The sequence below is a fragment of the Billgrantia sp. Q4P2 genome (genome assembly GCF_052806135.1).
Window position 1 is genome coordinate 285,578 of sequence record NZ_JBRBAI010000005.1, and the last position, 54,963, is coordinate 340,540.

Sequence of the window (54,963 nt, forward strand, 5' to 3'; positions counted from 1 at the left end):
TTGCCGACGTTGATCTGCGCCAGGCCGATCACACCCGATACCGGCGCGGTAACCTCGGCGTATTCGAGATCGATGCGGGAGCTGGCCAGCGCCGCTTCGGCCTGTGCCACGGCGGCACGTGCCACGCCCAGATCCGCGCGGGCCTGGTCGACCTGCTGCTGGCTCACCGAGTTCTGGCTCAGCAGGCGCTCGAAACGCTCGGCATCCCGCTGGGCACGGGAGAGTTCGGCCTGGGCGCTCTGCAGGTTGGCCTCATGCTGATTCACCGCGGCCTGATAGACGTCCGGCTCGATGGAGAAAAGCCGCTGGCCTCTCTCCACCTGCTCGCCGGGCTCGAAGTGGCGCTGCTCGAGGATGCCCGTGATCCGGGCTACCAGAGTGACCTCATCGTCGCTGCGCAGCAGCGAAGGGTAGGATTTCTCCAGCGCAATGTCCTGACGCTCGATGACCACGACCTCGACGGGATGCGGCTGACGCTCCGGAGCAGCCTGCTGCTGCGCCTGGGGGTTCTCCTCCTGGCCACAGGCGGCCAGCAACAGTCCGGCGGCCAGCGCCATCAGGGTGGCCCGGCCGAGTCGAAATGTTCTTTTCATGATGTGCGTCGTTCCCGTTGATACGTCAAAGGTCGACAAATCTTACATTCATGCTTGTATGGATGTAAATCGAATGGCGAATAAGCTCAGTCGCTGCGCGGCCGGCTGCGCAGGATCCTCCCTTCGGGGTGCACCTCGATCCGGCCGCCACTGCCGGAGCCCACCACGTCGTCGCGCCACATGTCACCGCGCTCCCGCTGACGCATGCCATCAGGGCGTGGTGGCTCGCCCGGTCGGGGCGCATGGCCCCAGGAAAAATAGGGATCGAAGAGCGACCAAGGCAGTTCGATGGTGAACGAAGGGTCGCGGTGACTGCGCTGGCGCCAGTGCTCGCGGTGCCAGACCAGGGGAGAGAGAAGCGGCTTGAAGCCAGCAGGATGCTCGCCTGGATAGGCACCCCCCTGCGCAGCCCCGGCAGAGGGGGTTACGGCAAGCCAAGCCACCAATACCAGCGCCAGCCGGGAAAACCACAGGAACTCACTCTGGTACTTCTGCATGCTGCCTCCCCCTGCCATCACTTTCCCCCCCTGCCATCACCGCGTCGGAATGCTAGGAGTATAGCGATCACAGCCGATAGCTCAGCGACAGCGCACCGTGCACGGTACTGCTCTCCTGCTCCTCGAATTCCTTGCTGCGCCAGACATGCGCCAGGCTCACCTCCCATTTCTCCCAGGTCAGCGCCACTCCCAGCACGGCGTCACCGACCAGCTCGCGGCGGTCGACCGATTGGCTGTCACGCACGGTATTGCCGTCCAGTAGCAGGTTGTGCGCTACGTAACGTCCCTGTAGAGCGGCGAAGACGTGCCAGCCACTGCCCGGCGACGTCGAGACATGGCGATAGCCGCCCTGCTCCGCCCCAAGGGAGGGCCAGCCCATGGCGTTGTCCAACCCTTGACCAAGACGCAAGCCATAGCCGGCCCCGGCCTGGACGATGAAGTTGCCAAGGGATGCCGAGAGCCCCGGGCCATGCTGCATTTCCAGCCGCCCCAATGATTGACGATGCCACCAGTGGCGACGGTACGACGCATTGAGGATAGGTTCGTTGCCCAATTGGTAGGACCAGCCGCGGGGCCGCTGGGCGTTGGCGAACCGGTGCACCTCGCGCTGGACGCTGTCTGCCGCCGTGACCGGCCCGACGACGCCGATATCGAACTGCAACGCGTCTTCGCGCTGCCAGGCACCGCTCGACCGCTGCCGGCCGTACACGGAGAGTCCTCCCAACACCAGGCCGGCATAGGGACGGTCGTCCTCGATCAGGTCACGTCGCGCCACCTCCACCGGCGTGTACATGCGATAACTCAGGTGGTAGCTCAGCGCATCGACCTGGTTCAGCCAACCGTTCGGAAGTCCCCCGGCGATTCGCTGGCTCCAGTGATCCGGTGCCGCCGCCTGGGTCCAGATGAGTTCCGCGCCGGCCGTATAGTTGTCGTCATCGCGGCTGACCATGCCATCGTTGTCGACCTGCAGCGTCAGGACACCTGGAGCTGCCAAGGCCGGCGTCGCCAACAGCCAGCCAACGACCCATACGCCAGCAAGAGCGCCAATACGTCGGTTCATGCCGTTTCTCTTCCTTGAGCAAGCGAATAAACATACTTGAGTGTATGTACCGAACGGCAAATCAGGCAAGCACGCTCAAACGAACCCTTGAATGAATGGGCCGCTCAGCAGCCCTGCTCGATGGCGGCTACGGCACGCTCTACGCCGCCTCGATAGCCGCTACCGAACAGCAAAAGGTGGTTGAGCAACGGATATAACTGGAACAGGGCCTCGCGCCGTGGCCAGTCGTGCTGGGCCTCGCCATCCCAGTAGGCCTCGAAGAAGGCCTCGCCGGGTGAGCCGAACAGTGTCAGCATGGCCAGGTCCACCTCCGGGTAGTGGCGATAAACCGCGGGGTCGATGACTGCCGGCCCCTGCGGCGTATACAGCACGTTGCCCGACCAAAGGTCGCCGTGCAGCAGGCTCGCCGGCGCGTCCGGCAGCCACTCTTCGAGCGCCTCCGCCAGCGCCTCGATGCGGCCACGCAGCCGGTTGTCCAGCAGCCCGCGCTCGTGACAGGCCCAAGCGAGCGGCAGCAGGCGCCGCTCGCGCTGGAAGGCACGCCCGTCGGCGAGCGGTGCATTGGGCTGGGGCGTGCGTCCGCAGGCGTTGTCCCGCGGCCAGCCATGCTCGCCTGCGCTATGCGAGTGCAGCTCGCGCAGGCCTTCGCCCAGCGCCACGACGGAACGCGGCGAGCGCGAACCTGACTCGAGCGCCTCCATGATCAGCCAGCCGTCGCCCAACGCCAGTACCTCGGGCACCCGCAGCGAACAGCCCGTCTTGCGCAGGGCCTGCAAGCCATCCGCCTCACCCGCCAGCCGTTCGGCGTCATCCTGCTTGGCTACCACCGGCCCCTGCGACGTTTCCAGCCAATAGACGGTGGCGATGTCGCCACCTCCGAGGGACCGCAGCGGCTCCTGGAGGGAGAGCCCCCGTGCCTCCAGCAGTGCAGCAAGCGTTTGGTTCATCCGTCTCCTCCCTGGCCGGTAACTACAGTTAGGGAGAAACCATGCCATGTCGTAGTCCATTGCCCAAGGGCACCCAATGAAGGTGACGTATGGAGAAGCGCAACGACAGCCATGACACGGCAGCCACGGAGTCCATGCAGCCGCGGCTGTTGGCATTGCTCGAGGAACTGGTCCAGGAGACGCAGCCCAACCGGCGCGATGTCTCTCCCGTGCGGTTGAACTCACGCCTGGACCGGGACCTGGGCCTGGATAGCCTCGCTCGCTCCGAGCTGTTGTTGCGCATCGAGCAGGCTTTCGGTGTTCGCTTGCCCGAGTCGGCGCTGCTCGCCGACACCCCCGAAGCCCTGCTGCAATTGCTGCAGTCCCACCCTGCCGCGCAGCAGCGGTCAGGCGAGCCTCGTGCCACCGTCTCGCCCACGAGGCCTGAAGCCACTCATGGCGGCTTCGGCCCAGCAACCGGCGCCCCGACAGAGGCCACCACCCTCAATGCCGTGATGGACTGGCACCTGCAATGGCACCCGGATCGCCCCCACCTGTACCTCTATGGGGAGGAGGACGAGCCCCAGATCATCAGCTATGCCGAGCTGGAGCTGGGCGCGCAGCGGGTTGCCGCGGCGCTGGCGTCGCGCGGCATACGTCACGGCGACCGCATCGCCCTGATGCTGCCGACCTCGCGAGACTACTTCGTTGCCTTCTTCGGCGTGCTGCGAGCCGGCGCCGTGCCCGTTCCCATCTATCCCCCTGCCCGGCCCGCCCAGCTCGAGGAGCATCTGCGGCGCCATGGGCGCATCCTGGAAAATGCCGGCACCGGCCTGCTGATCACCGTCGCCGAGGCGCGCTCGCTGGCGCACCTGCTGCATGCAGAGGCGCCCCAACTGCGCCATATCGTGACCCTGGCGGAACTCGACGCCCAGCCTCCGTCGGCGTCACCTCATCCTCCCGAAGCCTCGAGCCTGGCCCTGCTGCAGTACACCTCGGGGAGTACCGGCGACCCCAAGGGCGTGCAGCTCTCCCACGCCCAGTTGCTGGCCAATATTCGTGCCATGGGCGAACGGCTGGAGGCCACGCCGGACGACGTCTTCGTCAGCTGGCTGCCGCTCTACCACGACATGGGGCTGATCGCCGCCTGGCTCGCCAGCCTCTACTACGCCATCCCGCTGGTGGTGATGTCGCCACTGGCCTTCCTGTCGCGCCCGCTGCGCTGGCTGGAGCTGATCGACCGCCACCGCGGCACCATTTCCGGCGCCCCCAATTTCGGCTACGAGCTGTGCCTGCGCGCCATCCCGCCGGAGCGTGTCCAAGACCTGGACCTGAGTTGCTGGCGGGTCGCCTTCAACGGCGCGGAGCCGGTCAGTGCCTCCACGATGGAAGGCTTCACCGAGCGGCTGGCTCCCGCTGGGCTGCGCAGGGACGCGCTGATGCCGGTCTACGGGCTGGCCGAGGCCGCGGTTGGGCTGTGTGTGGCCCGCCCCGGCCGCGGCGTGGTGGTCGATTCGGTCAATCGTGATCGCTTCGCTGCCAGCGGTGAAGCACGCCCCGAGTACGATCCGGCGGCTGCGCAGAGCTTCGTCAACTGCGGCCCGCCGCTGCCCGGCTATACGCTGCGTATCGTCGACGACCAGGGGCACGAGCTTGCCGAGCGCCAGGAGGGTGACATCGAGTTCCGGGGTCCCTCCGCCACCGACGGCTACTTCGATAACCGCGAAGAGAGCGAGAAGCTGCTTCACGACGGCTGGCTGCGCACCGGTGACCGTGGCTACCTCGCCAACGGCGACCTCCACGTCAGCGGACGGCGCAAGGACGTGCTGGTGCGCGGAGGGCGCAACCTCTACCCCTACGACATCGAAGCGGCTGTTGGCCGCCTCGAGGGCATACGCAAGGGGTGCGTGGCGGTATTCGGCAGCCTCGACCAGGCGACCGGCGTCGAGTCGCTGATCGTGGTGGCGGAAACCCATGTCGAAGATCCCGCACGACGCCGGGAGCTGCACAACGCCATCGCCGATACGGTAGTGGATATCGTCAACGTACCGGCAGACGACATCTGCCTGGTACCGCCGCATAGCGTGCTCAAGACATCGAGCGGCAAGATCCGCCGTGCCGCGACTCGAGACTTCTATCAGCAAGGGCGATTGGGCGAGCGGGCTCCCCCGGTCTGGCGCCAGGTGGCCGGGCTGACGCTACGTTCGTGGCACCGTCGGCTGCGCCTGGGCTTGGCCGAGGCGCGCAGCTGGGCATACTACGCCTATGCCTGGTCGCTATTCGGGCTCGGGATCGGCCTGTTCGCGCTGGTGGGCTTGCCCCTGCCCCGGCTGGCCTGGCGCTGGCGTGCCGCCCACACCATCACTCGGGCTCTGATGCCCCTGGCCGGCATACGCCTCCATGTCCAGGGTCGAGAGCGCCTTCCGGGCAAGCGCCCCTGCGTGCTGGTCGCCAACCACGCCAGCTATCTGGATGTGCTGGTGCTGACCGCTGCCCTGCCCTGTACCATGCGCTACCTGGCAAAGGAGGAACTCGAGCGCCGCACCATAACCCGTGTGCTCCTGACCCGCATGGGAGCACTGTTCGTCGAGCGCTTCGACCCGCGCCAGGCGGAGCGGGACATGCGGCAGGTGGAACAGGCCGTGGCGTCGGGCGATACCCTCGCCATCTTTCCCGAAGGCACTTTTCACCCCGAGCCTGGCCTGGACGACTTTCACTTGGGGGCATTCCTTACCGCAGCGCATGCCGGCGTGCCGGTAGTCCCGGTCGCCCTCGAAGGTACGCGTCGGCTATTGCGGGGCAGGGAGTGGCGCCCCCATCCCGGCCGGGTCGCCGTTCACGTCGGCTCTCTCCTGCAGCCTGAGGAGAGCGGCTGGAACGCGGCGCTGCGGCTCAAGAACGACGCCTATGACCATATCCTGCGTCACTGTGGCGAAGGCCGGCGGCGGAACTGAAGCATGAAAAAGCCACCCCATGGGGTGGCAAGGCAGCCACAGAAGCACTGGCTGCGATCACTCCGGAAGAAGCACGCCATCGATCACGTGAATGACGCCATTGCTCGCCTCGATGTCGGCCTGGATCACGCTGGCGTCGTTGATCATCACGCTGCCGTCCATGGTGGTGATGGTGATGTCCTGCCCCTGGACGGTCGTGGCGCTATCCAGTCCCATGGCGTCCTCGGCCATTACCTTGCCCGCCACGACGTGATAGGTCAGCACCGCCTGGAGCTGCTCGCGATTCTCGGGCTCGAGCAGACTTTCCACGGTGCCTTCGGGCAAGGCGGCAAAGGCCTCGTCCGTCGGGGCAAAGACGGTGAAGGGGCCGTCGCCCTTGAGGGTTTCCACCAGGCCTGCCGCCTCCAGCGCGGCCGCCAGGGTCTCGAACTGGCCGGCCGCCACGGCGGTATCGACGATATCCTTTGCGCCACCATGGTCATCGGCCTGAACGGCGCCCGCCAAGGTAACACCCAGCATGCCAGCTCCCACCCAACCGATGGCCACTCGTTGCAACGTTTTCATCTGTACGTACCTCATGAGGTGAACGATGAGGGTTCGCGTCGAATCGACCAAACCCTGTACAGAATCTATATCTTGTACAAATACTGGACAAGTATTTTTTTGCGCCCATCGATAGGTATTTTTCTAAGCATGGCGACGTATCATGGGAAGGAGCCATGCACTGCAAGGAGAGGAAACGATGTACAAGCTTGCCTTCTACGTTCCGCTCGAGGATGCCGAAACGGTCAAGGAAGCCGTGTTCGCCAGCGGTGCCGGACGCCTCGGCGACTACGAGGCGTGCTGCTTCGAAACCCGGGGCACCGGTCAGTTTCGCCCGTTGGACGGCGCCAACCCGCACATCGGCCAGGTTGGCGATCTGGAAAAGGTGGAGGAAGTGAAGGTGGAGCTGGTCTGCGAGGATCACCTCATCCGCGAAGCCGTCGAGGCCCTGCGCGCCGCGCACCCCTACGAAGAACCGGCCTTCGACGTGTGGCGGCTGGAGCGTTTTTGATGCCGCAGCGCCTGCCCGGCCAGCTCCCACGGCAGGCGCAGCCTCCGGCTGGCCGCACGACCTGGCAATCACAGCAGGGCAGTTGTTCGCATAACGAATTCCATTGCATGTTGCCTGTCAGTGCGGCATCTTGAATTTACGTTTCCTGCGCACGCCAGTGAGACGGGCTTATAACAAGATCAAGAGGTAGGAAGCTTGCCAGAGTGCGCGCGAAGGGGGTTCGGCCGGCTCCGCTTCAAGGTGGTAGCAGCGGCGTTGTGTTCGGTCATCGTCGTCAGTGTCATTGGTTGGATCGGACTGTCCTATACCAATCAGGTCGCCACGGTCGTTACCCGAACCACCGACACTCAATACCCCTTACTGACCAATGCGATGAGCGCCTCCAACGCCATGCGCACGCTGACGAGGACGGCCCGGGACATCAGAACGTCGTGCGATCGGGCAGACGGTTCGCACCGAGCCAAATTGGAGGGCGGGCTCTCGACCGAGTTCGCCGCCATCGACGCGCTCGCCGACTTCCTGCGGCACACCGATGCACTCGACACTGAACGAACGGTCCGCGCCGCAAAAGACGAACTGGAACTGACGATCAGCAACCTCTCCTCACTGTGCGATACCCGCGAAACTCTGCAGATCAGTTTCGAAGAACAGCGGCAGCAGGCACTTGCGACCGTAGCGGAGCTGGACGAGCTGGTCCAGTCGATGCATCCCTACGCAGGGGCGGTGTTCCAGCCGGCACGGACTGAATCGAACGAGCACGACGCTCCCTCGCTGGAAGCCGCCCTGCACCTGGCCCACATCAGCATTCATCTGGCCCGATTGAGCAAGGATCTGGCTCGGGCCCACACCAGCCAGGCTCTGGGATATACCAGAGATCAGGAGGCGCACCTGGATATTCTGGCGGCGCTTGAAGGCGAACGCGATTTCCTGGGGGCTGCGCTCCCGGCTCAGGACATCGAAGCGCTGATGGCCCGCCTCTCCCATATTCTGACCGCTCCGGGCGGCCTTCACGATGCCTGGCGTCGGGCACGACTGTTCGATTCCGGCATGGCTGCCCAGATATTGATGGTGAGCCGGGCCGATAACGCTTTGGCCGCCGTGTTGCGAAACCTGGAAAACGATGCCCGAATCCAGTACCGCGAAGCGACCGAGGCGATCGACGACAAGATAGTGGAATCCCGCTTCGTGGTCGCTCTGGTGGCGGCCTCCAGCTCACTGATACTGCTCGTCGCCGGCTTGGTGTTCGCTTCGCGCCTGACCCGGCCGGTGGAACGCTTGACCACCCACGTCGAACACCTGCGCCGGACCGATGACCTGAACCAGCAGACCCCGCTGAGGCTGGTGACCCGTTCCGATGAAATCGGCACCCTGGCGCAATCGTTCGAACAACTGATCATGGAACTCTCCAATGCGCGCCGTCGGCTGGAGGAAGAGTCCCGACAGAACATTCGCATCCAGTACGATCGCCTGACAGCGGCGATCGAGAGCATTCCTCAGGGTTTGTGCCTGACGGATGCCGACGGACGCCTGTTGATGATCAACACCCGCTTTCTGCAGCTGTACGACCTGACACCAGGACAGGTGCATACGGGCATGTCGTTGCAGGAGCTGAGCAAGCTGTGCCGTGAGCAGGGCGCCCGATGGCTGCAACAACCGAAGAGCGAGCAAGAACCGGCGCTTCGCGATACCTGCTTGGTTCCCCAAATGCTGGACTTTCGCAATGAACGGACTGTCGTCGTACAGGTGGCGGATACGCCGGAAGGTGGACTCGTTTCCGTGCATGAGGACATCACCGAGCGGCGCAAGCAGGAAGAGAAGATCACTCGCCTGGCACATCACGACACCTTGACCGGGCTCGCCAACCGCACCCTGTTCCGCAAAAAACTGGCGGCCGCCCAGGCAGATCAGGAAGAGGGACGAGACGTGGCCTTGCTGTGCCTCGACCTCGACGATTTCAAGTCGGTGAACGATTCGTTAGGGCATCCCGTCGGCGATCGGCTGTTGGTTCAAATCGGCGAGCGATTGAGGCACTGTCTCAGCGATACCGACCGTGTTGCGCGGTTGGGTGGCGACGAATTTGCCGTGCTGTTGACCGAGAACGTGACGCCGGACCGGGTAACGCAGTTGGCAAACAAGGTGATTGAACGGCTCGGCCGGCCTTACTGGGTGGAGGGACACACCATCGTTACCGGCGTATCGATCGGCATCGCCATCGCACCCCGGAACGATTTCGATCCGGACGTGCTGCTGAAACGAGCTGACATCGCCTTGTTTCGCGCCAAGCAGGATGGGCGCAGCACCTACCGCTATTTCGAACCGGAAATGGATGACCACATCCAGGCACGGCGCTTACTGGAAATGGACCTGCGCAACGCTATCGAACACGAGAAAATGGAGCTGCACTATCAACCGCAAGTCAGCCTTGACGATGAGTCCCTCCGAGGCTTCGAAGCGTTGCTGCGTTGGCGGCACCCAGAACGAGGATTCGTATCGCCCGCGGAATTCGTCGTCATGGCTGAGGAGATCGGTCTGATCGATCGACTTGGAAACTGGGTATTGAGACGTGCCTGCCAGGATGCGTTGCATTGGCCGGAGGACATCTCTATCGCCGTCAATCTATCCCCGGTGCAGTTCCGCAACGAGGCCTTTCTGGATGAGGTGCGTAATGCCCTTTCGGCATCTGGCCTGAGCCCGACACGTCTGGTACTGGAAATCACCGAAGGGGTACTGCTGGAAGATACCGATCACAACCTCAGTCTACTGGAAGCGCTGAGAAATATTGGCGTGCAAATTGCCATGGACGACTTCGGCACGGGCTATTCCAGCCTGGGCTACCTATGCAAGTTCCGGTTCGACAAAATCAAGATCGACCGGTCCTTCGTGAACGGCATGCTCATCTCACGCGACAGTCACGCCGTGGTTCACGCCATTTGCGGTCTATGCACATCGCTGGGCATCGAAACCATTGCCGAAGGAGTCGAGTCCAGCCAGCAAGTCGATGCATTGCGACAGCTGGGTTGCAAGCAGAGCCAGGGCTATTACTACGCGAAAGCCGTGCCACTGGCCGAGACACTAGACTTCGTGGAATGAAGGGGCCTGTAATGAACGCGAACACCATTCCCCGACGTGAATTCATCAAGCGCACGGTCGGCGCCTTCGCGTTCACGCTGGTCAGTCCAATGTGCTTTGGTGAGGCAAAGCCCCTGCGTTTCAGCGGCTGGGGCTCGGCCGATCGGGCCCGGATAACGAATGAAGCCTTCGCTCTGTTCGAGGCCGCCCATCCCAATATCCGGGTGGAGGCGGTGTTTACCGATTGGCTGGACTACTGGTTGCGACTGTCGACACTCGTAGCGCTCGGCGATACCCCCGACCTGATCCAGATGGATTACCGCTATCTCGAAGAATATGCCCGCAGCAGGGTCATCGAACCACTGGACCCGTTCCTGGGCAACCTGCTCGATATCGATTCCTTCGGCGAACACAACATCGGTTCCTGTCGGGTCGATGGGCGCCTGTATGGCGTCAACCTGGGCATCAATGCCAGCGCTGCCCTCGTCGATCAGGAGCGGTGGCAGGAAGCAGGGATCGAACCACCTTCCCTAGGGGAAAGCTGGCAGACATTCCACGACAAATGCGTTCGGTTTGCCGTCGGCACGCCCAGACAACACTACTACCCGACCATGGATGCCAGTGGCCTGGAATCGGCATTCGAAGCCTGGCTCCTGCAGCAGGGCAAGAGTCTGTACGGACCCCATGGCCAGCTCGGCTTCGAGGCGGCGGATGCAACCGCCTGGTTCGACTATTGGGCGGAATTGCGTGCCAAGCGGGCATGCGTTCCGGTCGACGTCCAGATCCTCTACCGAAACTCCATCGAAACGTCACCGCTGATCCTGGGCTATTCCGCGCTGGATTTCGCGCATTCGAACATGATGCTGAGCTACCAGCAGCAGATCGACCGACCGCTGGGCATCACCGCCTGCCCGGTGACGCCCGAAGGTCAACCCGGCCACTACTACAAACCATCGCAGATGCTATCCATTGCGGCCGGGCTGGATGCGGACAGGAAACACCGGGCCGTCGAGCTAGCGAATTTTCTGGTCATTGATCCCGCTGCGGTGAAGGTCTTGGGCGTGGATCGGGGTATACCGGCCTCCTCGGACATGCGTCTGCAGTTGGCGCCGACATTGGACCACGTCGGTCGAGCAACTTTGACCTACATCGATGACCTGGAACCTTACGTCGGCCCCCTGCCACCCGTTCCCCCTTCCGGTGCAGGCGAAATCGCTATCGTTCTGCAACGGATCAGCCACGAAATCGGCTACGGGGTTTCGTCTACGCTACAAGGCGGTCGGCAGTTGGTTGAAGAGGCCCACGCCATCCTGGCTCGATAGAGATAAGCCGTCGGGGAGCCGTGATCAGCCCAGGCGCTCCGCGATGCGCCGCTCGAGCCGGTCCTGGTCTTCGGCGAAGCGGCGGATACCCTCGGCCAGCTTGTCGTTGGCCATGGCGTCCTGGTTGTGCTGCCAGCGGAATGCGGGCTCGGTAAGCGGTGCGGGGCGCTCACCGGGGGACGGGAACACGACCCGCTTTTCGACCTCGCCCTTCTCGCCCGCCAGTTCCTCAAGCAGCGCCGGCGATATCGTCAGCCGATGGCAGCCGGCCAGTGCCAGCACCTGCCCCGTCGTGCGAAAGCTCGCCCCCATCACCACGGTATCGAAGCCGCCACGACCGGCGTGCTCGCATACGCTGCGCACGAACAGCACGCCCGGGTCCTCGTCGGGGGCGTACTCCTTGCCGGTCTCCTTCTTGTACCAGTCGGTAACCCGGCCCACGAACGGAGAGATCAGGAACACGCCGGCATCGAAGCAGGCCTGGGCCTGGGCATCGCTGAACAGCAGCGTGAGGTTGCAGTTGATGCCCTCCCGCTCGAGCCGCTCGGCAGCACGAATGCCCTCCCAGGTGGAGGCCAGCTTGACCAGCACCCGCTCACGGCCGACGCCGCGGCGCTCGTACAGTTCGATGAGCTCGAAGGCCTTGCGCACGCTCGCCTCGGTATCGAAGGAGAGCTTGGCGGCCACCTCGGTGGATACGCGTCCCGGCACCAGCTTGGCAATTTCCGCGCCCTTGGCCACGGCCAGGCGATCCACGGCGCGTTCGACGCGTGTCGGCAAGTCGCCACCTTCGGCCTTGACCGCGCCAAGCACGTCATCGATCAGCGCCTGGTAGCCGGGTAGATCGAAGGCCTTGAGCAACAGCGAGGGATTGGTGGTGGCATCCTGCGGCCGGTAGCGGCGGATGGCGTCGAGATCGCCGGTGTCGGCGACGACCAGCGAATGGCGCCGAAGGTTGTCGAGTCGAGTCGTCATGGGGCTTCTCCGTGGGCTGCAGTTGAAGATGGAGTGGGTTCAGGCCGGAATGTCATGCTGCGCGGCCAGCGCCTCGCGATACCTCGTGTAGACCGCTTCGTAGGCCTTCACGTTGGTGGCTTCGGGCTCGGCCAGCGAAGCCTCGTCGAGATGCACCAGGCGTTCGCAAAGTGCGGCCAGCGAGAGTTCCCGGCGCTCACACCAGGCCGCCTGCAGCGCAGCCCCCAGCGCCGCGGCATCGGTCACCTGCGGGCAGATCACCTGGGTGCCGGTAATATCGGCCACCATCTGGCGCCAGACTGGGCTTCTCGCGCCGCCGCCGACCAGGCGGATCTGGCTCGCCCCGGCGGCCAGCGGCCCGAGCAGCTCGAGGCCGTAGCGCATGCCGAAGGTGGCACTCTCCACCACCGCCCGGCACAGGTTGGCCTGGGTCAGGTTGCGGCTGTCGAGCCCCAGGAAGCTCGCAGTGGCGTGCGGCAACGCCGGCACCCGCTCGCCATTGAAGAACGGCAGTACCGTCACGCCCTCGGCGCCGATCGGGGCCGCGGCCAGGCGCTCGCCGAAAGCCGCCAGGTCGAGGTCGAACAACTCGCGCACCAGGGTGCTGGCCGAGGTCACGTTCATGGTGCAGATCAGCGGTAGCCAGCCGCCGTGGCTGGCGCAGAAGTTGGCGACCATGTCGCTTTCGGCGCGCACCGGCTCGGGCGAATAGGCACAGACGGTGCCCGAGGTGCCGAGGCTCAGGGTGACGATGCCGGGAACGATGTTGCCGGTGCCGATGGCGCCGAGCATGTTGTCGCCACCCCCGCTCGCGACCAGGATGCCCTCACCCAGCCCCAGCTCACGGGCCACTTCCGGGCGCAGCGTTCCGGCAGGTTCACGGGAGTCGATCAACCGCGGCAGCACGTGCTCGGGGTCGAGCTCCGGGGCGATCTCGGCGAAGACGTCGTGACGCCACTGCCGGCTGCGAGTATTGAAGTAGCCGGTACCCGACGCATCGCCCGCCTCCGCCACCTTCTCGCCGGTGAGCCAGAAGTTGAGATAGTCATGGGGCAGCAGGATGGCATCGATGCGCCGATAGACGTCCGGATGAACCTCGCGCAGCCAGGCGACCTTCGACGCGGTGTAGCCGGTCTGAAGCACCAGCCCGAGCCGCTCGAGACAACCCGCCGGGCCGCCGAGGCGCTCGACCAGCGCGTCGTTGTGCGCCGCCGTCTCGGTATCGCACCACAGCTTGGCCGGATGCACCGGCTGGCCCTTGGCATCCAGCGCCACCATGCCGTGCTGCTGGCCGGAAACGCCAATGGCGCGGATCGCGCGACGCTCGATGCCGGCCCGACTCACGGCCTCCTCGAACGCTCCGCGGAAGGCCTCGAGCCACTCCTGGGGCTGCTGCTCGCGGCGCCCGTTCTCGCCCTCCACCAGGCGGTGCGGACGGCTCGCCTCGGCGAGGATCGCCTCGCCCTCGACATCGACCACCACCACCTTGGTGCTCTGGGTACCGCAGTCCACCCCGATATACATCACTCCGCTCCTTGTTCTCGCTCCCCGGCCAGGGCTTCAAGGGTAGCGCGCGCACCTCGTTCATGCAGGCTCTTCAGGGCAGCCAGATAGGCCTCGCGGAAACGCTCGTGCTCGGCCAGGTCACCGAACAGCTCACGGTTTTCGATGAAGGCAGTGGGCCGCGTACGGTTGGCAGCGGCCAGCACCATCAGTTCGTCCTTGAGGCGGTCGACCACCGCGATGGGCTGGCCCTGTTCGTCGATGCCCTCCGCGTAGCGCGCCCAGCTTGCCACCACCGCCGCGCTGCGGTGGATCTCGCCGCCTGTCGCGAGCTGCTCGCGAATCACGGGCACCAGCCACTTGGGAATGCGATCGGAGCTCTCGGCACAAAGCCTCGCCAGGGTGTCCTTGATCTCGGGATTGGCGAAGCGCTCGATCAGGGTCAGACGGTACTGCTCGAGATCTACCCCCGGCACCGGCGCCAGGGTCGGGCTGCCTTCGTGGCGCATGTAGCCGAGCAGGAAGTCGACTAACAGCGGGTCCCGGCACGCCTCGTGGGCGTAGCGATAACCCGCCAGGTAACCGAAGTAGCACAGCGCCTGGTGGCTGGCGTTGAGCAGGCGCAGCTTCATCAGCTCGTAGGGTTCGACATCCTCGACCACCTGCACGCCAACCTGCTCGAAGGACGGCCTGCCGCTGACGAAATGATCCTCCAGTACCCATTGCGTAAAGGGCTCGCATACCACCGGCCAGGCATCCTCGACGCCGAACTCACGCGCCAGCTCCTCGATATCCGCCGGCTGGGTCACCGGCGTGATGCGGTCGACCATGGCATTGGGAAAGGCCACCTCGGCTTCGAGCCACTGCCCCAGGGCAGGGTCGCGTGCCCGGGCGAAGGCCGTGAACATGCGCCTGGCCACCTCGCCGTTGCCCTGGATGTTGTCGCAGGACATGATCGTGAACGGTGCCAGGCCGCGCTCACGCCGCCGGGCCAACGCCTCGACCACCAGGCCGAAGGTAGTACGCGGCACCTGCGGGTGGTCGAGATCATGGCGCACGTCGGGGTTGCCGAGGTCGAACTCGCCGCTCACCGGATGGAAGTTGTACCCTCCTTCGGTGACGGTCAGCGAGACGATGCGAATGGCGGGGTCGGCCATGCGCTCGATGGCGGCCTCGGGGTCGTCGGGGGCGAACAGGTAGTCGAGCATGGCGCCGATCACGCGCGGCTCGCGCTCGCCATTCGGATGCTTCACCACCAGCGTATAGAGATGGTCCTGCGCCGCCAGCGCTTCCTGCATGCGCCGGTCGCCGGGCATCACGCCGACCCCAACGATGCCCCAATCGAGCGCCTCGCCGCGGTTCATCAGTTCGTCGAGGTACATGGCCTGGTGAGCGCGATGGAATCCGCCGACGCCGATGTGCACGATACCCGGCGTCAGCGCCTGGCGGTCGTAGCTCGGCACGGCGATGCGTGGATCGAGGCGGGTGAGCGTGGCGTTGCTGAGAGCAGGCATGAGGGCACTCCTTGCCGCGGGCGGCAATGAACGAAAAATGATGGATGGCAACGGCAGCGTGACGCGGCCTAACGCCAGTAGAGGTCCGGCGCGACGGATTCGCGCTTGATCAGCCGGGCATTGAGCATGTCCTTGTTTCGCGCCTTGTCGACGGCGCCCTGCTGCTCCTGGCCCATCCCCAGCCAGCGCTGGATCAGGCGCGCCTCGAGCACTTCGTCGGCCACCTCGAGGAATAGCGTCATGTCGAACAGGGCGTGCAGTTCGCGCCACGGGTCGCGATCGAGCAGCAGGTAGTTGCCCTCGACGATGACCAGGCGATGCTCGAGGGTAATCAGGCGCCCGCCGGCCCGGGCCAGGTCCAGCGGGCGGTCGAACACCGGCACCGCTACGGTTCTGTCGGCACGGCGAATGCGCTCCAGGTCGTGCTTCAAGCCATCGGGGTCGAAGGTCTCCGGCGCCCCCTTGATCGGCAGTTGGCCCAGCGGCTCGAGGATGGCGTTGTCGAGGTGGTAGCCGTCCATCGGCACCACCGCGGCAATGCCTGGCGCTCTCTCGTTTAGCTCGCGACACAGCCACTCGGAAAGGAACGACTTGCCCGCCCCCGGCGGCCCGGCCAGGGCGACGATGAAGCGTTGCCGGTTCTCGGCGGCCTCCAGTAAACGCACCGCCATGTCATGAATATTGGGGTTCATTTTTTCAACTCATCCAGTTGCCACCGTCGACATTTAGAGTTTGGGCTACGACATATTCGCTATCATCCGAGGCAAGAAACACCGCCGCCCCGGCATGATCCTCCGGCCTGCCCATGCGCCCGAAGGGCACTGCCTCACCCACCAGGCGCTTCTTCTCGCCCAGCGGGCGGTTCTCATAGCGGGCGAACAGCGCATCGACCTCGTCCCACATCGGCGTGTCGACCACGCCCGGCGCGATGCCGTTGACGCGAATGCCGTAGCGGATCAGGTCGAGCGCGCACGACTGGGTGAGGCTGATGACCGCCGCTTTGGTGGCGCAGTAGGTACTCACCAGCGCTTCACCGCGACGCCCCGCCTGGGAGGCCATGTTGATGATCGCCCCGCCCTCGCCACGGGCCACCATGTGCAGGGCCACCGCCTGCAGGGTAAAGAACAGCCCCTTGGTGTTGACGGCGAACTGCCGATCGAAGCTGCCCTCGCTGACCTCGAGCACCGGTGCCATGTCGAAAACCGCCGCGTTATTGACCAGGATGTCGATGGCGCCGAGGTGCTGCGTCACGGCCTGGATCATCGCCGCGATCGAGTCGCGATCGCAGACGTCGAGGCGCACCCCCATGACGCGGTCGGCCCCCAAGTGACGCAAACCCGCTACCGCCTCCTCCACCGCGGCCACGTCGATATCGGCAACGGCGACCCGCGCCCCCTCGGCGAGATAGCGCTCGGCGATGGCCAGGCCGATGCCGCGTGCGCCGCCGGTGATGACAGCCACCTTGTCTTGCAGTTTCATCTCGGACTTTCCTCGTTGGTTTCGCTCGCGGCCGCACTCGCGCTAACAACGCGACCTTCGTGCCATTGTTGAATCAATGCCTCCAGGCCATGCATGGCCGGCAGCACCCGCCACGCCCCCGCCTGGTGCAGCCGCTCGGCGTGGCCGTCCTCGATATGGCTGGCACCGGTGAAGCCGATCACCGTCATGCCCGCGGTATGCGCCGCCGTCACCCCGGAAACGCTGTCCTCGACCACCAGGCAGTCGCCCGGCGCCCGGCCCATCCTGCGCGCCGCCAGCAGGTAAAGGTCGGGCGCCGGCTTGGGTCGTTCGACCTCATCGGCCGTGAACAGCGGCACCTCGCCCAGCCGGGCGTCGAGCCCGGTAACGGCGAGCGACGCCAGCACCCGCTGGCGGCGGCTGTTGGAGACGATGGCCAGCGGCAGCTCGATCCGAGCCAGCGTTTCCGCCACACCCTCGACGGCACGTAGCTCCTCAGCCAGGCGCGCCTCGATGGCGCTGTCGATGCGCTCCAGCGCATCCGCCGGCAGCCGATGCGCACTCTGCCGCTCCAGCCGGGCGAGGATCGCCGCGGTAGTCATGCCCAGCGCCTGGCGTAGGGCGACATCCTCGGAGATGTCCGGCAACAGCAGGTTGAGCTGTTCCAGCAGCGTCGCCTCGGCGACGACCTCGCTGTCCACCAGCACGCCGTCGCAGTCGAAGATCAAGGTTTCCATGCCTACCCCGCTCATTGGCCGCTGGCCACGCTTGGCGTGCGGTTGTCCTGACGGTTGAGCCCGGCCAGGGGGTGGCGCGACAGGCTCGGCAAGGCCAGGTCCGCGGCGTCGAAGAGATGGGCACAGGCGCGATCGAAGCCGAAGCGCAGGGTATCGCCGACCCGGCTATCCACGTTGCCGTCGGCACTCACCGTGACCAGGGTGTCCTGCATGCGCACGTAGAGCGAGGTCACCCCGCCGAGGCGCTCGATCACCTCGATGCGCCCCGAGAGCGGCCCTTCGGGCTCGATCTGCAGGTGCTCGGGGCGAATGCCCAGCGTCAGTGACTCATCGTTCAGGCCAGTGCCGTCCACCGGCACCTCGCGGGTCGCCCCGTCCGGCAGGCGCACCTCAACCCCCGAGGAAGAGGCATTCACCAGCTCCACCGTCAGGAAGTTCATCTTCGGCGAGCCGATGAAGCCGGCCACGAAACGGTTGCGCGGATGGTGGTAGAGCTCCATCGGCGAGCCCACCTGCTCGACCACGCCGCCCTGCAGCACGACGATCTTGTCGGCCATGGTCATGGCCTCGATCTGATCGTGGGTGACGTAGATCATGGTGGCGTCGAGCTCCTCGTGCAGGCGCGCCAGCTCGATGCGCATCTGCACCCGCAGCGCCGCGTCGAGATTGGAGAGCGGCTCGTCGAACAGGAAGATGCTGGGGTTGCGCACGATGGCGCGACCGATCGCCACGCGCTGGCGCTGCCCACCCGAGAGCGCCTTGGGCTTGCGTTCGAGCAGCGGCTCGAGCTGCAGCACCGACGCCGCCTCACGCACCTTGCGGCGGCGCTCCTCCTTCGGCACGCCGGCAAGCTTGAGGCTAAAGCCCATGTTGTCCTCGACGGTCATGTGCGGATAGAGCGCATAGCTCTGGAACACCATCGCCAGGCCGCGCTCGGCCGGGCCGACCTCGTTGATGCGTTGCCCGTCGATCAGGATGTCGCCCGAGGTGGCGCTCTCGAGGCCGGCGATGATGCGCAGCAGGGTCGACTTGCCACAGCCGGAGGGGCCGACGAAGACCACGAACTCGCGGTCGTTGACCTCCAGGTCGACGCCCTTGATGACCTGGGTGTCGTCGAACTGCTTGACGATGTTGTTGAGTTTTAGCGTTGCCATGGGGAAACCTCGTTACTTGACGGCGCCGAAGGTGAGGCCACGTACCATCTGCTTCTGGGTCAACCAGCCGAAGATCAGGATCGGCGCGATCGCCATGGTGGAGGCGGCAGACAGCTTGGCCCAGAACAGCCCCTCGGGACTCGAGAATGACGCGATGTAGGCGGTAAGCGGAGCGGCGTTCGAAGACGTCAGGTTGAGGCTCCAGAACGCCTCGTTCCAGCTCAGGATCACCGACAGCAGCCCGGTGGAGGCAATGCCGGGAAGGGTCAGCGGCAACAGCAGGTAAAGCACTTCCTGGAAGGTGTTGGCCCCGTCCATGCGCCCCGCCTCGAGGATGTCCCGCGGCAGATCCTTGAAGAAGGTGTAGAGCATCCAAACCACGATCGGCAGGTTCATCAGGGTGTAGACGATGATCAGTCCGGTGCGGGTGTCGAGCAGGCCGAAGTCGCGAAAGATCAGGTAGATCGGCACCAGCACACCCACCGGTGGCAGCATCTTGGTGGAGAGCATCCACAGCAGCGTGCCCTTGGTGCGCTTGGTCGGCAGGAACGCCATGGCATAGGCCGAGGGAATGGCAATGGCCAGCGCCAGCAGGGTCGAGCCGAAGGCCACCACCACGCTGTTGAGGGCGAACTTGAAGTAATCGGCCCGGGCCTGCACGGCGACGTAGCTTTCGAACGTCGGCGTGAAGATCAGGCTGGGGTCGGCGATCGCTTCGGCCTCGGTCTTGAAGCCGGTCAGCACCATCCACAGGATGGGGAAGAAGATGACCAGCGCAATGCCCCAGCCCAGCAGCGTCAGCCATACCCGTCGCGCGCCGGCGCTGGGCACCAGCGGCGTGTGACGGGCACGCGCCTCGCTGGCGGCGGAAGCGCTTGCCAGTTGGCCATCGGCCGGCAGGGCCTGCTTTGTCTTGAGTGTGGTCATGAGTGGCTCCTCGCCTCAGCTTTCCAGGTTCCTGGCCACCAGCCGGACCAGGAAGATGGCAACGATGTTGGCCAGGATGATGGCGACCACCCCGCCCGCGGAGGCCAGGCCGACGTCGAAGTCGAGCAACGCCTGGATGTAGATCAGGAACGCCAGGTTAGTGGTGGCGAGCCCCGGCCCACCGGAGGTGGTGACGTAGATCTCGGCGAAGATCGTCAGCAGGAAGATCATCTGGATCATGATCACCACGCTGATGGCACGCTTCAGGTGCGGCAAGGTGATGTAGAAGAACACCGCAATGGGCCCCGCCCCGTCCATGCGTGCCGCCTCGACCTGGTCGTCATCGAGCGACTGCATGGCGGTGAGCAGGATCAGCAGCGCGAACGGCAGCCACTGCCAGGCCACGATGATGATGATCGAGGTCAGCGGCAGCGACGAGAACCAGTCCACCGCCGGCAGGCCGAATACCCCGGCGAGCCACGCCAGCACCCCGTTGGAGGGGTGCATCATCATGTTCTTCCACACCAGGGCGCTGACCGTGGGCATGACGAAGAACGGCGAGATAGCCAGCACCCGGGCGATGCCGCGGCCGGGGAACTCCTGCTGGAACAGCACGGCAAGCAGAACGCCGCCGACCACGGTGATCGCCAGTACCGAGCCCACCATCAGCAGGGTATTGCCCATGGCGCGCCATAGGGCCGGGTCGCTGAACAGGTACTCGTAGTTCTCCAGGCCGGCGAAACCCTCCATGCCCGGCATCAACAGGTTGTAGCGCTGCAGCGAGAACCATACGGTCATGCCCAGCGGGACCAGCATCCACAGCAGCAGCAGCGTGACCGCGGGGGCCTGCAGGGACAGCGAGCGCAGGCCACCGACGGTACGCCCGGAGGCGCGTGTCTTGCTCATAGCATCACCACGTAGCGTTGGGAATTGGCCGCCGAGGCATGGCCCCGGCAGCAGGGTGAGTGCAGCGGATCAGTAACCGGCGCGCTGCATCGTGCGCGCGGTGGCGCGCTGGGCGTTCTGCAGCGCCTGCTCGACGCTGGTATCGCCGGTCAACGCCGAGGCGATGGTCTGGCCCACCTGGGTACCGATGGACTGGAACTCGGGGATGCCGACGAACTGCACGCCGACATAGGGGCTCGGCTCCAGCGTCGAGTCGGTCGGGTCGGCACTGTTGATCGCATCGAGCACGAAGCCGGCAAAGGGCGCCTCGCGCTGATAGTTCTCGTTCGCGTAGGTAGACTCCCGGGTACCCGGCGGCACGCTGGTCCAGCCCTGGGTCTCGCCGACCAGTTCGACGTACTCCTGGGAGGTGGCCCAGGTCAGGAAGGTCTGGGCGGCTTCCTGTTTCTCGGAGGAGGCGGGAATGGCCAGTGCCCACGACCACAGCCAGTGCGCCCCCTTGGGTGTCTCGGCCACCGGTGCCGGCGCGAAACCAAGCCGGTCGGCCACCTGCGATTCGGCCGGGTTGTAGAGCTTGCCCGCCGCCGAGGTGGCGTCGACCCACATGGCACAGTTGCCGCGCGAGAACAGCGCCAGGTTCTCGTTGAAGCCGTTGGAGCTGGCCCCGGGCGGACCGTAGTTGCCGAGCAGGTCGACGTAGAAGCCGATCGCCTCCTGCCAGGCCGGCGAGTCGAGTTCCGGGTTCCACTCCTCGTCGAACCAGCGCCCGCCGAAGGTGTTCACCAGGGTGGAAACGAAGGCCATGTTCTCGCCCCAGCCCGGCTTGCCGCGCAGGCAGATGCCGGCCAGCTGGTTGCTGGGGTCATGCAGCTCGGCGGCCCATTCGCGCACCTGCTCCCAGCTCGGCTGCTCGGGCATCTCGATGCCGGCCTCCTCGAACAGGTCGGTACGGTAGTAGAGCATCGAACTCTCGGCATAGAACGGCAGCGCGTAGAGCGAGCCATCGTGACTGAGGCCATCGCGCACCGGCTGAAGCAGATCGTCCTCGCGATAGGCCTCGGGCAGGTCGTCGAGGGCGGCCAGCCAGCCGCGCTCGGCCCAGATCGGCGCCTCGTAGGTACCGATGGTCAGGACGTCGAACTGGCCGCCCCCGGTAGCGATATCGGTGGTCAGGCGCTGGCGCAGCACGTTCTCCTCGAGCACCACCCAGTTGACCTCGATACCCGGATGGGCCTCCTCGAAGGCCTCGGTCAGGCTCTGCATGATCACCATGTCGTTGTTGTTGACCGTAGCGACGGTGATGGTCTCGGCCTGAGCCGCGGTAGCGACGGCGACCGTCAGGCCGGCCAGGGGAAAGGCGTGAGCGAACTTCATGTCGGGCTCCTGTGTGCGGGCTTGCCCATCGGGGCGTTGTAGTTGGTAGCCGGGAGTCGTTGTTTTGATCAAATACTCAGTTGACGATCAAATGATCGGACACAAGGCAAAAAAAGGCAAAGACAACCCCCTTAGACTTTAGGCTATCCTAGGCGAGGTCTTCGTTCTCGAGGATGAAGCGCGCGGCGCTCTCGTCGGTGATGAGCCCCTTGAGCCAGCCGCCACGCAGCGCGGCAAGAATGGCCGGTCCCTTGTCGCGCCCGCCGGCCAGGGCCACCAGGGTCTGGTTGCGGAACATGGTGAGCGGCAAGCTGGTGACGCGCCGGGTGATGGAGCACTCGATCACCTGGCCGGCCTGATCGAGGGGCCAGCCGAGCAGCTCGCCCACGGCCTCTCGCGAGAGCAGCTCGTCGAGTTCGGCTTCGCTGATGAAGTGATCCTGGAACAGGGTGGCCTGGCGGTCGATGCGCCCCACCCCGATATAGGCCGCCTCGGCATCCTTGGCGATCTCGACGATGGCCTGGAACAGGCGCTGGCCAAGCATCGCCTCCTTCTCCTCCACCGAGCCGGCCACCACCGGCGCCGGCAGCAGGAAGCGCTCGCCGCCGGTCTTGTCGGCCAGCACCATCACGCCGTCGTAGCGGTTGGCCGAGCCGTCGCGGGCGACATTGCCCACCAGCGAGACGAAGCGATGCTGGGGACGCTCGATGCGGCTGAGCGCCTCCACCGTGGCACGCACCGAACGTCCCGTGCCCAGCGACAGGGTCAGCGGCTCGGAGCGCTCGATCAGCCTGGCCAGCCGCTCCGCTCCCGCCACTGCCAGGTAGTGAGCGCTGCTGTCGGGGGCCTCGGGGTCGGCCGGCACCACGTCGCAGAACTCGAGCCCGAAGCGCTTGAGGATGGCATCCGACATCACCATGCAATTGGCCAGCGGATGGTCGATATGCACCTTGACCAGCCCCTCCTGGCGCGCCAGGGCCAGCAGCCGCTGCACGCCGGGGCGCGATACCCCGAGCTGGCTGGCGATCTCGTCCTGGGTTCGTCCTCCCACATAGGAAAGCCAGGCCGCGCGTGCCGCCTGGTCCAGCTTCAGCTCGAACTTGTCCACGTTACCCGTTCCCTCTCGCTTGCCCATCAGGCTGAACCGAAGTAGCGCTCGCGATCCTCGGCGGTGATGTCGCTGATATGCAGCGGATAGTGACCGTTGTCGCGGTCGGCGTAGAAATGGCGCAGGGTGCGCTCGATGGTGGGAAAGGCCAGCTCCTCCCAAGGGATCTCGTGCTCCTCGAACAGTGCCACCTCGAGGCTCTCCGGCCCGGCACAGAAGCTGCCCGTGAGGTCGGCGCGGAAGATCATGTAGACCTGGTTGATGTGCGGCAGGTTGATCAGGGTATAGAGCCCGTGGATGCTGACCTCGGCGCAGGCTTCCTCCCAGGTTTCGCGGGCGGCGGCCTCGACGGTGGTCTCGGCGTTCTCCATGAAGCCCGCCGGCAGGGTCCAGAAGCCCTTGCGGGGGGAGATGGCCCGACGACAGAGCAGGACGCGCGAACCGCTCACCGGCAGCGTACCGGCAACGATGCGGGGGTTCTGGTAATGGATCGAGCCGCAGGCATCGCACAGGTACCTGGGCCGGTCATCCCCTGCCGGGATCGCGAAGCGCACGGGTTGGCCACAGTGGCTGCAAAAGTTCATGGGTCTCCCTGGCAGGCTTGACGTCGGCAAAGGCCCCCGGGTAGAAGGAATCAAAGCCGATGGAAACCCCATGTTAGAGAAACTTCGCAAGCGCCTGCAAGCACACGCTCCCCGCCACATGCGCCTCGCCATGCCTCAGGCCGCGGTGCTGATGCCGATCGTCGACCGGCCCGAACCGACACTGCTGTTCACCCGCCGGGCGGGGCATCTCAATACCCACAGCGGCCAGGTGGCATTTCCCGGCGGCAAGCGCGAGGACGCCGACCACGACCTGCTGACCACGGCACTGCGTGAATCCCACGAGGAGATCGCCCTGCCGCCGGACCGTGTCGAGCTGCTCGGTCGCCTGTCGGACGTGATCTCGCTGCACGGCATCCTGGTCACGCCCTACGTGGGCCTGATCCCACCGGACCTGCCGCTCGCACCCGACCCCGGCGAGCTGGACGCTATCTTCGAGGTGCCGCTGGCGCTGTTCCTCGAGGACCGGCGCCACCACACCGACGTGATCCCGGTGAACGGCCGCCCCCACTACGTGCCCAGCTACCATACCCAGGGCCAGGTGATCTGGGGCCTCTCGGCGATGATGCTGGTGGAACTGCTGGCGGAGGGGTTCGAGCGCCCCATCAGCCTGTTCGATGAGCCGCCACACGGTCGGCTATGTTATTTTCCCGAACGGCTGCTGCGCAGCCCCGAAACCGAAACCCGTATTTCCTGATTTCACCCGGTTCCGTCATTACCGCGGAGGTTCCGCCTCGCCCATGTCGCTTCTCGTTCGCCCGGCCTTCGCGGCCAGCGCCCTGCCCCACCTGGTCGATGCCCTGGTCGAGCAGGGCTGGTTCATCGGCGAAGGCTTTCTCGACGCCGAGCTGTGCCATGACCTGCACCGGGAGCTTGCGGAGATGGCCGAGCGCGAGGCGCTGGCCGCCGCCGGTATCGGCCGCGGTGACGAGCACCGGCTGCGCCGTGACATTCGCGGCGATGCCATCCACTGGCTCGACCGCGAGAGCCTGGCCCAGCGCCGCTACCTGGAAGCCATGGGCGAGCTGCAGCGCGAGCTGAACCAGGCACTGTTCCTGGGGCTGTTCGAGTACGAGGCCCACTTCGCCCACTACCCGCCCGGGGCTTTCTACAAGAAGCATCTCGACAGCTTCCGCGGGCGCGCCAATCGGGTCGTTTCCACGGTCGGCTACCTCAACCCCGACTGGCCTGCGGATGGCGGCGGCGAGATGGCGATCTTCGCCGCCGACGATCCCGGGCGGGAGGTGGCCCGGGTACGCCCAGAGGCCGGCAACTTCGCCTGCTTTCTCTCCGAGAACGTGCCCCACGAGGTATTGCCGACCCGCCTGCCGCGAGCCAGCATCGCCGGCTGGTTCCGGCGCAACGCCTCGCTGGGTGGCCTGGTGGACCCGGCGCGCTGATGGCCAGCGAGATCGAGGCGCTGCGCGCACGCCTGGCCGAGCTCGAGGCCCAGAACGCCGAACTCGAAGCGAGAGCCAGCGAGCTGGACGAGGAGAAGCGCCACTATCAGTGGCTGGCCGAGAGCACCACCGACCTGATCTCCCGCCACGCCCGCGACGGCACCTTCCTCTACGCCTCCCAGGCCGCCCGCGACCTCCTCGGCTACGAGCCCGAGGAGTTGATCGGCGTGTCGGCCTACGACCTGTTCCACCCTTCCGACCTCGCCGACCTGCTCAACAAGTCGCCGCGGGTCTACTATCACGACGGCTTCTATCAGCAGACCTACCGCTTCCGCGCCAAGAGCGGCCTCTACGTGTGGTTCGAGACCACTAGCCGCACCCGCCGCGACCCGGCCACCGGCGAGCTGATCGACGTGCTCTGCGTCTCCCGCGACGTGGGTCGGCGCATTCGCGCCGAGGCCAACCGCGAACGCCTGGCTCGGGTAGTGGAATCCACCACCGACTACGTGCTGTTCTGCGACGGCGACGAGCGGCTGTTCTACTCCAACGAGGCGGCCAGGAGGCTGCTGGGCCTACCACGGGAGGGGCTCGATGCGCGGCTGGAGCAGGCCTATACGCCGGCATCGCTCGCCATCCTGCGCGAGATCGTGCTGCCCGCCGTGGCCCGCTATGGCTCCTGGAGCGGTGAATTGGAAATGCCGGGGCCCAAGGGGGCGGTGCCGGTGCTCAGCGTGGTGCTGGCCCACCGCGGCCCCGGCGCCGAGCCCGATCACCTCTCCCTGCTAAATCGCGACATTGGCCTGCGCAAGGCCGCCGAGGCCCAGGCGCGGCACCATCAGGAGCAGATCGCCCACGCCAACCGCCTGGCCACCACCGGCGAGCTGGCGTCGAACATCGCCCACGAACTCAACCAACCGTTGGGCGCCATCGCCAACTACGCCAGCGGCGCGCTGATGCAACTGCGCGCCGACCCACAGCGACCGGCCAGCGACCTGGCCCTACCGCTGAAACGCATCGACGAGCAAGTGCAACGGCTGGCACAGCGTTTGCGCCATATCCGTACCTTCGTGCGCAAGGGGCAGACCCGGCCACGACCGGTCGCGCTGCTCAATGTGGTCGATGCCGCCTGCCGCCTGTGCGAATGGCAGTACCAGCAGGCTGGTATCGCCCTCGACCACGACCTGCCGGAAGCCCTGCCTCGCATCCAGGCCGACCCCATCGCCCTGGAGCAGGTGATGGTCAACCTGCTGCTCAATGCGCTGGAGGCGAGCCGCGAGCGCCCCGAAGCAACGCGGGTGGAGATTCGCGCGCACCAAAGCGGCCCCCGAGAGGTCACCTTCAGCGTCAGCGACCAAGGCCCCGGCATCGGCGCCGACGAGGCTCAGACGATTTTCACACCCTTCCATTCCAGCCGCCCGGAAGGGCTCGGTATGGGCTTGGCCATCAGCCGCTCGCTGATGGAGGCCATGGGCGGCAGCCTGGTTCTGAGCGACAGTTCCGAGGGCGCCACCTTTACCGGTACACTGCTGGCCGAACCGAGCCCCACTTACCGCAGCAAGCCGCCCCGGAGCCAGCCGTGACCCAACCCACCGCCGCCCCTTGTATCGCCGTGGTCGACGACGACGAAGCGCTGCGCGACTCGCTGGCCTGGCTGCTCGACTCCGTGGGGCTGGCCACCCGTGCCTTCGCCGACGGCGAGGCCTTCCTCGCCGCCGCGCCCGAGAGCTTCGATGCCGTACTGCTGGACGTGCGCATGCCCGGGCTCTCGGGTCTTCAGGTACAGCAGCGCCTCCTTGAGCGAGGCGATATCGCACCGGTCATCTTCATGACCGGCCACGGCGACGTGCCCATGGCCGTGGCTGCGCTCAAGGCCGGCGCCTTCGACTTCATCGAGAAACCCTTCAACCACCAGCAGCTGATCGACGCCATACAGCAGGCGCTGGCCGAACACCAAAGGTTACGCACGGTGCGCCAGCGCATCGATTCCCTGCGCGGCCGCTATGACGCCCTGCGCCCCAAGGAGCGCGAAATACTGGTACACGTGGCCGAAGGCATGACCAGCCGCGAGATCGCCGAGCATCTGGACGTCAGCGCCAAGACGGTGGAGGTCTATCGGCTGCGGGGCATGAAGGCGCTAGGTGCCGGCAACCTGGCCGAGCTGGTGCGAATCTGCGTGGCGCTGGGGCTGGTCGAGGCGCTGCCGACGGAACCACGGCAGCAGTAGGCGTTCGCCTCACGCACGCGCCGGGCCATGCCGACGACCCCCGATTGCGTGCGGTACCGTACAGACAGCGTGCGTGACGGACGCCAACCTACAACTCATGGATTCCCAAGCGCCGACTATCGACATCACTACCGAGCCACGGGCATTGAAGCGCGCCCTGGGTGAGTACCGCACGCCGCGCCTGGCGCGCAGCATAGTGGAACTCATGATCACGGTGATCCCCTTCGCCGCCCTCTGGATACTGATATGGAGCACCCTGAGTGCCGGCTACTGGCTTGGCCTGTTGTTCACCGTACCCGCCGCGGGGTTTCTCGTGCGCTTGTTCATGATCCAGCACGACTGCAGCCACGGGTCATTCTTTCGTTCCCGACGTGCCAATGACTGGGTCGGGCGAGCCATCGGCGTCTTGACCCTGACGCCCTACGATCTGTGGCGACACAGCCATGCCCTCCATCATGCCAGCTCCGGCAATCTCGATCGCCCGCGTGTCGGTGGCATCGATACCCTGACCGTGCGCGAGTTTCGGGGCTTGCCGCGAAGGCAGCGGCTCCACTATCGCTTGTACCGGCATCCGCTGGTGCTGTTCGGTCTCGGCCCGGCGTACCTGTTCATCCTGGACCATCGCCTGCCGGTGGGTTTCATGCGCGCGGGCTGGATGCCCTGGCTGAGCACCATGAGCACCAACGCGGCGATCGCGCTGCTCGTTACCAGCATGATCTGGCTGGTCGGCGTGGGCCCCTTTCTGCTCGTGCAACTGCCCATCACGCTTCTCGCCTCCTCGATCGGCGTCTGGCTGTTCTATGTCCAGCACCAGTTCGAGAACACCCTATGGGAGCACGACGACGACTGGACGTTCCACGAGACCGCGCTGCACGGCAGCTCCCACTATGACCTGCCGGCCCCCCTGCGCTGGTTCACCGCCAATATCGGAATCCACCATGTCCATCACCTCTGCAGCCGCATCCCCTCCTACCGGCTGCACGAAGTGCTGTGCGACCATCCCGCACTCCGCCATATCGGCCGCCTCACCCTATGGCAAAGCCTTGCATCGGTGCGGCTCGTGCTGTGGGACGAGGAAAAGCGTCGACTGGTCTCCTTTGCCGAGGCGGACACAACGACCGCCGACCGGGACAGATGTCAATTTTAAATGTCGCCTCACAAGGTTGGCCCAGATACACCCAGACGATGCTTGATATCACTCATTCATGCTCTCCTCAGTTGATGCCACTCTAATTCTCTCTACCAAAGAGGTGATTGGTAGGCATACCACGCCACGATGGATTGCAATGTGGTACGCCCTGGGACGAGCAGCTTTACTGAATAGCTTGGATTGTAATAATTTCGTAGTCGGTTTCACCTATTTGACGCAGCACGAAAGCAACGTGGTCTTCGGAGTTAATGAATTCAGCCAAAGCTGGATCGGCCAAAGCCAGCTCCATGGTCATGGCAGGCCAACGAAGCTCAGCGATCGGCTCGTGAGCCAGTACCACACTACTGCCATCATCAGCCACCGACTGCACGATACCGACGCCCTCCGCCGTGCGCATTTCCTGATGCCCATGGGCGGCAGTGGAAACATGGTTCGCATGCTTTCCATGCCCATGGTCACTGCTGGCTACGGCTGGCCCAGCGATGAGAAAGCTTGCGACAACAGTCAACTGAAGCATCGTAGTTTTCATCTTAAAGACTTCCTCGAGAGGTAGGGGTACTGAGCACAGCCTCTTCAGAGACAGACTCGGGTAGGTTTCGCCGCTGCCAGAGCCAGTACAGAACCGGGATCAACAATAGCGAAACCAGGGGGGCGGAAATCATGCCGCCAACGACGGGAGTGGCAATGCGTTGCATGGCTTCGGAGCCAGGCCCCGAGTCCAACAGCAAGGGGCTCAGGCCCAGCACCACTGTCAGAGAAGTCATGGCCTTGGGGCGAACCCGCATGACGGCGCCCTCGATAATGGCCTCACGTAGCTCACCACGGGTGCGCGGCTGGCGCTGCTCTACCGCACCGCGGACGTACATCAGCATGACCACGGCAAACTCCGCCGCCAGCCCGATCAGCAGAATGAAGCCCGCCGCCACGGCCACCGAGACGTCGTAAGCCAGCCAATGGAGCAGCCAGACACCACCCACGGCGGCAAAGGGCAAGGCACCCATCAGCATGAAAGTCTCGGCGGCATTGCGGAAGCACAGGTACAGCAGCAGGAAGATCAGCACGATGGTCACCGGCACCACCCACTGCAGGCGCTCCTTGGCCCGCTCCATGTATTCGTACTGCCCCGACCAGGTGACCGAGTACCCAGCCGGTAATGCAACCTGATCCATGACTCGCTGACGCGCCTCGGCCACGTAGGAGCCGATGTCGCGCCCGCGAATATCGACCACCACCCAGCCGTTGAGGCGCGCATTCTCCGTGCGGATCATGGCCGGACCGTCGACGATGTCCACCTGCGCCAGCGCTTGCAGAGGGAGGTAGGCACCAGCCGACGTGATGACCGGCAGATCCCGCAGGCTCTCCAGCGAGTCGCGCCAATCCTGGGGGTAGCGCAAGTTGATGGGATAACGCTCCAGCCCCTCGACGGTTTCGCTCACATTCATTCCGCCGACTGCCGTCTGGATGATTGCCTGCAAATCGCTGACGTTGACGCCGTGCCGTGCCGCAGCCCGCCGGTCGATATCCACCTCGACGTAGCGACCCGCGGCTGTGCGGTCGGCATAGGCCGATGCAGTGCCCGGAACGTCTTGCAGGACGCGCTCGATCTCACGGCCAATGCGCTCTATCTCGCCCAGGTCGGAGCCGGCTACCTTGATGCCTACCGGCGAGCGGATGCCAGTCGAGAGCATGTCGATACGTGTCTTGATCGGCGGCACCCAGACGTTGGCCACTCCGGGAAAGCGGACCGCCTCATCGAGTTCGCGAATGATATCGGCCTTGGTTATTCCCTCACGCCACTGGTCACGCGGCTTGAAGCGAATGACGGTCTCCAGCATGCCGATAGGCGCAGGGTCGGTGGCGGTATCAGCACGCCCCGCCTTGCCAAAGACACGTTCCACTTCCGGTACGGACATGATCAGACGATTGGTCTGCTGCAGGAACTCCCGCACCTTGCCGATGGAAACACCCGGCTCCAGCGACGGCATGTACATGAGATCGCCTTCATCCAACTGAGGCATGAATTCGCTGCCCAGCTTGCCGGCCGGATAGATCATGCTGGCGGCCAGCAACACGGCGGCCACGACGGCCGCCCAGGGGTAGCGCAACAGGGCATCCAGTCCGGGGCGATAGATGGCAATCAGCATGCGGCTCAGCGGGTGAGCGGCCTCGGGGCGTATGCGTCCGCGTACCAAATAGCCCATGAGTACGGGTACCAGGGTGATGCCCAGCCCCGCCGCCGCCGCCATGGCATAGGTACCGGTGAAGGCCAACGGCTGGAACATGCGTCCTTCCTGCCCTTGGAGGGTAAACAGGGGAAGGAAGCTGGCCACGATGATCAGCAGGGCAAAGAAGATCGGCCGGCCGGTCTCCTTGGCCGCCTCGGCCACGGTATGCCAGCGGTCCTCGCCCGGCGGCGCCTTCTCCAACCGCTTATGCAGGTTCTCCACCATGACGATGGCGGCATCCACCATGGCACCGATGGTCACGGCAATACCGCCCAAGGACATGATATTGGCGTTGATACCCTTGGCCTGCATGATCATCAGAGCCGCCAGGATGCCGATCGGCAGTGCGATGATAGCCACCAGTGCTGAGCGGAAATGAAGCAGGAAGACGACACAAACCAGCGCGATGATGAGAAATTCCTGCAGCAGCTTGACCGTGAGGTTGTCCACCGACTCCTGGATCAGCACCGAACGATCGTAGGTCTCCAGGATCTCGACCCCGGCCGGCAAGCTCGGTCGCAACTCATCGAGCCGTGCCTTGACACGCTCGATGGTGGCCAACGCATTCTCGCCATGACGCATGACCACCAGGGCACCCACGACCTCCCCCTCGCCGTCCAGCTCCGCGATGCCACGGCGGGCAGCGGGCCCGATGCGGATCTCGGCCACGTCCTCGAGGAGCACCGGCGTGCCATCGTTACCCAGGCCAACGGGCACCAGGCGAAGCTCCTCGATGCCGGTCAAATAGCCACGCGAACGCACCATGTATTCCGCTTCGCCCATCTCGATGACCGAGCCGCCCGCCTCGCGGTTCGCATCGGAGATCGCCTTGCGTATACCCGACAGGGTCAGGCCATAGGCACGCGCCCGGTTCGGGTCAAGCACCACCTGATACTGCTTGACCATGCCGCCCACCGTGGCAACCTCGGAAACGCCAGCCACCGACTGCAATTCGTACTTGAGGAACCAGTCCTGCAGCGAGCGCAAGTCCGCCAGGTCGAGTTCACCGCTGCGGTCCACCAATGCATATTGATAGACCCAACCCACGCCCGTGGCATCCGGCCCCAGGGCGGGCTGGGCACCCTCGGGCATGCGCGGCGCCACCTGGCTCAGGTATTCCAGCACCCTGGAACGGGCCCAGTAGGGGTCGGTGCCATCCTCGAACAGCACGTAGACATAGGAATCGCCGAACATGGAGAAGCCACGGACATCCCTCGCCTTGGGCACGGCCAGCATGGCCGTCGACAAGGGGTAGGTGACCTGGTCCTCTATTACCTGAGGCGCCTGGCCGGGATAACTGGTCTTGATGATCACTTGAACGTCAGAGAGGTCGGGTATGGCATCCAGGGGCATCTGCCTGCCCGTGAAGATCCCCCAGACAACGAAGATCGCGGTCGCCAAGAGCACCAGCAGACGATTCTGCAACGACCACGAAATGATCCTTTCGATCATGGAGCGCCTCCTCAGTGGTCGTGAGCCGCCGGCTCGATGGCGGTAATTTCGTAGACGAACGCTTCACGCTCGCGCATGCGGAAGCGCATGGCCAAACCTGCGTGCAAGCCATCGAGTTCAAGGTCGTCAGCCACGGCAAAATCCATGACCATGGCAGGCCAGCCCAGCAGCGGAATCGGTTCGTGGTCAACGTTCAGCAGGCGGGCGTCTGGATCGATGGCGAGCAGGCGGCCATCGGCCCAGACTTCGTCAACCGCCTCCTCCTCTTCTTCGCTCATGCGGCCCAGCTCGGCACTGGCTGCCGCTTCGGAGTCGAGCAGGAAGTGGCCGGAGAGAACGACGCGCTCCCCCTCCTGGAGGCCTTCGATGATCTCCAGGTCGCCGTTGGCACGACGTCCCACCTGCACTTCACGGGCCTGGAAGCGCCCCTCGCCCAACGCCAGAATGACCCGGTCCTGCCTGCCGGTACGGATCACGGCCTCAGCCGGCAGGTAGAGCACGCCCTGTAACAGACGAGTCGTTAACTGGACATCGGCATACATGCCCGGCTTGAGCCGTTCACCGGGATTGTCAAAGGCGAGACGAACCTGAACGGTACGGGTAGGGCTGTTCAGGCTCGGATAGATGTAATCGATCTTGCCCTCGAGACGCTCGCCCGGGCGGAAGGGCAGCTTCACGTGGGCGGCGTCACCGCGCGACACGGCGTCCACCTGATGCTCGAACAGGTCGGCAATCACCCAAACCTGCGAGAGGTCGGCAATGGTCATCACCTCGGTGCCCGGGGTGACAAACATGCCTTCCCGTACGTTGAGCGACTCCACCACGCCGCCCTGCCCCGCCCGCACCGAGATCAGTCGGTGCGGCTGGCCGGCCCGCTCGATCTCCGCAATCTCTGCGGCACTGACCCCCAGCGCCCTGAGGCGCTCACGGGCTGGGGCAGCACTGCCACCGCGACGCACCACGTGCAGCAACTCCTCCTGGGCGTTGACCAATTCCGGCGAGTAGAGGCGGAACAACAGTTGCCCCTCCTCGACCCGCTCCCCGGTGGTGCGCACGCTGAGGTCCTCGATCCAGCCCTGAGTGCGTAGGTGCACATGGCTGAGTGTCGCTTCGTCGTAGTCGACGAAGCCGACCGTTTCGACCAGGCGCGCCAGATCGCCGCGAGCCACCGACCCAATACGCACGTTCATGTTCTGCTGCACCACAGGGCTGATGCTCACCGTGCCGGGCGCCGCCGCATCGCCGCCGCCCGCGTAGATTGGAATGAAATCCATGCCCATCTCATCCTTACGCGGTTCGGGAGAGGTCACGGAAGGGTTATGCGGATGCCGGTAGTAGAGGATCTCCCTCTCACCATTGGCCGCGCCCGCCGCTTGCGCGACATGGGCATGCGAATCCGGCCAATAGGTCACGGCGGCGGCGCCTGCGGCCGCCCCCGCACCCAGCAGGACGATGACAGCCAATGCCTTCATACGTTTTCTCCCAACAGATAGAGCAGATCCACCTGCTCAAGGCGACGCTGCGAGCCGATACGCACGGCCTCAATACGCGTTTCCAGTTCGGTCAAACGTGCACGCACGAGTGAGTTGAAATCCGTCGTGCGATTGCGATACCCATACTCGGCGGCCTCGGCGTTATCCCTGGCCTGGGGGAGAAGTCGCTGCGTATACCGATGCTCACGCTCGCTCAGTTGCTGCCACCTGGCCTGTGTCTCCCCCAGTTGGCGCTGCAGCTCGCGGGCCTGTGCATCCCAGGCATACTGAGCGGCTTCACGTCGATGCAGGCTGGCCGATAGATCGCGATCCTGGCGCTGGCGTGTGAAGAGCGGTAGATCGACCATGACCATCGCCGACATCCGATCCGGTATGCCCATGCCGCGCTCCGTTGGCGTGCCATAGGTGAGTTCGACCGACCACTGAGGTTTGTAGCTCTGCCGTGCGAGCTCTACCCCATGGGCATCGGCATCGACGAGAGCCTGTTCTGCGGCGAGCAGCGGGTGCGCCAGCAACGCATCCGCCGGCTCGGCCAGTTCGGGCAGGTCGCGGGACAAGGGGCGGGAAATGTTTTCCTGGCCCACCCAGCGCGCAAGCTGGGCCAGCGCTACCGCTTCCTGTGCCTGGACGTTCAACACGCGGTCATGCAACCGGCTCAACTCCAGCTCGACGCGCAGCAGGTCCTGCTGATCGGCAAAACCGGAAGCGAACTCGCGTTCGGTGATTTCACGCAGATCCTCGAACAGGGGCTGGCTCTTCTCCAGCACGTCAAGAATTGCACGCTGCTCATGGAGCATCAGGTACGCACGGCGCACGGCGCGTACGGCAGCCAGTTCCGCATTGCTGCTGCGCGCCACTTCTGCCTGCGCCATGGCCAATTCCCGCTCGCCTGCCAGACGGCGGCTATCACCTCGGGGGAAAGCCTGGCGCACACCAACGCGAAGTTGGGTCATGGTGTCGTCTTCGAGAGAAATACCATCCCGCGCCACGTCCATGACTTCCACGATCAGCGCCGGATCGGGGAATTGTCTGGCGGAGATGGCTGCCTCGCGGCGAGCCTCGGCCAGCTCCTGATAGCGCAGTGTGGCGGGGTCATCGATACGCGCAAGGCGCTCGGTCTCGTCAAGCGAAAGCATCGTTGCCGCCGAAGCGGCAGCGGGAAAGGCCAGGGTGATTCCCAGCATGGGCCCTTTCAACCTACGTAAAAAATAGGAATACATAACCATGCCTCATGTGCAAGGCGTCCGGCTCGTCATTGAAAATAATCAACTCCCGACGAAACGACTCACCACAAAGAATCAATAGAGTTGTCTAGTACCTCCCGGTTGGCTGGCTTTCACCAGCCAACCGGAATTCAACGAGGCAACAAGACACCATTTATTGGGTCGAGACATTGAGGTTATACCGATGCACATCCCAGCTATCACCAAAACCACCGGAGCTTCCCGATACGACTAGCCTGTACTGACCAGGCTGGAGTTGCTCGACAATTGTGAAATCACCACCGATCGACCGACTTTCCACCAGGACGTCTCCAGATGCATTCAACAACTGGGCGTTCATATGCTGAAGGGCATGATTGACTCCCGGGAAGTGCTCACTCTGGATCTTTACGGTCGAAGCACGTCCCAGTTCCAGCACATAGGTATGGGGATGGCCACTGTTCAGTATCCCGCTGGCATTATTTCCTTCTTCCAGAAACTTCCCTTGCACCGTGGAAGCTCCAAGACCAGCAAAGGCGACAGTGGAAAACAGACTTGCCACGGCAGCAGCGATAGCAATTCTCTTGATTTTCATCAGAACACTCCCCTATATACGCGATAGGCTACCGTTAATTAATAGCCAAGAAAATTTCACATATTCGTCAGGAGGTGTTCATGTGGCTTGAACATGGCCCGAGGTGGTATCGTGTCTTCACCAAGTTCCTGATTGCCACGTATTCTGTTTTATAGGTTTATGCTAACGCCCGGCAGCGGACAGGAACCTGACGCAAAAATGACATTTTTGTCATCTTTCGCCTGAGGAAGCGGAGGGACGGCTTGAAGATACTCATCGTCGAGGACGAACCGAAAACCGGCGACTACCTGAGCCAGGGTCTGCGAGAGGCCGGCTTCGTCGTCGACCTGGCGCGGGATGGACTCGATGGCCTGCACCTGGCGCAAAGCGTGACATACGACCTGATCGTGCTGGACGTGATGCTGCCGGGTATGGATGGCTGGGGCATCCTGCAGATGATCCGGCGATCCGGTCGGGACCTGCCCATCCTGTTCCTTACCGCCAGGGACGAAATAGACGATCGCGTGCGGGGACTGGAGCTCGGAGCAGATGACTACCTGGTGAAGCCATTCGCTTTTTCCGAGCTATTGGCTCGTATTCGGTCCTTGTTGAGACGAGGTAAGGCGCGCGAGCCCGAAGTGTTCCGGGCCGCAGACCTGGAACTCGATCTGCTCAAGCGACGAGTCATCCGGGCCGGTGAACGTATCGACCTGACCGCCAAGGAATTCGCGCTGCTAGAACTGCTGATTCGGCGGCAAGGGGAAGTTCTGCCTCGCTCACTGATCGCCTCTCAGGTCTGGGATATGAATTTCGACAGCGATACCAACGTGATCGACGTTTCCGTCAGGCGGCTACGCGCCAAGGTCGACGGCCCTTTTCCCCATAAACTCATACGTACCGTGCGTGGTATGGGATACGTGCTTGAGCCAGGCAACGACCCATGAAGCCATTTCCCCTATCGCTGACGTCTCGTCTCGCCGTATTGTTCGCGCTGCTGGTTGCCGGCCTGCTGCTCCTGCTGGGGCTATGGCTCGAGCAACTGATTCGTGGTCATTTCGATGAGATCGATTATGCGGAACTGAATGCCAAACTGACCATGATCGACAACCTCCTGGTCCGCATCGATAGTCCAGAGGCACTGCAGGCACTTCCCCGACAGCTCGATGACATACTGGCAAGCCATGCCACGATATCCGTCGCCATTCGAGACGAACGAGAGCAGATCCTGTATGCCTATCGCCCTGAACTTCTCCAGCCCATGAAGCAGCACGAAGTGACCTCACCAAGTGCCCGCTGGAGCGTGAACGGGCGTGAGTTCATCGGCAACGAGGCACTGCAGCGCCTGCCACTGCCCGAACCATTACCCGTTCAGGTCTTGCTGGGGCTGGACATCAGCCACCATGTCCATTTTCTCGACGATATACGCCGCTATCTGTGGACCGGCATCGCCATGGCTGCGTTCCTGACTGCCTTGCTCGGCTGGTGGTTAGCTAGCAAAGGCTTGGCGCCATTGAAGCGGATAACTGCGACTGCCAGGCGACTTTCCGCCCAACGTCTGGGCGAAAGACTCGACGAACGAGACACGCCTCCGGAAATGCTCGAACTGGTCCATGCCTTCAATGGCATGCTGAACAGGCTCGAGGCCGACTTTCAACGGCTCAGTGAATTCTCAGCGGATATCGCCCATGAGCTGCGCACCCCCGTCTCGAACCTGCTTACCGAAACCCAGGTGGCCCTGTCACGGCCACGCAGTTCAGTGGAGTATCAGGACGTTCTTCACTCGAACCTGGAGGAGTTGGAACGCTTGGCCCGTATGATTGCCGACATGCTGTTCCTGGCCAAGGCCGACCATGGACTCTTGCCCAACCCTGCCGAGCCGGTTCATCTGGATCAGGAAGTTGCCGCCCTGTTGGAGTTTTATGACGCTCTTGCGGAAGAGCGCCAGGTTATGATTCAGGCTAATGGCACGGCAACCATCACCGGAGATCGCCTCATGCTACGCCGGGCTGTCGCCAACCTGCTCTCCAATGCGCTGCGCCACACGCCACCGGGAGGCCACATTGCGGTCGTGATCGAACCGCACATCGACGACATCCGCCTTTCAGTGCAGAACAATGGCGACGCCATACCACCCGAACAGCTTGCACGCCTGTTCGAGCGCTTCCACCGAGCCGACAACATTCGCAGCCACCGAGGGGAGGGAGCGGGACTCGGCCTGGCCATCACGCGCTCCATCGTCAAGGCGCACGGGGGAAACATCGACGCTGCATCGGAGGGAGGCGTTACCACCTTCACCATTTACCTCCCTTATCCACAGCCATCTTGACTGGCCCGCTCCGGATCAGCTTGGCTGCCGACAAGAAGTCCATGGTGATTGGTGCCTGGCAATCCTGACGACCTCGACGGGACATGCGGCTGGCCAGCACATCCCGCCTTGACACGGATCAAGCCTCTCCGGGTCCCATTGGACTACGCTGAAAACGTTGTTACCTCCTCACCTGAGCCATCCCCGGCTCCTCAAGCGAGGTCGACCGATGTACGTATCAACCTTTTACGATGTGGTTGAGTGGACACGGGCACTGCACCAACACTTGGCTGAGTGTCTGCAGCATTGCTCAACGCAACAGGAGGAACAGCGCGCCAAGTGGCTGCTGGAGTATCTGGCGGAACACGAGGCGGCCCTGGAAAGGGTCGTGGCCGGCTTCGAGAAGCAGGCCGACCCCAAGGCGCTGAATACCTGGCTCTACGACTACATTTCCTACGCGCCCATCAAGTCCCACCTGTCGTGCAACGCGCCCTATGCGGAAATGAGCTTCGACGAGATCTGCCAGGAAATCTTCGATCTCCACAATCAGGTCATCGATTTCTATCGCTATCTCGAGGGGCGCACCGAGATTCCCGAGACGCGCGAGCTAATCGGTGAACTCCTGAAGCTGGAGCAGCATGAAGCGATGCACCTGGTCCACCAGACCAACCGCTCCAGGGACCTCTGAAGGGTTCATGATCCTGCCATGTCGGCAGCGGATGCAGACTGATCGTGGGAGGGTTCTTCAGCCGACACCTCTCCCGAGACTGTTTCTGCTCAGTGCCATCGGCCTCGGCATCCTGGTGGCGGCGGTTTCGCGAACCCTGCAGCAGGCCCGGCTGCTCGCCTTCTTCGGCCTGTTCCCGCTGATGTTCCAGCAGCTGTCGCTGGCCAGCCCCTTGCGCCATTATCTGGACATCACCCTGGGTATCTTCCTCGAGGGGGCCGGCATGGAGCTCCTGTGGCCCCATGCCCTCGCTCTGGTGGCGATCGGCATCCCCCTGTACCTGGCGGCGTGGTTGATCTTCCGACGCTTAATGTAACGGGTTTCGCGCGGGTTCAGGCAAGCAGTCCTACACCAAGGTAACCATCATGTACGACACCAGGGGTCGCCGATACTGAATCCACTCTGGGTGATCGCAATCATCCTCATCGTCGCAACGCTGTACTGGCTACGGGTTCTTGCCGCACCCATGGCATTCTCTATCACGATCAGGAGAAAAGCACAGGGCCACAGCAAGGCGACGAGAAGCATGCCCCCCTTTCGTGGTAGAAGATTCTCGTCTCGTGCCTTTTCAATCCCTTATCGCTTCCTCCTCTCAGTCGGCGGCGTCTGATGACAGCTCCACGGCTCCTGTCTGGCGTTGTCCTTAACGTTCTGATCAACAAATCGATAATGTTCCTCCTTGAATCGATTCCACCAACCTTGGCTGATTTTCACGGCATGCTTTTTTAGAATTTCCTCGATACAGTCGAGACATAGTCTTGTGGCGTCGTAAGCCAGGTACAGCCTCCATTTTCTGGCGTCGAAAAAAACGCTATCCATCCCGTACAGCTCGTCGATATCAGAGACAGCAGCGAGAATTGTCTCCTCGTCGCTGGGCTCCAGCTTCAGGTGCCGAGTCACCAGATTGATTTCGGATACGCCTAGACGGTGCTCTTTAGTTTTCATGGGTTGCCCTCCTCTTCCTTCAAGACTTTTCGCGCGCGAAATTCTGGAGGCGTTATCTAAATCAACCGCTCTCAGATACGCAGCCGCGCTGTGGCGAGATAAACCGGGGAAGATGTATATGGTGAGAGGCTGGACAGTCGCAATGCTTCGCCCAGCGCGGCAAGGAGAAGAGGAAAGGAAAGCAAGTCGAGGGGTAGCCCCGCGGTGGCTGACATATTGTGCAGCTCATCTGCTTGCATCTTGCCAACACTCGCCGTGATGCCCGGAGAGTGATCATCGCAGCTCTCCGGGTGCAGGGACGGCGACTCATCTGCCGCGGCAAGAGTCGCTTGGCTCACCGGCTCGCCCAGTTCCACTTGGGGCGAGCACGCATAGGCCACTCCCACCGACCAGGCCAGCAGCCAGAGCAGCAGAATTCCCGGCAATCGGGAGAATAGCGATCTGTGCAGTCCGTAGAGGCTCATCGAGATGTGCCCTTTCTTGCCAAGGGTCCTGGCGGTACGCAACGACGGCGTGCCGACAAATCCAGTATGGCGATGGACGACGCCAACCACGTTGATGCAGATCAAGAGCCTGGTGTCTGACCTCCCTAGAAAAGGACGCGGATGCCGGCCACGAGACCAGTGTCCTCAGTGGGCTCGCCATGGGTACGTGCCATATCGGCGGTATTGCCGTAGCTTTTTTCCCAGTAGGCACCGACATAGGGGGCAAACTTGCGAGTGATTTCGTAGCGAAGCCGCAAGCCAGCATTCAACGAGCTCAAGCCACTTCCCATGTGAAACTCCTCGACGTCACTACCTGAAGCCACCAACTCCGCACGCGGCTGCAGGTAGAGACGTTGCGTCAAGCGCACATCGTGTTCGGCTTCCAACTGTACCCAGGCATCACCATCTTCACTGATACGCAGGGCCAGGTCGGTTTCAATGTAGAAGGGTGCCAGCCCCTGCAGAGCAATAGCCGCATAGGTACGCTCGGGATGGTCATTGTTGCCAAACCCTCCTTGGTAACCGATGCCCCCTTGCAGCTCCCAGAAATCCGAGATCAGCCGACTGTAGAGCAGGTCTAGATATTCGATCTCGGCGCCCGCTCCATCCCCTTGGGCATTCTCGCCTTCGGTCTTGAGGTAAATGCGGTGGATGTCACCGCCATACCAGGCCTCGAAATCCCAGACGAAACTCTGCTCCTCCCCCTTGTCGGGCCATGCGTACTCCAGCCGATCGAAGCCCGCCGCCCAGATATGGTGTTCCGCCATCGGCGAGGGCCAGTCTTCCGGAGCGTCGTAGCCATCCTCGGCATGGGCCGCTGCCATCGCCAGCACGGTGAAAGCGGCGCAGGTAGCCATCGGTACGATTCTGGTTTTCATGCGAACTCCTTACGAAACCCTGACGACACGGAACATGCCGGCGTCCATGTGATAGAGCAGGTGGCAATGGAACGCCCAGCTACCCTCGGCATCGGCAGTAATCAGTGCAGAGACCCGCTCACCCGGCTTGACATTGATGGTGTGCTTGCGTGGAATGAGTTCCCCCGCCCCGTTCTCCAATTCCATCCACATGCCATGCAGATGAATGGGGTGCTCCATCATGGTGTCGTTGATCAGGATCAGGCGCAGGCGCTCGTCCTTGCGGAAGTGGATGGGGCCGGTGACCTCGCTGAACTTCTTGCCGTCGAACGACCACATGTAGCGTTCCATGTTGCCGGTCAGGTGTATCTCCATCTCCCGTTCCGGTTCGCGGCGGTCCGGCCAGGGGCGAAACGCCTTGAGGTCGCGATAGACCAGGATGCGCCGCTCGTCAGGATCGATGCCGATTCCCGCCTGGTCATACTGCGAGCCGGGCTGGGCGGTTCCCGCCGGCAACAGGCCACCTACCGAGGCGCCAGGCGACGTGTCGTGCTGCATGCCGGAATGGTCCATGCCCGCCATGTTGGAGTGGTCCATGCCCGCCATGTTGGAGTGGTCCATGCCCGCCATGTTGGAGTGGTCCATGCCCGCCATGTTGGAATGGTCCATGCCCGCCATGTTGGAATGATCCATGCCCGCCATGTTGGAGTGGTCCATGCCCGCCATGTTGGAGTGGTCCATGCCCGCCATGTTGGAATGATCCATGCCCGCCATATTGGAGTGGTCCATGCCCGCCATGTTGGAGTGGTTCATGCCCGCCATACCGGAATGGTCCATGCCGCCATGCGCGCCCATCGCCTCCATGCCCCGGTCGGCGATCCTGCGCCGCTCGGGAACCGCAGCTTCCATTCCCAGGCGCGGTGCCAGGGTCGCGCGGGCGAAGCCACTGCGATCCATGGATTCGGCGAATACCGTATATGCCGTATCCGCCTCGGGAGTGACGATGACATCGTAGGTCTCGGCAACGGCGATACGGAATTCATCGACCGGCACGGGCTGTACGGGCTGGCCGTCGGCCGCAACCACCGTCATCTTCAGTCCCGGAATGCGCACGTCGAAGTAGGTCATCGCCGAGCCATTGATGAATCTAAGGCGCAGCCGTTCTCCCGGCTTGAACAGCGCCGTCCAGTTTTGCTCCGGCGCCTGGCCGTTCACCAGGTAGGTGTAGGTGCTGCCGGTGACGTCGGCGATGTCGCGCGAACTCATGCGCATGCGTGCCCACATCGCACGCGTGCGGGCCGTTTCCCGGAAGCCGTTCTCGCGCATGTCAGCCAGGAAGTCCGTGATGGTGCGTTCCTGGAGGTTGTAATAGCCCTCTGCGGTCTTCAGATTGCGAAAGACCGTGGCCGGATCTTCGTAGGTCCAGTCGGTCAGCAACACCACATGCTCGCGGTCGAAGCGGAACGGCTCGCGCTCGGCGGCGTCGATGATGATCGGTCCCGCGTGGCCCAACTGCTCCTGCAGGCCGGAGTGGCTGTGATACCAGTAGGTACCGTTCTGCACCACGGGGAAGCGGTAAGTGAAGGTTTCCCCGGGAGCGATGCCGGCGAAGCTGATACCCGGCGCACCATCGACCTCGGGCGGTAGAATCAAGCCGTGCCAGTGGATGGAGGTCGGCTCGTCCATCAGGTTGGTGACCCGCAAGGTGGCATCCTGCCCTTCCTGCAGTCGAATCAGTGGCCCAGGGCTCGTTCCGTTGATCGTGATAGGGCGCGTATTGCGGCCATTGATCGCCAGCGTTTCCCGGCGAATGGCCAGGGCGATATCGTTGCCTTCCACCGCCCCTTGCGGGTAGGCATTACTTTGCCCCCAAGGGTCGGCCCAGGCCGGAGCCAGCCCCAGGGCCGCCGCTCCAAAACCGAAGGCGGCCCCGCTCTTGAGCAGTTGTCGACGGGAAAGGGAGATACCGGTGGTGTTCTTGGTCGTCATGCATGGCTCCTGTCAGGGGAACTCCAGGCACCATGATGCGGTGGATTGCTGAAAGCACGCTGAATGGTCAGCTCACCTCATTCAGCGGCAGCACGACCTCGACTCGTAGCCCTCCCTCGGGAGAAGGCTCGAAACGCACCTGGCCAGCATAGCGTTCGACGATCTGACGCAGGATGGACAAGCCCAGCCCGTGGCCAGGCTTGCCTTCGTCGAGTCGAGTGCCGCGCCGCCCCAGGCGACCCAAATCGCCTGACGCAACACCGGAACCGTCATCCTCGACCAGGATCGCCAAAGAGGCGTCTCGCCGCACTCGGCAACGGATTTCATAAGTAGCCCACTTGCCGGCATTATCCAGCAGGATACCCAGCATCTCGGCAAAATCCTGTCGCTCGACGCTGACACTGACGGGTACCGAGGCTTCGATATCGAGCCGGAAATTCCTGCCGGGATAGAGGTTCGAGAACATCTCGATGAGTTGCTCGGCTTCATGCCGGATGTTGGCACGTTGCCCTGCATTGGGACCGGCAATGCGAGAACGTTTCAGCTCGGTGTCCAACTGAGCATGCATGTCCTCCAGGCGGCGCTGCATCTTCTCCCTACGCTCCGGGTCGATGGGGCGTGAGCCGCGCAACACCTGAATGACCGCCGTCAGCGGCGTCTTGAGCGCATGGGACAGGTTGGCCAGGGATTCACGCGAACGCTGGAGCCGTCGCGCGTGTTCATCCATGAGACGATTGAGCTGCGCCACCAGGCCATCGAGTTCGGAAGGCGTGTCGAGATGCAGCCGTTCGCGTGTGCCCGAGCGCAGTTCATCGAGCTGCCTGCGTAGCCGAGAGAGTGGGCGCAGCGCACGGTTGACCGCCATCATGTTGAGACCGATGAGCAGGATCAGTAGCAGGCCGGCAATGCCACCTACCCACCAGTGGAGCGCTTCCAGCCCATCCTCCACCTGGCCAAAATCCTCGCCGATGAGCAGCACGCCCGAGCGACCGTCGAATTCGAAGCGCGTGCGATACACCAGCAGATGACGTTCGCCAGAGGAAACGACGTCCAGCGCTTCACCCTCGCCCTCCAGGTAAGGCGCCAACGTTTCGAGCCAGCGTGGATGCGACGTGGTGATCTCGCCGTCCAGTTCCAGCACGTAGAGGTGGTGGAAGACCTGCAAGGCAGGGCTCTCCGCCTGCCATAACTGCGTCGAGAGATGACCCTGGCGAAACTGAAGCAGCGTATGCTCTGCCTCCTGACGCAATCGCTCACCAAGAAAGCTTCGTGCCAGATCGTGTAACAGGATGCCATGCAGTAACCAGGTCACGCCTACCACGATGAGCGCCACCCCCCCAAGCCAGGCCAGCAGGCGAAAGCGCAGACTGCGACGCTCAACGCGATGCAAGGAGATAGCCCTGGCCGCGCCGAGTCTGAATGGCGTTCTTGCCCAGCCGGCGTCGTAGCTTGGCGATATACACCTCCACCAGGTTCGGGGCAGGAGCGTCCTGTTCCAGAGAGTAGAGCTGATCGAGCAGCTGCGCCTTGGACAGGACGCGGTCGGGATGATGCATCAGGTAGCGCAGCAGCCGAAATTCCGTCGCCGTCAGCGGCTGCCAACGACACCCGTCAGTGCTGACCTGTCGTCTCTCCTCGTCGAGCTGTATGCCATTGACGCTAAGCATGGCGTTCAAATGGCCTGTCTGCCGCCTCAAGAGCGCATGCAACCGTGCCAATAGTTCTGCTTCGTGGAACGGCTTGGTCAGGTAATCGTCGGCCCCTCGGCGCAGGCCAGCGACCTTGTCTTCCCAGGTATCCCGCGCGGTGAGAGCCAGTATGGGCAGGCGACGTTCCTGACCACGCCAGCGCGCGATCAGGTCGAGCCCTGAACCGTCCGGCAACCCCAGGTCGAGAATCGCCAGGGCATAATCCTCGGTCGACATCAAGGACTCGGCTGCGTGAACCGTCGCAGCCGAGTCGACACTGTAGCCGTTGTCTTCCAGGGTTTCCGACAAGCTCTCTGCCAGCAGGTCGTCGTCCTCGAGAAGTAACAGCTTCATCGTGTTCACCCTTGAAAGTCGATTTTCCCCGCCATTCCAGCTTCGTAGTGGCCGGGTAAGTTACAGGCATATTCCAGCTGGCTTATCCCCTCGGGCACCGTCCAAACGAGCGTGGCGGTCGCACCGGGGGCAATGGTCACGGCGGGCATGTCACCGCCATGCTCGCCCTCGGCCATGTCATGACCGCCGTGACCGCCGTGACCGCCATGGCCACCGTGCCCCCCCATCTCCCGCATCATGCGGCGATGCTCTTCTTGCGCCGCGCGGTCACCAATGACGAACTCATGCTCCAGCACGCCACTGTTGTGTATCTCGAACTTTACCGTTTCTCCGGGGGCGACAGCCAATGCCTCGGGACCGAACATCATCTCGCCCGCTTCGATCTGGATGACACGATCTACCTTCGCCTCGTCAGGCTGTTGCGTACCATCGGCCTGGTGTCCGGGGGCTGCCAGGGAGCTAACAGACCAGAGGGTGAACAGGGCTGCCAAAATCGACTTGTTCATGGTTGTGTCTCGATTCGCCTAAGGGAAACACGAGAATAAGGCATCTCCCTGAATGCAAGCTGAAACAGGGAGAATCGTGGCTAGACCGATAACTCCTCCCAGAGCAGGCTCTCTTCTTCTTTGGCCTCCTCCTCGGGTTTCGGTTCGGGCGCCGGGGCCGGCGTCAGTGCAATGACTTCACCGCTGGGGTTCTCGAGCAGCTCGCGCAGAAGCTCGTAGTTCAGCGGCGTGGCAGGAGCATCGCCATTGCGCTCGAGCATCGCCAGGGTTTCCATCAGCGCGGCCATGCCAGCTTCTTGTTCCTCCAGCGCCTGGTAAACCTGCACGTAGGGCGTATCGCCATCCCAGCCGGCCTTGATCGGCTGATTGATGAGGTGCACCTGCATGCCGACCGGCACGCGCTCGAAGATCGACTCGATATCTTCCGGGTACATGCGGATGCAGCCACGGCTGGCGCGCATGCCGATGCCGTCGGGCAGGTTGGTGCCGTGGATGAGATAGCCGGGAATGTCGAGCAGGATGGCATGCCGCCCCAGCGGGTTGTCCGGCCCGGGCGGTACCACGGCGGGCGCCGTCTCACCACGCGCAGCGGCCTCCTCGCGCACCGAACGCGGCGGATACCAAGCCGGGTCCTTGAGCCGCATGGTGGTCTTGGTCTTGCCCAGCGGCGTATCGAAGCCCTCCCGCCCGATGCCGATCGGGTAGGTCTCCACCCGCGGCGTCTCGCCTTCACCTGTCGGTGGGTAGTAGTACAGCCTGAGTTCGGCCACGTTGATCACGAGCCCCTCGCGCTCCACCGGCGGCAGGATGAAGCGGCCGGGAATGACCACTTCGGTACCCTCGCCTGGCAGCCAGACGCTGACATCGGGGTTGGCCCGGCGGATCTCCTCATAGCCCACGTTGTGTTCGCGGGCGATGTCGAGCAGCGTCTCCTCGTCTCTCGCCTTGACGATGTAATCCTCACCGATGACGTCGCCCTGCTCGGGCAGCGGGTAGTGCCCCTTCGGCCACTCATTGGCAGCCTCCGCCTCGCTCTCCTCGGCTGACGTCTCTTCTTCGGCCCAGGCCGCACCCGCCGACAGGACGATGGCCAGCATGCCGATGAACAGCGGTAGCCATGTCAGGCGCCGCAACGGCCAGTCTTCACGTACCGTGCCGTGATGCTTCATAGTGATTGCCTCTAGTCATATCCATCTTTAGGGGCCTAATGAATGAATGGCCCCATACTAACGATCATTCCGGGTATTCGACAGCCACAGCCTTCGGCCCCCATCACAGCACCGGGGCAAACAGGTAGGCACCTCGAGCAGCGGCCCGGTGCCACAGCGATCTGTCGCTGATCTCCTCGGGAGTCATTCGGCGCGACCTGGCGAAATCCCGTTCGAACATCGCCTCGACATCGCGGGCGAAGTCCCGATCCATCACCAGCGCCGTCACCTCGAAGTTGAGGCGGAAGGAGCGATTGTCGAGATTCACGGTACCCACTGCGGCCCCCACGTCATCGACCAGAAACGCCTTGCCGTGCAGAAACCCCTCCTGGTATCGATGAATCTCGACCCCGGCGTCGAGCAGTGGACCAAGGAAGGCATAGGCCGCATGAAAGGCGAGCAGGTTGTCCGGTCGCTCGGGAATCAGGATCCTTACATCCACGCCGTTCAGCGCCGCCAGCTTGAGCATCGACTGCACACCTTCGTCGGGAACGAAGTAGGGGCTGGAGATCCAGACTCGCTCGCGCGCGGCATGGATCGCCTGCTGAATCATCAAGCTGGCGGTCTCGAAGCGATCGGCTGGCCCTGAGGGTAGTACCAGTGCCGGCGCCCCGTTCGATGTCGGCTCTGCCGGCTCCCAAGGCAGTTCCGGGACCTCCTCGGTGGCCCAGTGCCAGTCCTCAATGAAGACCAATTGCAGTGCCAGCGCTGCCGGGCCTGCCAGCTTGAGATGGGTGTCGCGCCAGGGGCCGAGACTCTCGTGCCCCTCCAGGTACTCGTCACCTACGTTGAAGCCACCGATCCAGGCCTTCGTGCCATCGACCACCATGATCTTGCGGTGATTGCGGAAGTTGAGCTGGAAACGGTTGCCCGGCCCACGCGTGGAATGAAACCGGTGTACGTTCACTCCGGCGTCGCGCAGGTCCTGTAGATAGGCATTCGGCAGCTTGTAGCTGCCGATCTCGTCGTACAGGAAGTAGACATCGACGCCCTCGTTGGCCTTCGCGATGAGTCGCTGCTGGAACTCTTCGCCGAGATCATCGTCGCGCACGATATAGAACTGCACCAGCAGGTAGCGCTCGGCGGTATCGATGCCCGCGAACAGGCTGTCGAAGGTCGCCTCGCCATCTACCAGCAGCGTGGCCTCATTCCCTCCCAGATAGGGCAGCTTGGCAAGCTGCTCCACACCAGCCAACTTTCGGTCATCGTTGGACCACTCCACCCGATGCGCACGCAGCTCGTCGAGTTTCTCTGCCAAGGCCCGGGTCAGCTCGGTATCCTCGTCGCGTCGCGAGAGCACATAGCCCTCAAACTTGTTACGCCCGAATATCCAGTAGGTCGGCACCGCCACATACGGCACGGAGTTGAGCGAAACGATCCAGGCAATCGCCCCTTGCGAGGTGCGGCTCGACATCAGCGCTTCCACCGACGTTACCAGCCCCAGGGCATGCGCCAGTGCCACGAAGATGGCGAGCTTGCCCCAGGAGCGGCGGCGTCCGGCTGGTCTGCGGGAGAGCCACCCCACCATCAGCCTGTCCCTTGCACGGAAGAAGCTGTCGGTGCGGGTTCATCCCTGGGTTGACGCCGTGACCACAGGATGAGTGCCGCCCCAGCGCCGATCATCGGCAGCGTCAGCAGCATGCCCATGGTCACCCAGCCGAAGGCGATGAAACCGATGTGTTCGTCGGGCAGACGCACGAACTCCACCACGAAGCGGAAGATGCCATAGAGCACCAGGAACAGTCCCGAGACCAGGCCGCGGCGCCGTGGTCGGCTCGAGATCCACCACAGCACGACGAACAGCACCACGCCCTCGAGAGCGAACTCGTAGAGTGCCGAAGGATGGCGTGGCTCCGGCCCCATGTGTGGAAACGGCATGGCCCATGGCAGGTCGCTGACGCGCCCCGGCAGTTCGTGGTTGATGAAGTTGCCAATACGCCCGGCCCCCAGGCCGATCGGCACCATGGGGGCGATGAAATCCGTCAGCTGGAAGAAGGCAAGCTTCTTCTTGCGAGCGAACAGCAACGCCGCCAGCAGTACCCCGAGCAGGCCGCCGTGGAAGCTCATACCCCCTTCCCAAATGCTGAACAGCCACAGCGGGTTGGCCAGGAACCGCTCCATGCCGTAGAACAGCACGTACCCTAGGCGCCCTCCCGCAACTACGCCGATAGCGGCATAGAACAGCAGGTCACCAATATCATCGTGGCTCAGCCCGAGGCGATACGCTCGGCGGCGCCCCAGCCACCAGGCACTGACGAAACCCACCACGTACATCAAGCCGTACCAGTGCACTTGAAGTGGCCCGATGGAGATGGCCACCGGGTCGATCTGTGGATACTCGATCATGAATCTTTCCTTAATTTGGCAGCGGTAAGCGCATGGCGACAGCGGATCTCACAGAGCCGACCAGTGCTGGCCGGCATTTTCACTCAGCCACAGATGGCCTTGGTCGTCTGCCGCCACTAACCGACCTGGATCGCTGGGGTCCACCGCGAGATGTATCAGGTAATTCTCGCCCCAGTTCTCGCTTACCAGCGTCCACTCTCGTGTGGCTTCTTCAGCACGCAGCAGCCCGACCCCAAGCATGAAGGCATAAAGCTCTCCCCCGCTGCTCACCACCACGCTTACCGGGTCGCGCTGCGGGTGTGCGGAGCGCCAGCGCAGGCCACCATCAGGGCTCATGAGCAGTCCGCCCTGTGTCGCGGCATAGAGATGTGCCGGGTCGCGGCTGGAAGCTGCCAGGGCAATCAGGCCGGGGGGCGCATCGGCTTGCACCTGCCATTCATGGCCGCCATCTCGACTGACCTGAAGCTTGCCGGCATAGGCACCATACAGCACCTTCGGGTTCGCTTCGCTGATGGTCAATTGATGGAAATCCACCGGCCCATCGGCGCCATGGGAACGTTGCTCCCACTGCTGTCCGCCATCCGAGGAGACCATGACACCCAGGTTCCCGCCCCGTGCGGGATGGCCACTGGCAAAGAGCAGGTTGGCTTCCTCGGGATGCGGGGAGAAGCCCATGAAATCATGGCTCTCGCTGGAGACCTGACGTGCACGCCGATCGCTGCCGACGAGGTACAACCCATGATGGGTAGCCACCAGCAGCCTATCGCTATCGGCCCGATCGAAGGCCAACCCGTGAATGTGCGTCTTCTGCCGCAGTTCGTCCAGGGATAGGCCTGCGGGCTCACTGCTACAGCCAGCAAGTGCCACCGAAACCAGCAGGGCGAAAGCTAGACGTTTGAATGAACTGTCACCGATCAGACCGGAACAGGGTGAAAAAACTCGGCGGTGCATAGCGAGTCCTCAAGACATGAATGGCCGATACCACTCGCTTGAACGAGTGGTGACATCGTGAGCGCAACATTCAGGCGCGAGGAGGGCGTTCCGGGCGATCGCGGGGCGCATGGGAAGGCGCCTCATCGATACCCCAGCGAGGCTCCAGCGAGGGCGGGGCTACGGAGAGCAGCGCCAATGACGAACCGAAGCAGGCTGGGCAAGGAGCGGTACAGGCTGCTTTCTCGGCAGGTTGAGCTTGGCTGTTCGAATCGAAGAGCGCGGCCTGCTCGAACGTCGACGTAGAGTAGGCTTCCATCAGGCAGCCGTCGCCAGCGTCGCTCCAGGCGCTCATGGCAGCCTGCGGCAACGCCAGCGCGATACCGAACAGTAGACAGAGCAACCAGGAAAGGGAGCGAGAATGCATCGGAGGTCGAACAATCCAAGCCATGTCAGAGTCGGGACTAGTCTTCCATGACCGATGAAAAGCCGCAAGCGCCTTCTACCGCCTTCATTTAAAAGCATTAAAAACAACATCTTATACAAACGCTAAGCTTGAGAAGAGAAGCTTTGGTTGATACAGGTCAAATGCCGGCACCACGGGATCGACTATGCTGAACTTGGCTATCACGTCGGAGCGGCATGCCATGCATCAACAGGCAGTCTTGGTCTCACATCGTTCGTTCGCCCTTTCCGGGTGGCGTAGAGGCTGGCTTGCTGCCCTCCTGGCACTGATATTGTCATTGGCATCAGCCTTTCCCGTCCTGGCGCACGCAACGTCACCTTTCGCCAACCATGACACCGCCGAAAATTACGCCGCTGCAAGTCTGCAGCTTCCTGCCCCTCACTGCGAACATGGCCATGGCTGGGAGCTTACGCACGAGGCGTTGCTGCGTGTGGATCGGCAGGATGCCGATAGCCATACGATCCTCTATCTCGCTCAGGTGCCGATACCTCCTCGAGTCGAAACCACCATCGGTCAACCCAACCGTGAACCGCTCCTCGTATCTCCTCCGATTTACCTGCTGACCCAGCGACTGCGTCACTGACGCACCCACTCGCATTTCTGCTCCAGCTTGGCCGCCTGGTTTGTCAGGCCTGCTGCGAGTAGGTGGCATTTCGCAAATACGGGTAGCGGTTCATCACCCTTGGCCATATCACTGGCCATAACGAAAAGGGGCCATGCGCCCCACAGGAATCGATCATGAAAACCAAACTCGCTTGCGTCTTGGGCTTCGCCTTGCTGGTGGGTGTCGCCGGTAATGCATTGACCCAGGAAAGGATGGACGAGGCCTCCGGCATGATGGGCGGCGGCATGGGCGGCGGCATGATGGGCGGCGGCATGATGGGCGGCGGCATGATGGGCGGCGGCATGATGGGCGGCGGCATGGGCCCCGGCATGATGCCCTGCCCCATGATGAGCGGTGAAGCCAAGAGCCTGTTGCCCATGCTCGACCAGGAGCAGCGCAGCGAACTACGCGAGCTGATCCACGAGCATCGCCCCACCCAATTCGAGCGCATGGGGCAAATCATGAACCTGCGCGACGACCTGATGGCCGCAATGCACGCCGAGCGCCCCGATCCCGAGGAGGTCCAGGCCCTGCATGCGCAGATGGCGGAACTCCATGGAGAGATGATGGCCGAGATGGTGCGCCTACGTAACGCCATGCACGACCTGATGACCGAGGAGCAGCGTCAACAGCTACAGCAGGCGATGCCGGATACGACCGTCGCTCCCGAGGATCACGAAGCTCACCATTGAACGGGCTGAACGCGTTTTCGAGCCGGGCGGCCTTCACGGGACGCCCAAGGAGAATTCACAGCCAGGAGCATGTGAATGACTGCAGCTTCGAGAAAGATAACCCTGACGGTACCCGGCATGGGCAGCGACCACTGCGCCGGTATCGTGCGCCAGACGCTCCAGCGCCAGGATGGTGTGGATGAGATACAGACCAATATCGCCAGCCATCGGGTCAGTGTCAGCGTTGCCCCGGATGGACCCGACGGCGACATCCTGAAGAAGGCCGTCGAAGGTGCCGGTTACGACGTCGCGGCGGTAAGTATGCAGGCTGAGGAGGACGGCGAGGCCGACGCGGCCATCGAACAGGAATACCTCAGCCAGGCTCGCAAGCGGCTGTGGATTGCTGGCGTGCCCACCACGCTGATCATGATCCTGATGATGCCGCACATGTTCTGGCAGCCGATTCCCGGCTACCTGGCCATCGTCGCCCTGCTCGCCTTCCCGGTGGTGTTCCTTCATGGCGGTGCGGCCACCCACCGATCGAGCTGGCGCTCGCTGAAGAACGGCACCTTCAACATGGACGTGCTGATCTCCATGGGCAGCCTGCCTCCCTACCTGATCGGTCTGATCGGTTTCGTCTACCCGATGACCTCGTTCATCGAGATGGCCGCCACCATCATGACCTTCCACCTGCTGGGTCGCTATCTCGAGGCACTGGCCAAGGGGCGCGCCTCACAGGCCATTCGCCGGCTGTTGACCCTCGGCGCCAAGACAGCTCGGGTGGAGCGCAACGGAGAAGAGGTGGAAGTGCCGGTGAAGGAACTCGAGCCGGGCGACATCATGATCGTGCGCCCGGGCGACAAGATCCCCACCGACGGCGAGGTGGTCGATGGCGAGAGTCATCTCGACGAGTCCATCGCCACCGGGGAATCGATACCGGTCTACAAGGGCCCCGGCGACAGCGTCATCGGCGCCACCATCAACAAGGAGGGGCGGCTGCGCGTCAAGGCCACCCGGGTCGGCGGCGATACCTTCCTCTCCCAGGTAGTACGCCTGATCGACCAGGCCCAGGGCTCGCGGGTGCCGATCCAGGAGTTCGCCGACCGCATGACCGGCCGCTTCGTGCCGGCGGTGCTGCTGATCTCGCTGGCCAGTCTGGTCGCCTGGCTGCTGCTTCCCGACGTCTTGCGCCCGATCCTCGACTGGGGCGCGAACTTCCTGCCCTGGGTGAACCCGGAAGCCAGTACACCGGTGCTGGCACTCATCGCCGCCATCGCCGTGCTGGTCATCGCCTGCCCCTGCGCGCTGGGCCTGGCCACGCCGACGGCACTGATGGTCGGCTCCGGCATCGGCGCCGAGCGCGGCATCCTGATCCGTTCCGGCGAGGCGATCCAGACCTTCAAGGACGTCAAGGTGATGGTGCTCGACAAGACCGGCACCATCACCCGCGGCGAACCGAAGCTGACCGATGCCCTCCCTGCCGTCGGCGTCGACGAGAAACGTCTGCTGACCCTGGCGGCGAGCGTCGAGAACGCCTCGGAGCACCCCATCGCCCGGGCCATCGTCGACGGCGCCCGGGAACGCGGCACCTCGCCCGGCGAGGTCAGCGAGTTCCGCTCCACCGGCGCGCGCGGCGTCTCCGGCAAGGTCGATGGCGAGACCGTGCTGATCGGTAACCGCCGTCTGCTGGAAGAGGAAGGCGTGACCGGCCTCGATGCGCTGGATGACGACATGCAGGCACTCGAGGGCAAGGGACGCACCGTGGTGATCGTCGCCGCCAATGGCCAGGCGTGCGGCATCGTCGCCGTGGCCGATACCCTCAAGACGGAATCGATGGAGGCCATTCGCGGCATGCACGCGCTCGGCCTGCACGTGGTGATGATCACCGGCGACAACGAGCGCGCTGCACGCGCCGTGGCCGACGAAGTCGGAATCGACGAGGTCCAAGCGGGCGTACTGCCGGAAGGCAAGGTCGACGCCATTCGCAAGCTTCAGGAAAGGTACGGCAACCACGTGGCCATGGTGGGCGACGGCATCAATGACGCTGCGGCCCTCAAGCAGGCCAATGTCGGCATCGCCATCGGCGCCGGCGCCGACGTGGCCATCGAGGCCGCCGACGTGACCCTGGTACGCGGCGAACTCACCGGCGTGGTGGAAGCCATGCATCTCTCCCGCGCCACCTTCGGCAAGATCGTTCAGAACCTGATCTGGGCCAGCGGCTACAACGTGGCCGCCATTCCCATGGCAGCCGCCGGCCTGCTCCACCCCATGATCGGCGTCATCGCCATGACGGCCAGCTCGCTGTCGGTCATCGGCAACTCACTGCTGCTCAAGCGTCGCTACGCTCGCACCCAACCTGAAGGAGACGTGTCATGAACCGCATTCGCTCCAATCCCCGGCCGCAGGGTGACCACAGCCAAGAGACCACTGACTCGGCGGCCCAGCCGCAAGGTTCTCGTTCGAGGGGGCTGCACGCCTGGATGATGCCCCTCTGCCTGATCCTGATGGGGAGCGCCTTCCTGCTGGTCATGTGGCGCGGCGAGACGGCCGGCGGTGCCTGGCTGCTGCTTCCCATGATGCTATGCCTGGGCATGCATTTGCTGATGCATCGCCACGGCCATCCTCATCGGGACGACTGACGCGGCTGGAGGACACCAACCTTTCGACAGGAGTTATTACCATGATGACCGACTGCCTCGCCCTGATGGGCCATATGAGCTGGCTCGGCTGGCTGATGCCGCTAGCCGTCCTTGCTCTGTTGGGCCTGGGCATTGCCGCTCTGCTCAAATACCTGTTCAGCTCTACCAAGTCCACGACTGGAGTAAGCTCATGAATCGTCGCACCTTGAATCTGCTGCTTTCCACCGGCCTGCTGCTGGGTGCCGCCAGTGGCGCTCACGCTGCGCTGCCCGACGAGGCCACGCTTTACAAGAACCCCCAGTGCGGCTGCTGCGACGAATACGCGCGTCAGCTCGAGGAGCTGGGTGTGACGGTGCATATCGTCGATGACATGGACATGGGCAAGATCAAGCAGGACGCAGGCTTGCCCTACGGCCTGGGCTCCTGCCACACCACCCTGATCGGTGGCTACGCCATCGAAGGGCACGTGCCCTTCGAAGCCGTGGAGCGGCTGTTCCAGGAGCGGCCGAAGATCGGCGGCATCGGCCTCGCCGGCATGCCCATCGGCACACCGGGCATGCCGGGGCCCAAGCGCGGCGACTGGGATGTCTATCAGTTCACCGATCAAGAGCCCATGCCGTTCATGACGCTGTAAGGCCTTGCCGGGCGCCGACCCAGGTCGGCGCCTCTATCCGAGCCGATCAGAAGAACGTCAGCCCGACCTGGAACAGCCGCTCGACGTCGCGGATGCGGCGCTTGTCGATCACGAACAGGATCAGGTGATCGCCCGACTCCACCACCACGTCGTCGT

At 63.6% G+C, this 54,963-nt stretch carries 53 protein-coding genes (1 of these 53 running past the window's edge); 19 read left to right on the forward strand and 34 right to left on the reverse strand.

Features of this window, described 5'->3' with window-relative positions:
- From ACUY1T_RS11530 to ACUY1T_RS11545, 4 genes are all read right to left on the reverse strand, one after another.
- A protein-coding gene (locus ACUY1T_RS11530; protein WP_446022888.1) for an efflux RND transporter periplasmic adaptor subunit crosses the window boundary here: on the reverse strand, window positions 1-593 show its beginning. The gene continues 691 nt to the left of window position 1, outside the view; 593 of the gene's 1,284 nt are visible here — the first part of the coding sequence; its start codon is at window positions 591-593; the stop codon falls past the left edge of the window.
- 86 nt (window positions 594-679) lie between these two features.
- Window positions 680-1,090, reverse strand: coding sequence for a hypothetical protein (locus ACUY1T_RS11535; RefSeq protein WP_446022890.1), 411 nt, complete (start codon window positions 1,088-1,090; stop codon window positions 680-682).
- 67 nt (window positions 1,091-1,157) lie between these two features.
- The gene (locus tag ACUY1T_RS11540; protein WP_446022892.1) at window positions 1,158-2,150 is read right to left on the reverse strand and encodes a lipid A deacylase LpxR family protein; all 993 of its coding nucleotides are present in this window, start codon (window positions 2,148-2,150) and stop codon (window positions 1,158-1,160) included.
- A gap of 104 nt (window positions 2,151-2,254) precedes the next feature.
- Window positions 2,255-3,097 (reverse strand): fructosamine kinase family protein, encoded by an 843-nt coding sequence (locus ACUY1T_RS11545; protein ID WP_446022893.1) that lies wholly within the window; start codon window positions 3,095-3,097, stop codon window positions 2,255-2,257.
- Window positions 3,098-3,186: 89 nt separating this feature from the next.
- On the opposite strand from ACUY1T_RS11545, the gene ACUY1T_RS11550 reads away from it, so the two are divergent.
- Complete coding sequence (locus ACUY1T_RS11550; RefSeq protein WP_446022895.1) at window positions 3,187-6,030, forward strand: AMP-binding protein; 2,844 nt, start codon at window positions 3,187-3,189, stop codon at window positions 6,028-6,030.
- A gap of 57 nt (window positions 6,031-6,087) precedes the next feature.
- Here the strand turns inward: ACUY1T_RS11550 and ACUY1T_RS11555 are convergent, their stop codons facing one another.
- Window positions 6,088-6,594, reverse strand: a complete 507-nt coding sequence (locus ACUY1T_RS11555) for a fasciclin domain-containing protein (protein ID WP_446022897.1) — start codon at window positions 6,592-6,594, stop codon at window positions 6,088-6,090.
- A gap of 178 nt (window positions 6,595-6,772) precedes the next feature.
- On the opposite strand from ACUY1T_RS11555, the gene ACUY1T_RS11560 reads away from it, so the two are divergent.
- From ACUY1T_RS11560 to ACUY1T_RS11570, 3 genes are all read left to right on the forward strand, one after another.
- A complete protein-coding gene (locus ACUY1T_RS11560; protein ID WP_446022899.1) occupies window positions 6,773-7,084 on the forward strand; it encodes an NGG1p interacting factor NIF3 in 312 nt (103 codons plus the stop codon).
- Between the two features lie 255 nt (window positions 7,085-7,339).
- A complete protein-coding gene (locus ACUY1T_RS11565) occupies window positions 7,340-10,174 on the forward strand; it encodes an EAL domain-containing protein (protein ID WP_446022901.1) in 2,835 nt (944 codons plus the stop codon).
- 11 nt (window positions 10,175-10,185) lie between these two features.
- Complete coding sequence (locus ACUY1T_RS11570; protein WP_446022903.1) at window positions 10,186-11,475, forward strand: ABC transporter substrate-binding protein; 1,290 nt, start codon at window positions 10,186-10,188, stop codon at window positions 11,473-11,475.
- Window positions 11,476-11,499: 24 nt separating this feature from the next.
- Here ACUY1T_RS11570 and tal read toward each other — a convergent pair whose 3' ends face one another.
- The 12 genes from tal to ACUY1T_RS11630 all read right to left on the reverse strand — a co-directional run bounded on the left by tal (window position 11,500) and on the right by ACUY1T_RS11630 (window position 23,715).
- A complete protein-coding gene (gene tal / locus ACUY1T_RS11575) occupies window positions 11,500-12,450 on the reverse strand; it encodes a transaldolase (protein WP_446022905.1) in 951 nt (316 codons plus the stop codon).
- 39 nt (window positions 12,451-12,489) lie between these two features.
- A complete protein-coding gene (xylB, locus tag ACUY1T_RS11580) occupies window positions 12,490-13,974 on the reverse strand; it encodes a xylulokinase (protein ID WP_446022906.1) in 1,485 nt (494 codons plus the stop codon).
- Window positions 13,974-15,467, reverse strand: a complete 1,494-nt coding sequence (locus tag ACUY1T_RS11585) for a mannitol dehydrogenase family protein (protein WP_446022908.1) — start codon at window positions 15,465-15,467, stop codon at window positions 13,974-13,976. Before ACUY1T_RS11585 ends, xylB begins: the two co-directional genes overlap by 1 nt.
- Before the next feature lie 68 nt (window positions 15,468-15,535).
- The gene (locus ACUY1T_RS11590) at window positions 15,536-16,159 is read right to left on the reverse strand and encodes a nucleoside triphosphate hydrolase (RefSeq protein WP_446022910.1); all 624 of its coding nucleotides are present in this window, start codon (window positions 16,157-16,159) and stop codon (window positions 15,536-15,538) included.
- A 4-nt stretch (window positions 16,160-16,163) separates the two neighbouring features.
- Window positions 16,164-16,946: an L-iditol 2-dehydrogenase gene (locus ACUY1T_RS11595; protein WP_446022911.1), complete on the reverse strand. Its 783-nt coding sequence runs from the start codon at window positions 16,944-16,946 to the stop codon at window positions 16,164-16,166.
- Window positions 16,943-17,662, reverse strand: a complete 720-nt coding sequence (locus ACUY1T_RS11600) for an HAD family hydrolase (RefSeq protein ID WP_446022913.1) — start codon at window positions 17,660-17,662, stop codon at window positions 16,943-16,945. Before ACUY1T_RS11600 ends, ACUY1T_RS11595 begins: the two co-directional genes overlap by 4 nt.
- A gap of 11 nt (window positions 17,663-17,673) precedes the next feature.
- Window positions 17,674-18,816, reverse strand: coding sequence for an ABC transporter ATP-binding protein (locus tag ACUY1T_RS11605; protein ID WP_446022915.1), 1,143 nt, complete (start codon window positions 18,814-18,816; stop codon window positions 17,674-17,676).
- Window positions 18,817-18,828: 12 nt separating this feature from the next.
- Entirely contained in the window at window positions 18,829-19,743 is a 915-nt protein-coding gene (locus tag ACUY1T_RS11610; protein ID WP_446022917.1) for a carbohydrate ABC transporter permease, read from the reverse strand.
- Between the two features lie 15 nt (window positions 19,744-19,758).
- The gene (locus ACUY1T_RS11615) at window positions 19,759-20,649 is read right to left on the reverse strand and encodes a carbohydrate ABC transporter permease (RefSeq protein WP_446022919.1); all 891 of its coding nucleotides are present in this window, start codon (window positions 20,647-20,649) and stop codon (window positions 19,759-19,761) included.
- Between the two features lie 69 nt (window positions 20,650-20,718).
- Entirely contained in the window at window positions 20,719-22,023 is a 1,305-nt protein-coding gene (locus ACUY1T_RS11620; protein WP_446022921.1) for an ABC transporter substrate-binding protein, read from the reverse strand.
- A gap of 148 nt (window positions 22,024-22,171) precedes the next feature.
- On the reverse strand, window positions 22,172-23,131 hold the full coding sequence (locus tag ACUY1T_RS11625; RefSeq protein ID WP_446022922.1) for a sugar-binding transcriptional regulator: 960 nt from the start codon (window positions 23,129-23,131) through the stop codon (window positions 22,172-22,174).
- Window positions 23,132-23,157: 26 nt separating this feature from the next.
- Window positions 23,158-23,715 (reverse strand): NUDIX hydrolase, encoded by a 558-nt coding sequence (locus ACUY1T_RS11630; RefSeq protein WP_446022924.1) that lies wholly within the window; start codon window positions 23,713-23,715, stop codon window positions 23,158-23,160.
- Window positions 23,716-23,785: 70 nt separating this feature from the next.
- On the opposite strand from ACUY1T_RS11630, the gene ACUY1T_RS11635 reads away from it, so the two are divergent.
- The 5 genes from ACUY1T_RS11635 to ACUY1T_RS11655 all read left to right on the forward strand — a co-directional run bounded on the left by ACUY1T_RS11635 (window position 23,786) and on the right by ACUY1T_RS11655 (window position 28,504).
- Entirely contained in the window at window positions 23,786-24,430 is a 645-nt protein-coding gene (locus ACUY1T_RS11635) for a CoA pyrophosphatase (protein WP_446022925.1), read from the forward strand.
- A 43-nt stretch (window positions 24,431-24,473) separates the two neighbouring features.
- On the forward strand, window positions 24,474-25,133 hold the full coding sequence (locus tag ACUY1T_RS11640; RefSeq protein ID WP_446022926.1) for a 2OG-Fe(II) oxygenase: 660 nt from the start codon (window positions 24,474-24,476) through the stop codon (window positions 25,131-25,133).
- Window positions 25,133-26,713 carry a PAS domain-containing sensor histidine kinase gene (locus ACUY1T_RS11645; protein ID WP_446022928.1) on the forward strand — a complete coding sequence of 527 codons (1,581 nt, stop codon included), beginning with the start codon at window positions 25,133-25,135 and terminating at the stop codon, window positions 26,711-26,713. The genes ACUY1T_RS11640 and ACUY1T_RS11645 overlap by 1 nt, the downstream gene beginning before the upstream one ends.
- Window positions 26,710-27,357, forward strand: a complete 648-nt coding sequence (locus tag ACUY1T_RS11650) for a response regulator transcription factor (RefSeq protein ID WP_446022930.1) — start codon at window positions 26,710-26,712, stop codon at window positions 27,355-27,357. Before ACUY1T_RS11645 ends, ACUY1T_RS11650 begins: the two co-directional genes overlap by 4 nt.
- A gap of 73 nt (window positions 27,358-27,430) precedes the next feature.
- Window positions 27,431-28,504, forward strand: a complete 1,074-nt coding sequence (locus tag ACUY1T_RS11655) for a fatty acid desaturase (protein WP_446022931.1) — start codon at window positions 27,431-27,433, stop codon at window positions 28,502-28,504.
- A gap of 166 nt (window positions 28,505-28,670) precedes the next feature.
- On the opposite strand, the gene ACUY1T_RS11660 is transcribed toward ACUY1T_RS11655, so the two are convergent.
- The 5 genes from ACUY1T_RS11660 to ACUY1T_RS11680 all read right to left on the reverse strand — a co-directional run bounded on the left by ACUY1T_RS11660 (window position 28,671) and on the right by ACUY1T_RS11680 (window position 35,474).
- Entirely contained in the window at window positions 28,671-29,036 is a 366-nt protein-coding gene (locus tag ACUY1T_RS11660) for a copper-binding protein (protein WP_446022933.1), read from the reverse strand.
- A 1-nt stretch (window position 29,037) separates the two neighbouring features.
- A complete protein-coding gene (locus tag ACUY1T_RS11665; protein WP_446022935.1) occupies window positions 29,038-32,184 on the reverse strand; it encodes an efflux RND transporter permease subunit in 3,147 nt (1,048 codons plus the stop codon).
- Between the two features lie 11 nt (window positions 32,185-32,195).
- Window positions 32,196-33,656 (reverse strand): efflux RND transporter periplasmic adaptor subunit, encoded by a 1,461-nt coding sequence (locus ACUY1T_RS11670; RefSeq protein WP_446022937.1) that lies wholly within the window; start codon window positions 33,654-33,656, stop codon window positions 32,196-32,198.
- The gene (locus ACUY1T_RS11675; RefSeq protein WP_446022939.1) at window positions 33,653-34,861 is read right to left on the reverse strand and encodes a TolC family protein; all 1,209 of its coding nucleotides are present in this window, start codon (window positions 34,859-34,861) and stop codon (window positions 33,653-33,655) included. Before ACUY1T_RS11675 ends, ACUY1T_RS11670 begins: the two co-directional genes overlap by 4 nt.
- 193 nt (window positions 34,862-35,054) lie before the next feature.
- The gene (locus tag ACUY1T_RS11680) at window positions 35,055-35,474 is read right to left on the reverse strand and encodes a hypothetical protein (protein WP_446022941.1); all 420 of its coding nucleotides are present in this window, start codon (window positions 35,472-35,474) and stop codon (window positions 35,055-35,057) included.
- 242 nt (window positions 35,475-35,716) lie between these two features.
- On the opposite strand from ACUY1T_RS11680, the gene ACUY1T_RS11685 reads away from it, so the two are divergent.
- The 4 genes from ACUY1T_RS11685 (at window position 35,717) to ACUY1T_RS11700 (ending at window position 38,801) form a co-directional block, all read left to right on the forward strand.
- Window positions 35,717-36,397 (forward strand): heavy metal response regulator transcription factor, encoded by a 681-nt coding sequence (locus ACUY1T_RS11685; protein WP_446022943.1) that lies wholly within the window; start codon window positions 35,717-35,719, stop codon window positions 36,395-36,397.
- Window positions 36,394-37,779, forward strand: a complete 1,386-nt coding sequence (locus tag ACUY1T_RS11690; RefSeq protein WP_446022945.1) for a heavy metal sensor histidine kinase — start codon at window positions 36,394-36,396, stop codon at window positions 37,777-37,779. Before ACUY1T_RS11685 ends, ACUY1T_RS11690 begins: the two co-directional genes overlap by 4 nt.
- Window positions 37,780-37,987: 208 nt before the next feature.
- A complete protein-coding gene (locus ACUY1T_RS11695; RefSeq protein ID WP_446022947.1) occupies window positions 37,988-38,446 on the forward strand; it encodes an ATPase in 459 nt (152 codons plus the stop codon).
- A gap of 31 nt (window positions 38,447-38,477) precedes the next feature.
- Window positions 38,478-38,801 carry a hypothetical protein gene (locus ACUY1T_RS11700; RefSeq protein ID WP_446022949.1) on the forward strand — a complete coding sequence of 108 codons (324 nt, stop codon included), beginning with the start codon at window positions 38,478-38,480 and terminating at the stop codon, window positions 38,799-38,801.
- A gap of 260 nt (window positions 38,802-39,061) precedes the next feature.
- Here the strand turns inward: ACUY1T_RS11700 and ACUY1T_RS11705 are convergent, their stop codons facing one another.
- From ACUY1T_RS11705 to ACUY1T_RS11760, 12 genes are all read right to left on the reverse strand, one after another.
- Window positions 39,062-39,430 (reverse strand): cation transporter, encoded by a 369-nt coding sequence (locus tag ACUY1T_RS11705; protein ID WP_446022950.1) that lies wholly within the window; start codon window positions 39,428-39,430, stop codon window positions 39,062-39,064.
- Window positions 39,431-39,501: 71 nt separating this feature from the next.
- Window positions 39,502-39,999 carry a hypothetical protein gene (locus ACUY1T_RS11710; protein WP_446022951.1) on the reverse strand — a complete coding sequence of 166 codons (498 nt, stop codon included), beginning with the start codon at window positions 39,997-39,999 and terminating at the stop codon, window positions 39,502-39,504.
- 20 nt (window positions 40,000-40,019) lie between these two features.
- A complete protein-coding gene (locus ACUY1T_RS11715; RefSeq protein WP_446022953.1) occupies window positions 40,020-40,793 on the reverse strand; it encodes a copper resistance protein B in 774 nt (257 codons plus the stop codon).
- A 9-nt stretch (window positions 40,794-40,802) separates the two neighbouring features.
- Window positions 40,803-42,761 carry a copper resistance system multicopper oxidase gene (locus ACUY1T_RS11720; protein ID WP_446022955.1) on the reverse strand — a complete coding sequence of 653 codons (1,959 nt, stop codon included), beginning with the start codon at window positions 42,759-42,761 and terminating at the stop codon, window positions 40,803-40,805.
- A gap of 67 nt (window positions 42,762-42,828) precedes the next feature.
- Window positions 42,829-44,151 carry an ATP-binding protein gene (locus ACUY1T_RS11725; protein ID WP_446022957.1) on the reverse strand — a complete coding sequence of 441 codons (1,323 nt, stop codon included), beginning with the start codon at window positions 44,149-44,151 and terminating at the stop codon, window positions 42,829-42,831.
- Window positions 44,138-44,803, reverse strand: coding sequence for a response regulator transcription factor (locus ACUY1T_RS11730; protein ID WP_446022959.1), 666 nt, complete (start codon window positions 44,801-44,803; stop codon window positions 44,138-44,140). The genes ACUY1T_RS11725 and ACUY1T_RS11730 overlap by 14 nt, the downstream gene beginning before the upstream one ends.
- Window positions 44,804-44,808: 5 nt before the next feature.
- Window positions 44,809-45,309 (reverse strand): cupredoxin domain-containing protein, encoded by a 501-nt coding sequence (locus ACUY1T_RS11735; RefSeq protein ID WP_446022961.1) that lies wholly within the window; start codon window positions 45,307-45,309, stop codon window positions 44,809-44,811.
- A gap of 80 nt (window positions 45,310-45,389) precedes the next feature.
- The gene (locus tag ACUY1T_RS11740; RefSeq protein WP_446022963.1) at window positions 45,390-46,478 is read right to left on the reverse strand and encodes a L,D-transpeptidase family protein; all 1,089 of its coding nucleotides are present in this window, start codon (window positions 46,476-46,478) and stop codon (window positions 45,390-45,392) included.
- A 103-nt stretch (window positions 46,479-46,581) separates the two neighbouring features.
- Window positions 46,582-48,045: a cardiolipin synthase gene (gene cls, locus ACUY1T_RS11745; protein ID WP_446022965.1), complete on the reverse strand. Its 1,464-nt coding sequence runs from the start codon at window positions 48,043-48,045 to the stop codon at window positions 46,582-46,584.
- Window positions 48,045-48,863 (reverse strand): prolipoprotein diacylglyceryl transferase, encoded by an 819-nt coding sequence (gene lgt / locus ACUY1T_RS11750; protein WP_446022967.1) that lies wholly within the window; start codon window positions 48,861-48,863, stop codon window positions 48,045-48,047. The genes cls and lgt overlap by 1 nt, the downstream gene beginning before the upstream one ends.
- 48 nt (window positions 48,864-48,911) lie before the next feature.
- Complete coding sequence (locus tag ACUY1T_RS11755) at window positions 48,912-49,814, reverse strand: WD40/YVTN/BNR-like repeat-containing protein (protein ID WP_446022969.1); 903 nt, start codon at window positions 49,812-49,814, stop codon at window positions 48,912-48,914.
- Window positions 49,815-49,884: 70 nt separating this feature from the next.
- Complete coding sequence (locus tag ACUY1T_RS11760; protein ID WP_446022971.1) at window positions 49,885-50,220, reverse strand: hypothetical protein; 336 nt, start codon at window positions 50,218-50,220, stop codon at window positions 49,885-49,887.
- Window positions 50,221-50,404: 184 nt separating this feature from the next.
- Here ACUY1T_RS11760 and ACUY1T_RS11765 point away from each other — a divergent pair, with 184 nt between their 5' ends.
- The 6 genes from ACUY1T_RS11765 (at window position 50,405) to ACUY1T_RS11790 (ending at window position 54,807) form a co-directional block, all read left to right on the forward strand.
- The gene (locus tag ACUY1T_RS11765) at window positions 50,405-50,842 is read left to right on the forward strand and encodes a hypothetical protein (protein WP_446022973.1); all 438 of its coding nucleotides are present in this window, start codon (window positions 50,405-50,407) and stop codon (window positions 50,840-50,842) included.
- A 155-nt stretch (window positions 50,843-50,997) separates the two neighbouring features.
- Window positions 50,998-51,555, forward strand: a complete 558-nt coding sequence (locus ACUY1T_RS11770) for a Spy/CpxP family protein refolding chaperone (RefSeq protein WP_446022974.1) — start codon at window positions 50,998-51,000, stop codon at window positions 51,553-51,555.
- A 75-nt stretch (window positions 51,556-51,630) separates the two neighbouring features.
- A complete protein-coding gene (locus ACUY1T_RS11775; protein WP_446022976.1) occupies window positions 51,631-53,910 on the forward strand; it encodes a heavy metal translocating P-type ATPase in 2,280 nt (759 codons plus the stop codon).
- On the forward strand, window positions 53,907-54,173 hold the full coding sequence (locus ACUY1T_RS11780) for a hypothetical protein (protein WP_446022978.1): 267 nt from the start codon (window positions 53,907-53,909) through the stop codon (window positions 54,171-54,173). Before ACUY1T_RS11775 ends, ACUY1T_RS11780 begins: the two co-directional genes overlap by 4 nt.
- A 41-nt stretch (window positions 54,174-54,214) precedes the next feature.
- Window positions 54,215-54,367: a hypothetical protein gene (locus ACUY1T_RS11785; RefSeq protein WP_446022980.1), complete on the forward strand. Its 153-nt coding sequence runs from the start codon at window positions 54,215-54,217 to the stop codon at window positions 54,365-54,367.
- Complete coding sequence (locus tag ACUY1T_RS11790; RefSeq protein ID WP_446022982.1) at window positions 54,364-54,807, forward strand: DUF411 domain-containing protein; 444 nt, start codon at window positions 54,364-54,366, stop codon at window positions 54,805-54,807. Before ACUY1T_RS11785 ends, ACUY1T_RS11790 begins: the two co-directional genes overlap by 4 nt.
- Window positions 54,808-54,963: the final 156 nt, after the last annotated feature.

Bases quoted from the DNA above. Each gene is read 5' to 3' on its own strand.
- ACUY1T_RS11560 (WP_446022899.1), top strand. From the start codon at position 6,773: ATGTACAAGCTTGCCTTCTACGTTCCGCTCGAGGATGCCGAAACGGTC.
- ACUY1T_RS11630 (WP_446022924.1), bottom strand. From the start codon at position 23,715: ATGAACTTTTGCAGCCACTGTGGCCAACCCGTGCGCTTCGCGATCCCG.
- ACUY1T_RS11675 (WP_446022939.1), bottom strand. From the start codon at position 34,861: ATGCTGGGAATCACCCTGGCCTTTCCCGCTGCCGCTTCGGCGGCAACG.
- ACUY1T_RS11615 (WP_446022919.1), bottom strand. From the start codon at position 20,649: ATGAGCAAGACACGCGCCTCCGGGCGTACCGTCGGTGGCCTGCGCTCG.
- ACUY1T_RS11555 (WP_446022897.1), bottom strand. From the start codon at position 6,594: ATGAAAACGTTGCAACGAGTGGCCATCGGTTGGGTGGGAGCTGGCATG.
- ACUY1T_RS11700 (WP_446022949.1), top strand. From the start codon at position 38,478: ATGCAGACTGATCGTGGGAGGGTTCTTCAGCCGACACCTCTCCCGAGA.
- ACUY1T_RS11665 (WP_446022935.1), bottom strand. From the start codon at position 32,184: ATGATCGAAAGGATCATTTCGTGGTCGTTGCAGAATCGTCTGCTGGTG.
- ACUY1T_RS11660 (WP_446022933.1), bottom strand. From the start codon at position 29,036: ATGAAAACTACGATGCTTCAGTTGACTGTTGTCGCAAGCTTTCTCATC.
- tal (WP_446022905.1), bottom strand. From the start codon at position 12,450: ATGACGACTCGACTCGACAACCTTCGGCGCCATTCGCTGGTCGTCGCC.
- ACUY1T_RS11585 (WP_446022908.1), bottom strand. From the start codon at position 15,467: ATGCCTGCTCTCAGCAACGCCACGCTCACCCGCCTCGATCCACGCATC.
- cls (WP_446022965.1), bottom strand. From the start codon at position 48,045: ATGGTGGGGTGGCTCTCCCGCAGACCAGCCGGACGCCGCCGCTCCTGG.
- ACUY1T_RS11600 (WP_446022913.1), bottom strand. From the start codon at position 17,662: ATGGAAACCTTGATCTTCGACTGCGACGGCGTGCTGGTGGACAGCGAG.
- lgt (WP_446022967.1), bottom strand. From the start codon at position 48,863: ATGATCGAGTATCCACAGATCGACCCGGTGGCCATCTCCATCGGGCCA.
- ACUY1T_RS11535 (WP_446022890.1), bottom strand. From the start codon at position 1,090: ATGCAGAAGTACCAGAGTGAGTTCCTGTGGTTTTCCCGGCTGGCGCTG.
- ACUY1T_RS11640 (WP_446022926.1), top strand. From the start codon at position 24,474: ATGTCGCTTCTCGTTCGCCCGGCCTTCGCGGCCAGCGCCCTGCCCCAC.
- ACUY1T_RS11570 (WP_446022903.1), top strand. From the start codon at position 10,186: ATGAACGCGAACACCATTCCCCGACGTGAATTCATCAAGCGCACGGTC.
- ACUY1T_RS11540 (WP_446022892.1), bottom strand. From the start codon at position 2,150: ATGAACCGACGTATTGGCGCTCTTGCTGGCGTATGGGTCGTTGGCTGG.
- ACUY1T_RS11695 (WP_446022947.1), top strand. From the start codon at position 37,988: ATGTACGTATCAACCTTTTACGATGTGGTTGAGTGGACACGGGCACTG.
- xylB (WP_446022906.1), bottom strand. From the start codon at position 13,974: ATGTATATCGGGGTGGACTGCGGTACCCAGAGCACCAAGGTGGTGGTG.
- ACUY1T_RS11775 (WP_446022976.1), top strand. From the start codon at position 51,631: ATGACTGCAGCTTCGAGAAAGATAACCCTGACGGTACCCGGCATGGGC.
- ACUY1T_RS11690 (WP_446022945.1), top strand. From the start codon at position 36,394: ATGAAGCCATTTCCCCTATCGCTGACGTCTCGTCTCGCCGTATTGTTC.
- ACUY1T_RS11705 (WP_446022950.1), bottom strand. From the start codon at position 39,430: ATGAAAACTAAAGAGCACCGTCTAGGCGTATCCGAAATCAATCTGGTG.
- ACUY1T_RS11670 (WP_446022937.1), bottom strand. From the start codon at position 33,656: ATGAAGGCATTGGCTGTCATCGTCCTGCTGGGTGCGGGGGCGGCCGCA.
- ACUY1T_RS11545 (WP_446022893.1), bottom strand. From the start codon at position 3,097: ATGAACCAAACGCTTGCTGCACTGCTGGAGGCACGGGGGCTCTCCCTC.
- ACUY1T_RS11755 (WP_446022969.1), bottom strand. From the start codon at position 49,814: ATGCACCGCCGAGTTTTTTCACCCTGTTCCGGTCTGATCGGTGACAGT.
- ACUY1T_RS11550 (WP_446022895.1), top strand. From the start codon at position 3,187: ATGGAGAAGCGCAACGACAGCCATGACACGGCAGCCACGGAGTCCATG.
- ACUY1T_RS11620 (WP_446022921.1), bottom strand. From the start codon at position 22,023: ATGAAGTTCGCTCACGCCTTTCCCCTGGCCGGCCTGACGGTCGCCGTC.
- ACUY1T_RS11595 (WP_446022911.1), bottom strand. From the start codon at position 16,946: ATGAAACTGCAAGACAAGGTGGCTGTCATCACCGGCGGCGCACGCGGC.
- ACUY1T_RS11785 (WP_446022980.1), top strand. From the start codon at position 54,215: ATGATGACCGACTGCCTCGCCCTGATGGGCCATATGAGCTGGCTCGGC.
- ACUY1T_RS11740 (WP_446022963.1), bottom strand. From the start codon at position 46,478: ATGAAGCATCACGGCACGGTACGTGAAGACTGGCCGTTGCGGCGCCTG.
- ACUY1T_RS11715 (WP_446022953.1), bottom strand. From the start codon at position 40,793: ATGAAAACCAGAATCGTACCGATGGCTACCTGCGCCGCTTTCACCGTG.
- ACUY1T_RS11645 (WP_446022928.1), top strand. From the start codon at position 25,133: ATGGCCAGCGAGATCGAGGCGCTGCGCGCACGCCTGGCCGAGCTCGAG.
- ACUY1T_RS11590 (WP_446022910.1), bottom strand. From the start codon at position 16,159: ATGAACCCCAATATTCATGACATGGCGGTGCGTTTACTGGAGGCCGCC.
- ACUY1T_RS11760 (WP_446022971.1), bottom strand. From the start codon at position 50,220: ATGCATTCTCGCTCCCTTTCCTGGTTGCTCTGTCTACTGTTCGGTATC.
- ACUY1T_RS11680 (WP_446022941.1), bottom strand. From the start codon at position 35,474: ATGAAAATCAAGAGAATTGCTATCGCTGCTGCCGTGGCAAGTCTGTTT.
- ACUY1T_RS11735 (WP_446022961.1), bottom strand. From the start codon at position 45,309: ATGAACAAGTCGATTTTGGCAGCCCTGTTCACCCTCTGGTCTGTTAGC.
- ACUY1T_RS11765 (WP_446022973.1), top strand. From the start codon at position 50,405: ATGCTGAACTTGGCTATCACGTCGGAGCGGCATGCCATGCATCAACAG.
- ACUY1T_RS11730 (WP_446022959.1), bottom strand. From the start codon at position 44,803: ATGAAGCTGTTACTTCTCGAGGACGACGACCTGCTGGCAGAGAGCTTG.
- ACUY1T_RS11770 (WP_446022974.1), top strand. From the start codon at position 50,998: ATGAAAACCAAACTCGCTTGCGTCTTGGGCTTCGCCTTGCTGGTGGGT.
- ACUY1T_RS11605 (WP_446022915.1), bottom strand. From the start codon at position 18,816: ATGGCAACGCTAAAACTCAACAACATCGTCAAGCAGTTCGACGACACC.
- ACUY1T_RS11635 (WP_446022925.1), top strand. From the start codon at position 23,786: ATGTTAGAGAAACTTCGCAAGCGCCTGCAAGCACACGCTCCCCGCCAC.
- ACUY1T_RS11720 (WP_446022955.1), bottom strand. From the start codon at position 42,761: ATGACGACCAAGAACACCACCGGTATCTCCCTTTCCCGTCGACAACTG.
- ACUY1T_RS11790 (WP_446022982.1), top strand. From the start codon at position 54,364: ATGAATCGTCGCACCTTGAATCTGCTGCTTTCCACCGGCCTGCTGCTG.
- ACUY1T_RS11610 (WP_446022917.1), bottom strand. From the start codon at position 19,743: ATGACCACACTCAAGACAAAGCAGGCCCTGCCGGCCGATGGCCAACTG.
- ACUY1T_RS11780 (WP_446022978.1), top strand. From the start codon at position 53,907: ATGAACCGCATTCGCTCCAATCCCCGGCCGCAGGGTGACCACAGCCAA.